The 40,933-nt window shown below is 61.8% G+C and carries 41 protein-coding genes and 4 pseudogenes; 16 read left to right on the top strand and 29 right to left on the bottom strand.

What is annotated here, in order from left to right:
- The first annotated feature begins 165 nt into the window (after positions 1-165).
- The 3 genes from msrB to M6D32_RS07320 all read left to right on the top strand — a co-directional run bounded on the left by msrB (position 166) and on the right by M6D32_RS07320 (position 1,453).
- Positions 166-576 carry a peptide-methionine (R)-S-oxide reductase MsrB gene (gene msrB / locus M6D32_RS07330; RefSeq protein WP_298254844.1) on the top strand — a complete coding sequence of 137 codons (411 nt, stop codon included), beginning with the start codon at positions 166-168 and terminating at the stop codon, positions 574-576.
- A 195-nt stretch (positions 577-771) separates the two neighbouring features.
- Complete coding sequence (locus tag M6D32_RS07325) at positions 772-936, top strand: DUF3309 family protein (RefSeq protein ID WP_298254843.1); 165 nt, start codon at positions 772-774, stop codon at positions 934-936.
- A 223-nt stretch (positions 937-1,159) separates the two neighbouring features.
- On the top strand, positions 1,160-1,453 hold the full coding sequence (locus tag M6D32_RS07320; RefSeq protein ID WP_298254842.1) for a hypothetical protein: 294 nt from the start codon (positions 1,160-1,162) through the stop codon (positions 1,451-1,453).
- 82 nt (positions 1,454-1,535) lie between these two features.
- Here the strand turns inward: M6D32_RS07320 and M6D32_RS07315 are convergent, their stop codons facing one another.
- The 4 genes from M6D32_RS07315 to M6D32_RS07300 all read right to left on the bottom strand — a co-directional run bounded on the left by M6D32_RS07315 (position 1,536) and on the right by M6D32_RS07300 (position 5,714).
- Positions 1,536-2,069 carry a DUF4112 domain-containing protein gene (locus M6D32_RS07315; protein WP_298254840.1) on the bottom strand — a complete coding sequence of 178 codons (534 nt, stop codon included), beginning with the start codon at positions 2,067-2,069 and terminating at the stop codon, positions 1,536-1,538.
- A 230-nt stretch (positions 2,070-2,299) separates the two neighbouring features.
- Complete coding sequence (locus M6D32_RS07310; protein ID WP_298254838.1) at positions 2,300-2,716, bottom strand: DUF5413 family protein; 417 nt, start codon at positions 2,714-2,716, stop codon at positions 2,300-2,302.
- A 105-nt stretch (positions 2,717-2,821) separates the two neighbouring features.
- Complete coding sequence (locus M6D32_RS07305; RefSeq protein WP_298254837.1) at positions 2,822-4,378, bottom strand: hypothetical protein; 1,557 nt, start codon at positions 4,376-4,378, stop codon at positions 2,822-2,824.
- A 46-nt stretch (positions 4,379-4,424) separates the two neighbouring features.
- Complete coding sequence (locus M6D32_RS07300; protein ID WP_298254835.1) at positions 4,425-5,714, bottom strand: adenylosuccinate synthase; 1,290 nt, start codon at positions 5,712-5,714, stop codon at positions 4,425-4,427.
- A gap of 766 nt (positions 5,715-6,480) precedes the next feature.
- Between M6D32_RS07300 and M6D32_RS07295 the strand changes: the two genes are divergently transcribed.
- Positions 6,481-7,428 (top strand): DMT family transporter, encoded by a 948-nt coding sequence (locus M6D32_RS07295; protein WP_298254833.1) that lies wholly within the window; start codon positions 6,481-6,483, stop codon positions 7,426-7,428.
- Between the two features lie 4 nt (positions 7,429-7,432).
- Positions 7,433-7,540 (top strand): annotated as a pseudogene (locus tag M6D32_RS07290) (EamA/RhaT family transporter); the annotation flags it as partial.
- Positions 7,541-7,577: 37 nt separating this feature from the next.
- On the opposite strand, the gene M6D32_RS07285 reads toward M6D32_RS07290, so the two are convergent.
- Both M6D32_RS07285 and M6D32_RS07280 read right to left on the bottom strand, forming a co-directional pair.
- Positions 7,578-8,213 carry a response regulator gene (locus tag M6D32_RS07285; RefSeq protein WP_298254831.1) on the bottom strand — a complete coding sequence of 212 codons (636 nt, stop codon included), beginning with the start codon at positions 8,211-8,213 and terminating at the stop codon, positions 7,578-7,580.
- Between the two features lie 4 nt (positions 8,214-8,217).
- Complete coding sequence (locus tag M6D32_RS07280) at positions 8,218-8,424, bottom strand: hypothetical protein (RefSeq protein WP_298254829.1); 207 nt, start codon at positions 8,422-8,424, stop codon at positions 8,218-8,220.
- A gap of 239 nt (positions 8,425-8,663) precedes the next feature.
- On the opposite strand from M6D32_RS07280, the gene M6D32_RS07275 reads away from it, so the two are divergent.
- The gene (locus tag M6D32_RS07275; protein WP_298254827.1) at positions 8,664-9,758 is read left to right on the top strand and encodes an AraC family transcriptional regulator; all 1,095 of its coding nucleotides are present in this window, start codon (positions 8,664-8,666) and stop codon (positions 9,756-9,758) included.
- A gap of 39 nt (positions 9,759-9,797) precedes the next feature.
- Here the strand turns inward: M6D32_RS07275 and serA are convergent, their stop codons facing one another.
- From serA to M6D32_RS07225, 10 genes and pseudogenes are all read right to left on the bottom strand, one after another.
- The gene (serA, locus tag M6D32_RS07270; protein ID WP_298254825.1) at positions 9,798-11,387 is read right to left on the bottom strand and encodes a phosphoglycerate dehydrogenase; all 1,590 of its coding nucleotides are present in this window, start codon (positions 11,385-11,387) and stop codon (positions 9,798-9,800) included.
- 92 nt (positions 11,388-11,479) lie between these two features.
- Positions 11,480-12,652 (bottom strand): phosphoserine transaminase, encoded by a 1,173-nt coding sequence (locus M6D32_RS07265; RefSeq protein ID WP_298254823.1) that lies wholly within the window; start codon positions 12,650-12,652, stop codon positions 11,480-11,482.
- Between the two features lie 66 nt (positions 12,653-12,718).
- Positions 12,719-12,922: a hypothetical protein gene (locus M6D32_RS07260; protein WP_298254821.1), complete on the bottom strand. Its 204-nt coding sequence runs from the start codon at positions 12,920-12,922 to the stop codon at positions 12,719-12,721.
- Between the two features lie 194 nt (positions 12,923-13,116).
- Positions 13,117-13,305: pseudogene (locus tag M6D32_RS07255) on the bottom strand (glutathione binding-like protein); the annotation flags it as partial.
- 170 nt (positions 13,306-13,475) lie between these two features.
- Positions 13,476-13,874 (bottom strand): annotated as a pseudogene (locus M6D32_RS07250) (glutathione S-transferase N-terminal domain-containing protein); the annotation flags it as partial.
- 84 nt (positions 13,875-13,958) lie between these two features.
- Positions 13,959-14,771, bottom strand: a complete 813-nt coding sequence (locus tag M6D32_RS07245) for an outer membrane beta-barrel protein (RefSeq protein ID WP_298254818.1) — start codon at positions 14,769-14,771, stop codon at positions 13,959-13,961.
- Positions 14,772-14,960: 189 nt separating this feature from the next.
- Positions 14,961-15,806, bottom strand: a complete 846-nt coding sequence (locus M6D32_RS07240) for an outer membrane beta-barrel protein (RefSeq protein ID WP_298254817.1) — start codon at positions 15,804-15,806, stop codon at positions 14,961-14,963.
- 219 nt (positions 15,807-16,025) lie between these two features.
- Positions 16,026-17,282, bottom strand: a complete 1,257-nt coding sequence (locus M6D32_RS07235; RefSeq protein WP_298254815.1) for an MFS transporter — start codon at positions 17,280-17,282, stop codon at positions 16,026-16,028.
- A gap of 269 nt (positions 17,283-17,551) precedes the next feature.
- Positions 17,552-18,895: a phosphoglucosamine mutase gene (gene glmM, locus M6D32_RS07230; protein WP_298254813.1), complete on the bottom strand. Its 1,344-nt coding sequence runs from the start codon at positions 18,893-18,895 to the stop codon at positions 17,552-17,554.
- A 213-nt stretch (positions 18,896-19,108) separates the two neighbouring features.
- Entirely contained in the window at positions 19,109-19,288 is a 180-nt protein-coding gene (locus M6D32_RS07225; protein WP_298254811.1) for a hypothetical protein, read from the bottom strand.
- Between the two features lie 257 nt (positions 19,289-19,545).
- Between M6D32_RS07225 and M6D32_RS07220 the strand changes: the two genes are divergently transcribed.
- The gene (locus M6D32_RS07220; protein ID WP_298254809.1) at positions 19,546-20,682 is read left to right on the top strand and encodes an alpha-hydroxy acid oxidase; all 1,137 of its coding nucleotides are present in this window, start codon (positions 19,546-19,548) and stop codon (positions 20,680-20,682) included.
- 265 nt (positions 20,683-20,947) lie between these two features.
- Here the strand turns inward: M6D32_RS07220 and M6D32_RS07215 are convergent, their stop codons facing one another.
- The 6 genes from M6D32_RS07215 to M6D32_RS07190 form a co-directional block, all read right to left on the bottom strand.
- Positions 20,948-21,580 (bottom strand): hypothetical protein, encoded by a 633-nt coding sequence (locus tag M6D32_RS07215; RefSeq protein WP_298254807.1) that lies wholly within the window; start codon positions 21,578-21,580, stop codon positions 20,948-20,950.
- Between the two features lie 181 nt (positions 21,581-21,761).
- Positions 21,762-22,604 carry a shikimate dehydrogenase gene (locus tag M6D32_RS07210; RefSeq protein ID WP_298254805.1) on the bottom strand — a complete coding sequence of 281 codons (843 nt, stop codon included), beginning with the start codon at positions 22,602-22,604 and terminating at the stop codon, positions 21,762-21,764.
- Positions 22,605-22,678: 74 nt separating this feature from the next.
- Positions 22,679-23,317: a YoaK family protein gene (locus tag M6D32_RS07205; RefSeq protein WP_298254803.1), complete on the bottom strand. Its 639-nt coding sequence runs from the start codon at positions 23,315-23,317 to the stop codon at positions 22,679-22,681.
- A 93-nt stretch (positions 23,318-23,410) separates the two neighbouring features.
- On the bottom strand, positions 23,411-25,459 hold the full coding sequence (locus M6D32_RS07200; RefSeq protein ID WP_298254801.1) for an elongation factor G: 2,049 nt from the start codon (positions 25,457-25,459) through the stop codon (positions 23,411-23,413).
- Between the two features lie 163 nt (positions 25,460-25,622).
- Positions 25,623-26,105, bottom strand: coding sequence for a DUF992 domain-containing protein (locus tag M6D32_RS07195; RefSeq protein WP_298254799.1), 483 nt, complete (start codon positions 26,103-26,105; stop codon positions 25,623-25,625).
- Between the two features lie 238 nt (positions 26,106-26,343).
- On the bottom strand, positions 26,344-27,546 hold the full coding sequence (locus M6D32_RS07190) for a pyridoxal phosphate-dependent aminotransferase (RefSeq protein ID WP_298254797.1): 1,203 nt from the start codon (positions 27,544-27,546) through the stop codon (positions 26,344-26,346).
- Between the two features lie 237 nt (positions 27,547-27,783).
- On the opposite strand from M6D32_RS07190, the gene M6D32_RS07185 reads away from it, so the two are divergent.
- Both M6D32_RS07185 and M6D32_RS07180 read left to right on the top strand, forming a co-directional pair.
- Positions 27,784-28,980, top strand: coding sequence for a glycosyltransferase family 87 protein (locus M6D32_RS07185; protein ID WP_298254795.1), 1,197 nt, complete (start codon positions 27,784-27,786; stop codon positions 28,978-28,980).
- A 189-nt stretch (positions 28,981-29,169) separates the two neighbouring features.
- Positions 29,170-29,730, top strand: a complete 561-nt coding sequence (locus tag M6D32_RS07180; protein WP_298254793.1) for a sugar O-acetyltransferase — start codon at positions 29,170-29,172, stop codon at positions 29,728-29,730.
- 32 nt (positions 29,731-29,762) lie between these two features.
- On the opposite strand, the gene M6D32_RS07175 is transcribed toward M6D32_RS07180, so the two are convergent.
- A complete protein-coding gene (locus M6D32_RS07175) occupies positions 29,763-29,981 on the bottom strand; it encodes a hypothetical protein (protein WP_298254791.1) in 219 nt (72 codons plus the stop codon).
- On the opposite strand from M6D32_RS07175, the gene M6D32_RS07170 reads away from it, so the two are divergent.
- Positions 29,974-30,630, top strand: coding sequence for a glutathione S-transferase family protein (locus tag M6D32_RS07170; protein WP_298254789.1), 657 nt, complete (start codon positions 29,974-29,976; stop codon positions 30,628-30,630). The genes M6D32_RS07175 and M6D32_RS07170 overlap by 8 nt on opposite strands.
- Positions 30,631-30,787: 157 nt before the next feature.
- On the opposite strand, the gene M6D32_RS07165 is transcribed toward M6D32_RS07170, so the two are convergent.
- On the bottom strand, positions 30,788-30,964 hold the full coding sequence (locus M6D32_RS07165; protein ID WP_298254787.1) for a hypothetical protein: 177 nt from the start codon (positions 30,962-30,964) through the stop codon (positions 30,788-30,790).
- A 783-nt stretch (positions 30,965-31,747) separates the two neighbouring features.
- On the opposite strand from M6D32_RS07165, the gene M6D32_RS07160 reads away from it, so the two are divergent.
- The 3 genes and pseudogenes from M6D32_RS07160 to M6D32_RS07150 form a co-directional block, all read left to right on the top strand.
- Entirely contained in the window at positions 31,748-32,575 is an 828-nt protein-coding gene (locus tag M6D32_RS07160) for a PAS-domain containing protein (RefSeq protein ID WP_298254785.1), read from the top strand.
- Positions 32,576-32,659: 84 nt separating this feature from the next.
- Positions 32,660-33,121, top strand: a complete 462-nt coding sequence (locus M6D32_RS07155) for a GNAT family N-acetyltransferase (RefSeq protein WP_298254783.1) — start codon at positions 32,660-32,662, stop codon at positions 33,119-33,121.
- A 145-nt stretch (positions 33,122-33,266) separates the two neighbouring features.
- Positions 33,267-33,647: pseudogene (locus M6D32_RS07150) on the top strand (aldo/keto reductase); the annotation flags it as partial.
- 75 nt (positions 33,648-33,722) lie between these two features.
- Here M6D32_RS07150 and M6D32_RS07145 read toward each other — a convergent pair.
- Together M6D32_RS07145 and M6D32_RS07140 are read right to left on the bottom strand one after the other, a co-directional pair.
- Positions 33,723-34,955: a DUF1501 domain-containing protein gene (locus tag M6D32_RS07145; RefSeq protein ID WP_298254781.1), complete on the bottom strand. Its 1,233-nt coding sequence runs from the start codon at positions 34,953-34,955 to the stop codon at positions 33,723-33,725.
- A 5-nt stretch (positions 34,956-34,960) separates the two neighbouring features.
- A complete protein-coding gene (locus M6D32_RS07140; protein ID WP_298254779.1) occupies positions 34,961-36,502 on the bottom strand; it encodes a DUF1800 family protein in 1,542 nt (513 codons plus the stop codon).
- Positions 36,503-36,608: 106 nt separating this feature from the next.
- On the opposite strand from M6D32_RS07140, the gene M6D32_RS07135 reads away from it, so the two are divergent.
- From M6D32_RS07135 to M6D32_RS07125, 3 genes are all read left to right on the top strand, one after another.
- Positions 36,609-36,812 carry a hypothetical protein gene (locus tag M6D32_RS07135; RefSeq protein ID WP_298254777.1) on the top strand — a complete coding sequence of 68 codons (204 nt, stop codon included), beginning with the start codon at positions 36,609-36,611 and terminating at the stop codon, positions 36,810-36,812.
- A 147-nt stretch (positions 36,813-36,959) separates the two neighbouring features.
- The gene (locus tag M6D32_RS07130; RefSeq protein ID WP_298254775.1) at positions 36,960-37,484 is read left to right on the top strand and encodes a hypothetical protein; all 525 of its coding nucleotides are present in this window, start codon (positions 36,960-36,962) and stop codon (positions 37,482-37,484) included.
- Positions 37,485-37,607: 123 nt separating this feature from the next.
- Entirely contained in the window at positions 37,608-38,018 is a 411-nt protein-coding gene (locus M6D32_RS07125) for a PAS domain S-box protein (RefSeq protein ID WP_298254773.1), read from the top strand.
- A gap of 46 nt (positions 38,019-38,064) precedes the next feature.
- Here M6D32_RS07125 and M6D32_RS07120 read toward each other — a convergent pair whose 3' ends face one another.
- The 3 genes from M6D32_RS07120 to M6D32_RS07110 all read right to left on the bottom strand — a co-directional run bounded on the left by M6D32_RS07120 (position 38,065) and on the right by M6D32_RS07110 (position 40,648).
- A complete protein-coding gene (locus M6D32_RS07120; protein WP_298254771.1) occupies positions 38,065-38,535 on the bottom strand; it encodes a hypothetical protein in 471 nt (156 codons plus the stop codon).
- A gap of 149 nt (positions 38,536-38,684) precedes the next feature.
- Positions 38,685-39,392: a glutathione binding-like protein gene (locus M6D32_RS07115; RefSeq protein WP_298254768.1), complete on the bottom strand. Its 708-nt coding sequence runs from the start codon at positions 39,390-39,392 to the stop codon at positions 38,685-38,687.
- A gap of 257 nt (positions 39,393-39,649) precedes the next feature.
- A complete protein-coding gene (locus M6D32_RS07110; RefSeq protein WP_298254766.1) occupies positions 39,650-40,648 on the bottom strand; it encodes a hypothetical protein in 999 nt (332 codons plus the stop codon).
- Positions 40,649-40,933: the final 285 nt, after the last annotated feature.

Raw genomic sequence — 40,933 nt, 5'->3', positions numbered from 1 at the left:
ATATTGCGGCTCCACGTTTACGAACTTCGGAATCAAAGGAGCACTAGCCAATTATATGATTCTAGTGCGGTTTAGAATTTGAAGTTCCTATGACGAGGTTGCCGCGAAACTGATAGGAACTTCAAATTCACCGCACTAGTCGGGTGATATTGCACGGGAGGTTTCATGTCTGACGCCAAGACGACGCCGAAGGTCGAAAAGAGCGAAGCCGAATGGCGCAAGGACCTGACGCCGATGCAGTATGCGGTGCTGCGCGAGAAGGCGACCGAACGGCCTTTCTCAGGCGAATACGAACATGAGAAGCGGCAGGGCACTTATATCTGCGCCGGATGCGGTCAGACGCTGTTTGAGTCCGACGCCAAGTTCGACTCCGGCTGTGGCTGGCCGAGCTTCACCCAGCCATCGGCCGAAAGCCATGTCGACGAGGAACGCGACGTCAGCCACGGCATGATCCGCACGGAGGTGCTTTGCTCGCGCTGCAACGGCCATCTCGGCCATGTCTTCGAGGATGGCCCCGCGCCAAACGGACTGCGCTATTGCATCAATTCGGCGGCGTTGAAACTCCAGCCGAAATAATTCCTCACCTTGCTTCGAGCGCTTTTCGTGCCCCGCGCCCACGACCCGGTCGCGCGGGTTTTTCGTCGCCGTGAGGAGCGCTGCCCATGCAATTTCGGGTTCCGCTGCCGGAACCAGCGAGGCCAATATGCTGTTTTCTACTGGCAGCCTGGCGGAATTCATCGGGCCGGGCGCGTAGCCAGTGGGAGGAGCGCCATGACGCTTGGAACGATCCTCATCATTCTCGTGATCATTTATCTCCTGGGCGGCTGGAGCGGCCGGATCGGCGGCTATGGTTACGGCTACGGCCACTCCGGAATGGGGCTCGGCGGGGTGGTTTTGGTTGTATTGCTCGTCCTGCTACTACTCGGCAAGCTGTAAGTCATATAAGCAACTGAAATTAAACGGCTTTTTTATGAACTACTCCTGCGGGTGACGGATTCATCATTCAGCCCGACGGGAGTCGCAATTCCTGTGGAGAGGCTTATATTAAGGTCTGTCCACAAGGAAATGACGTGCACCGGCGCCGCCTGATTTTTGCGCCCGTGCGATCTGTTCGCGATTTCGATCGCGTTCTCACTAAAAAGAACAGAGGTCCCCGATCATGGCTTTCAGCTTCAACACTGCTGCCGAACTATTTCCAGCCGCCATCCGCAAGAAAAAGCGGGCGGGCTTCGCCTATCGGCGATTTGGCACGGCGGCTGAAGCGGTTCGTTTTGCGATCGAGGAATTGCCGGCGGACTCGCTGAACGGCGCTTATCTTCAGGTCGACGAGGCTCGCTTCGACCAGATGGGCATTCGCTCGCTCTATGAAAGCAAGGACTTCCCCCTGCCGCGCCGCCCGCGCGCGCCCCAGCCGGCCGCTCCCGCCGCCAAGGCGGATGACAAGGCTGCCTGATCCCATCTCGCACTGGATTGTCGCTGCAAGGTTCTGCAGCGTGATTGACGATCAGCAGCCGTGATTAACGCGGCTGTTTTGATTAGCGCGGCTGTTTTTCGAGCCAGCGCCTGAGCAGGCGCACGTTGCGCATATTGGCGCGAAACAGCACATCAAATGCATCGCCCGCAAAGGGCACTATTCCGACCACGCCATCGACCGCGACGTTGCCGAGCATTCGCGCGGTGACGTACCACGGCGCGCCCAGGGCGCGCGCCTCGCGCACCAGCCAGAGCGAGAATGCGGTCGCCAGGAGATCGCCGACCACCGGGATCAATCTGACGATGCCGTCGACGCCATAGCGAATATTGGTGCCCGGGAGAATGAAGGCGACATCGAGCAGCTTCGCCAGCATCTCGAAGCGCGCCAGTCGCTGCTCGCGGGTGAGATCACCGAAGGGATTGGCGCCCGAATGACCGAAATCGAACTGAAATAACCGAACACCGCGCAGCCGGCCGTCCGGAATTTCGCGGCCTTCCTGATCGATCACGGGGCCCTGCAGCCGCGTGCGGAACGGCCCTCGCGAGGAGGTGCTGAAACGGGCATCGCCCGGAGAAATGATCTCTTCGTTTGCCATGGCTAGTGCCCGCTTTCCGGAGTTCGTCCTACGCCTCAGCACCCACTTTCGCGAACTTCGGAAAGTCGGGGGCACTAGCCATCTTTTTGATTCCAGTGCCGTTCCCCCTTTTGAAGTTCCTGGACGGAATTTGCCGCTTGTGGTGCAGGAACTTCAAATGACCGGTACTGGTCAGATGGTTATGCCGGCTATCGGCGCAAGTGACATTTTGGCAATGCGCCTCGCCACGTTCACGCCGTGACCTGCCGATTGGCCACGGTATTGGCAACGCCGGACGATACCGCGCCGGGAACGAAGCCGACCAGACCGTAAAGCACGAATTGCAACGTTCCGCTGTCCTGTCCGCGCGATCCGTAGAGCAACTCGGCCGCGGCAAAAGCAATCAAGCCGACGATCACGAGGCGCGAGAGCGGGCCAATTCGTTTGACGTGAAACACGATATCGTCCACGGCCCCGAGCATCAGCGCTGGCAGAAGGCCGAAAAGATAGGAATACTGCAACGTCTTCAGAAACACCGTGAACAGCTTGCCGGCTTCCGACAGGCTCGGGGGATGGCTCCAGTAACCCGACATCACGGTGGTTGCCAGAAGAAGCAGAAACCCGCCGAGCAACGGCACCAACACCGCAAAAATCACATATCGCTTCATCGCCCGTGATCCGATCCCAACATCCGCTTCCATTCGCGAGCCGGCATTTTTGCGAATGTTAGAATCAAGCGGCTGGCGAATGTCAAATCGGCCGCACGAGCTCCGCTATTCGCCCCAGGCAGCGAAGGCATCGTTGAAGGCGCGCTCGCCGGGAGCGCCCTTCTCGATCGCGATGATGGCGCGGCGCTGGTTGGTGTAAACCAGCGGCACGTCGAACCAGGAGCGTTCCTTCAAGAGTTGCAGGTTACGCGAGCGATCCGCATCGACGTTCGACAGGCCGACCAGGAAGAAGCCGTCGGTGACCTTGACGGCGAGGCCGGCAAGCGGCGTTCCGCGCGCCTGCTCGTTGGATTTCATCAGGATGCCCGGCACATTGCTGACGCCGCCGCCCGAGAAATCCGGCGGCAGCACGAAGGTCAGTTCGGCGGTATGGCTCGCCGGCAACGACGGATCGGTGTTGCGGCGGAACGACATCGTCATCTTGAACTTGCGATCGGGGATCTCGATGTCGGCACGCACCGCGAGGTCGGCCTTCTGGCTACCCGAGGCCTTGATTGGCTCGGTCCGCCAGATCACGGAGCCGACATACTGCTTGCCTTTGGGATCGGAAGGATCCTCGTCGTAAAGAACAACCCGCTGGGCCACGGGGGCCACTTGATCGCTCGACGACGGCTGTCCGACACGATCCGGAATCTTCGGCTTCGTCGTGGGTGCAGCGCCCGGATCCTTGGGAGCTTCGACCACGGTCTGCGATGACTTGAACAATCCGCTGACGGTCGAGAGGAGCGACTTGCCCGACAGGATTGCCCCAACAAGGACCAGGAAGATGCCGGCCGCAAACGCGATCTTGAGCGGAAATACGGTGCTCCGCTTCGGCTCGCGGCCGCGGTCCGGCGGCAAGCGCGGGCGCGGCGACGCAGGCTGCGGCGCGCCGTAGCGTTCCGCTTCCGCGATCGACTCATCGTAGGAATAAGGTGCCTCGCCATCGAAGCCGCGATCCTCCATGCTCGGCTCGAGCCGGTCGAATTCAGGCGATGGCGAAGGCACGTTGGCGTAGGTCTTGCGCGCCGCGCGGCTCGCCTGGGCCGCGGCGCGGCCGAGATCGTCGGCATCGGCCGTGATGTCGCGAAATCCGCGCATACCGGACGGCTCGGCGCCATTGTTGCCCTCTGGACCGCGGCGCGGCGTGGCCGGCCGCTCGCGCCCCGGCGGCAACGGCGAATCCTGCATGGACACCTGCGGCTGACGGTCCTGACCAGGCGGCGGCCGATCGTTGCGCGGCAGGGGCGGCGGCGCCGGCTGCCGTGACCGCGGCGCCTGCTGCGGCTGTGCGGCAGCGGCCGCGTTCTCCGACGGCCGCGCGGCAGGGCGGGCATTGGCGCGCAAGGCGCCGGAAGCCCGCGGACCGTTGCGCGTCGGATCGGCCGGGCGTGCGGCATCGCGTGCCCGCTGGGCGGCTTCCGATTCCACCTTCCGCACCGCTTCTTCCAGCGACAACCGCTCGCGCGTGATTTCGGACTCACTGAGTGGCGGCTCGACGCTGCGAAGCTGCGCGATCAACGCTGCGCGCGCACGCTCATAGAGCGCACGACGGCTTTCGCCGGGAGCGCTGGGGTCCAGTCCGGCGATGGCGCGGGCGATCAGCGGGTAGTAATCAGCCATTTCGACTCAACAGTGCACGCTCTGCGGTGATATCTCATTAAGGTCGTTAAGCCTCGAACGGATTCTGTACCAGGATAGTATCTTCGCGTTCCGGACTTGTGGAAAGCAGGGCGATCGGACAACCCACCAATTCTTCCACACGACGAACGTATTTGATCGCCTGCGCCGGCAAATCGGCCCAGGAGCGCGCGCCGGCGGTGGGTTCCTTCCAGCCCTCGATGGTCTCATACACCGGCTTAACCCGGGCCTGGGCGCCCTCACCAGCCGGTAAATGGTCGATCTCCTTGCCGTCCAGCAGATACCCCGTGCAAACCTGGATGGTTTCAAAACCGTCGAGAATATCGAGCTTGGTCAACGCCAGACCATGGATGCCGCAGGTACGCACGGTCTGACGCACCAATGCGGCATCGAACCAGCCGCAGCGGCGCTTGCGCCCCGTGTTGACGCCGAACTCCCGGCCGCGGCGGCCGATCTCATCACCGATCTCGTTATTCAGTTCGGTCGGGAAAGGACCCTGGCCGACCCGGGTCGTGTAGGCCTTGCAGATTCCAAGCACGTAGCCGACCGCGCCGGGACCGAGACCGGTGCCGGTAGCGGCCTGGGCCGCGACCGTGTTGGAGGAGGTGACGTAAGGATAGGTGCCGTGATCGACGTCGAGCAGCGCGCCCTGCGCGCCCTCGAACAGCATGCGCTTGCCTTCCCGCCGCTTGATATCGAGCAGCCGCCACACGGTTTCGGCATAAGGCAGGAGTTGCGGCGCGAACGCCGCCAGCTCACGCAGGATATCCTTGCCATCGATCTCCTTGAGATTGAGCCCGCGGCGCAGCGCGTTGTGATGCGCCAGCAGGCGGTCGATCTTGTGCGGCAGGGTACCGAGATCGGCGAGGTCCATCAGGCGAATCGCGCGCCGGCCGACCTTGTCCTCGTAGGCCGGCCCGATGCCACGCCGCGTGGTGCCGATGCTCGCCGAATTCGAAGATTCCCTGAACGCATCGAGCTCACGGTGCAGCGGCAGGATCAGCGTGACGTTTTCAGCGATGCGCAGGTTTTCCGGGCCGACGGCAACGCCCTGCCCCTTCAGCTTGGTCACTTCGTCGAGAAACGCCTGCGGATCGAACACCACGCCGTTACCCACCACCGAAAGCTTCGAGGGCCTCAGCACACCGGAGGGCAAGAGCGCGAGCTTGTAGGTCTCGCCATTGATGACCAGCGTGTGGCCGGCATTATGGCCGCCCTGAAAACGCACGACGATATCGGCCTGCTCCGACAACCAGTCGACGATCTTGCCTTTCCCTTCGTCGCCCCATTGGGCGCCGACGACGACAACATTCCCCATCCGCAGCTATTCCCTCTGCAACTCTCTAAAGTTCAAGCGTGATCTGTTCGAAAAAGCCGGTTTCAGCCCTGTGGATCGCTATCATCGCCATTCAGGGCATGCCGGGGCCGGTCCCATGCGAGGCATACCACCCGATAAAGGATGAGGGCTACCGACGCAAGCAAGAAGGCGGCCCAGACCCGCTTGGAGAGCCCATCAACCCCTTGATATCCCCCAAAAATCCGACCCCGCCCGCCGGTGGCCACCATTCCGCCAGACGAGCGCCCCGAATGCGTCCGCCAGGGCGGCCCTTTCGCTGGCACGCGCGCATGGTCGCGATGCACTAGCCGCCATTGAAGCGCGCCCAAAATCCGTGTCTGTGACATTGCCGGGCACGAATTCTCCGGCCGGGCATATCGGCCGGGCCGCGGCACCGTGACCCTGCTTGCTAGTGGAATGGATTTGGCATTCGCCACTCTGTCGCCCGGAATGCCTAATGCGAATGTCAAATCCAAAACTCCACTAGAAACCCATATTTGCTAGTGGTCCTTTGATTCTAACATTTGCAAAAGTGCCAGCCAGACCCGGATGCAAATGTTAGAATCGGACCACTAGCTAGGCCCAAAGCCGCATGACCGCCTCCGACCCGATTTCCGACGTCATGCATAGTGTGGTGGATTTGACATTCGCTTCAGCATTTGCCGCGAGTCCGCCAAGCGAATGTCGCATCCAAAACCACACCAGAATACGATATTTGCCAGTGTCCCTTCGGTTCTGACATTCGTAAATGCACTCTCCTTCACACCATACGAATGTCAGGACCGGGACACTGCGCGCGAGTTGGCTCGTCAACCAGCCTTACGTTCTGCTCTCGATCACCGCCTTGTGCTGGGCCGGCAATGCCATTGTCGGCCGGCTCGCCGCAGGCCACATCCCGCCGGTGACGCTGGCGTTCCTGCGCTGGTCGCTCGCCTTTCTGATCATCCTGCCCATGGCGTGGAAGCATCTGAAGCGCGACTGGAACGCGATCCGCGCCAGCCTCGGCACCATGGTTTTCATCTCGTTCACCGGAATTTCCGTCTTCACCAGCCTGCAATACTGGTCGCTGGAACACACCACCGCGCTCAACACCCTGCTTCTGCAATCGGCGGGACCCCTCTTCGTGGCGGCCTGGTCGCTGGTCCTGCTCGGGGTTCGGCTGACGCTCGCGCAGGCGATCGGCGTACTGGTATCGCTGACCGGCGTGCTGGTGATCCTGCTGCACGGCGACCTGACGGCGATCGCCGCGATCGACTTCAACAAGGGCGACCTCATCTTCACGGTCGCACTTGTGATCTTCGGACTTTACACGGTGATGTCGTCGCGGCGGCCGCCGATCCACGATCTGTCGTTCGTCGCCTTTACGTTCGGATGCGGTTCGGCCGTTCTCGTCCCGGCGCTGATCGCGGAGTTGCTATGGCGTCCGGTCATGGAACTGAACGCAAGCAATCTTTTGTCCGTCGCCTATGTCGCGCTCTTTCCTTCGACCGTCGCCTATCTCTGCTACAACAGAGGCGTGCACCTGATCGGCGCCAATCGCGCCGCGCCGTTCTTTCACGTCGTGCCGGCATTCGGATCGGTGATGGCGATCGTCTTTCTCGGCGAAACGCCGCGGCTCTTCCATTTCATCGGCTTTGCGCTGGTGCTGACGGGCGTGTTCGTGGCGTCGAGAAACGCATCGGCAAGACCGGGCTAGTGCGGCGATCCCGCTGCTGGGAGAAAAGCCGCGGCCGTTCCACCTCGCCGGATACGTCATGGTATTTGCCGGCGTCGTCATCGCCTCACGCAAGACGTCGGCGGCCAGATGAACCCGCAGGGTACGGCAATTTCGGTCGCGCTACCGACTCAGAGATTATGCCGCTCGCGAAGGACGAGGCGAACCAGTTCGGCCGCTCTCCTCACGCCGGCTTTTCGCAGGATGCTGGCGCGATGGCTTTCGACCGTGCGCGAGCCGATATTGAGCCGTCGTGCGATTTCCTTGTTGGAAGCCCCGTCAACAAGATGCATCAACACATCCCGCTCACGGCGGGTCAGCGGATCACGACCGGGAAGGCGAAGTGAAGATTTCTTGAAGAAATCGCTGCCGTTGCCCGCGCCTGGGGAGGGCTCGACAACGGCCCTGACGCGGCCGACAATCTCGTCGCCGGTAACGGGCTTTTCGATGAAATCCGATGCGCCGTTCCTGATGGCGTCGACGGCCATCGGAATATCGCCCTGACCGGAAGTGACGAAGATCGGCGCCGGATAATCTTCCGCGCGAAGCTGTTTGAGAACATCGATTCCGGACTTCTCGGGCAGTCGCACCTCAATGAAGATACAGGCGGGGATACACTCTCTCGCCGACGACAGCAGAGCGGCGCCGTCTGCGAAGCAGATCACCTCATAGCCTTCCGGCTCCAGAGCCGAGGAGAGCGACTGGCGCGTGGACGCATCGTCGTCCACGACGAAAATCTGGCCTCTTGAGTTCGAACGGTCCTGCACGGACTTAATCCTCGTCAACAAAGCCGAAGTGCAGGTCCGGCGGCGGCGTGGCGTGAGCCTCCTCTACGATCAGCTCGGCGTCGCGGGCGGCGGCGGCGAGCAAACGCGTCGACATCTGGAACAACGTCAGAGCTATCTTCTCGTCGTGGCAGTCGCGCGAAAGGCGCGCACACTCCCTCGAGCATTCCAACAAAATATCTGAAACGGACATGACAATTTCCAAAACGAGTTCAAGCCGCAGGCCGGCTAAGGCATGCGGACGGGTTGAATTGAAATGATGGCGTCGGCAGTGACGGAAAAATGAACAACAACGCATAACTTCGGCCCAGCGCTATGCGCGGGACAACGTCTGCTGTTCAGGCGCCGATATACGTCGAAACGCCTCGGTACGTTTGACCGATCGGGACATTTATTTTACACTTCGGGACATCCGCCCCCGGATAGCCGGAAATGACCGACCTGATCCGCAGCGCCACGCTGATGCATTACGCCGAGACGGCGCGCTCGGTCGGGCTTGAGCCGACGAAGATGTTGCGGAAGGTCAGGCTTCCGCTTGCGTGCCTGGACGACCAGAACATGCGCGTTGCGGTCAGCAGCGTCCGGCGTCTGCTCGAGGTTTCCGCCGCCGAATCCGGCGTCGAGGATTTTGCGCTACGATTGGCGGGACGGGGCAGCTTCGCGACGCTTGGCCCGGTCGGGCTCGTCGTTCGCGAGCAGGCTACCGTTCGGGCGGCGCTCGAAGCGCTGGCGCGCTTTATTCATATCCAAGACGAGGCGATGCGTCTGGAATTCGACCATGGGGATGAGATCGTCACGATCGGCTTCCTGCTGCGTGGCGCCACCCGACAATCAACGGAATTGGCGCTCGGGAGAGTGCACACCATCATCCGCTTGCTCTTCAGCGGCGACTGGCGGCCCGTCGAGGTCTGCTTCATGCATTCGCCGCCGCGCCATCGCCGACACCACCAGCAGTTCTTCGGCTGCCACGTTGCGTTCAATGCAGAGATCGACGCGATCCGGTTGGCCGCGAGCGACCTGGACTACCCTATCAAATCGGCAAATCCGACGATGGCGCGCTATTTGCTGAGCAGGGTCGAAGCAATCACGGTGCGGCCCGAAAGCTGGGACGGCAAGGTCGGCGAATTGGTCCGCTCACTGCTGCCCGGCGGCCGATGCACGATCGAACGCGTTGCCGAACATCTTGCGTGCGATCGGCGCACCGTCCATCGGCGTCTTCTCGACTGTGGCATCAGCTTTTCCGCCATTCTGAACGAGCAGCGCGCAAAGCTCGTGATGCGGTTGATCGAAGACGGCAACCGGCCGCTGGCCGAGATCGCCGAATTACTCGGCTTCTCGGCGCAAAGCGCGATGGCGCGCTGGTTTCGAGGGCATTTCGGATGCAGCATCACACAATGGCGCAAGGGCGTCCGGCCCACGGCATTGAGCGTCGAGGCGTCCCGTGCCGCGATCGGCAGGAGCCGACCGGCCAGGAAGCCTGGACAAGTTTCGCAGGCTTACCGGCGATCGAAAAAGCTGGAGCGTTGATATCCTTCACGGGGCACGCTCCTGGGGGATGTCGGCGCTCTAAAACGCCAGCGCCTTGGCCTGCTTCACCTGTGGCAAGGCTTGCACCTTCGCCAGCACGTCGTCCGGCACGATGCCGTCGACCTCGACCAGCGCAATCGCATCCCCACCCGCCCTGGTACGGCCGAGATGGAAGGTTGCGATGTTGATCTTGGCGTCGCCGAGCAGGCCGGCAAAATGACCGATGAAGCCCGGCTTGTCCTCGTTAGTGATGTAAATCATCGACTTGCCGAATTCGGCGTCGACGCGAATGCCCTTGATGCCGACCAGACGCGGCTTGCCGTCGGCATAGACCGTGCCCGACACCGAGCGCTCCTGCCGCTCGGTTATCACCGTGACCGTGATCAGGCTTTCGTAGTCGCTCTGCGCGGTACGGACGACTTCATCGACCGCGATACCGCGCTCCTTGGCGATGACCGGCGCCGAGACGACATTGACCGTGCCGAGCATCGGGCGCAGCAGGCCGGCGAGCACGGCCGATGTCAGCGCCTTGATCTTCATCTCGCCGACGTGTCCCTCATAGGTGATCTGCACCTTGGCGATGCCGGTCTCGGTGAGCTGGCCGGCGAACGAGCCGAGCTTTTCGGCCAATTCGATGAAAGGCCTGAGCCTGGGGGCTTCTTCCGCCGTGATCGAGGGGAAGTTGATCGCGTTCGAGATCGCGCCGTGCAACAGATAGTCGGACATCTGCTCGGCGACCTGGAGCGCGACATTCTCCTGCGCCTCAGTGGTGGCGGCGCCGAGATGCGGCGTGCAGATCACGTTGGGATGGCCGAACAGGACATTGGACGTCGCCGGCTCCTCGACAAAGACGTCGAAGGCCGCGCCCGCGACCTGCCTCGAGTCAAGCGCATCCACCAGCGCTTGCTCGTCGACAAGACCACCACGCGCGCAATTGATGATGCGCACGCCCTTTTTCGTCTTCGCCAGCGCCGCCGCATCTATGATGTTGCGCGTTTTGTCGGTCAGCGGCGTATGCAGCGTGATGAAATCGGCGCGCTTGAGCAATTCCTCGAGTTCGATCTTCTCGACGCCGATGTCCCTGGCGCGCTCGGGCGACAGGAAGGGATCGAACGCAATCACCTTCATGCGCAGGCCGATGGCGCGATCGGCGACGATCGAGCCGATGTTGCCGCAGCCGACCACGCCCAGCGTCTTGCCGGTGATCTCCACGCCCATGAAGCGATTCTTTTCCCACTTGCCGGCTTGCGTCGAAGCATCGGCCTGGGGAATTTCGCGCGCGAGCGCCAGCATCAGCGTGATGGCATGTTCGGCAGTCGTGATCGAATTGCCGAACGGCGTATTCATCACGATGATGCCCTTGGCGGTCGCCGCAGGTATCTCGACATTGTCGACGCCGATGCCGGCACGCCCGATCACCTTCAGCTTTGAAGCCTTCTCGATGATCTTTGCGGTCGCCTTGGTAGCCGAGCGAATGGCAAGGCCGTCAAAGTCGCCGATGATCGCTGCGAGCTTTTCCTTGTCCTTGCCGAGGTTGGGCTGGAAATCGACGTCGATGCCGCGATCCCTGAAGATCTGCACCGCGGCCGGCGACAGCGCGTCGGAAATGAGCACTTTGGGTTTTGTCATGGTGGTGATTCCTGAAAGCAGAATTCGATGGTCTGCTGCTGAAACCCTCTCCCCTTGCGGGTTCCACAAGGGGAGAGGGTTAAACGAAGAGGCTACGCCGCCTTCGGCAGTTGCGCCTTGGTCTCGGCAAAAGCCCAATCGATCCACTGGGTTAGCAACGCCACGTCGCTCGCCTCGATTGTCGCGCCGCACCAGATGCGCAAGCCTGCCGGTGCATCGCGGTGACCGGCAAAGTCGAAACCGGCGCCTTCCTTCTCGACGAGACCGACCATCTTCTTGATGAAGTCGATCTGCGTATCGGAAGTAAGCGATGCGACCGCGGAATCGGTGATCTTCATGCACACCGACGTGTTGGACCGGATCGAAGGCGTACTGGCGAGAAAATCGATCCAGGACGTCTTGGCCTGCCAGTCCGCCAGCACCTTGAGGTTCTTGTCGGCGCGCTCCATCAGCGCCTTCAGACCGCCGACCGACTTGGCCCAGTTCAAGGCATCGAGATAATCCTCGACGCACAGCATCGACGGCGTGTTGATAGTCTCGCCGACGAAGATGCCTTCGTTGAGCTTGCCGCCCTTGGTCATGCGGAAGATCTTTGGCAGCGGCCAGGCCGGCTTGTAGGTCTCGAGCCGCTCGACCGCGCGTGGGCTAAGCACGAGCATGCCGTGGCCTGCCTCGCCTCCGAGCGCCTTCTGCCAGGAGAAGGTCACGACGTCGAGCTTGGACCAATCGAGCGGTTGCGCGTAGGCCGCCGAGGTGGCGTCGCAGATCGCAAGGCCCTCGCGTTTGGCGCTGATCCAGTCGGCATTGGGAACGCGCACGCCCGAGGTCGTTCCATTCCAGGTGAAGACGACATCGGATGCCGGGTTGACCTTGGAGAGATCGGGAATGTCGCCGTAGGGTGCGGCGAGCTTGGTCACGTCCTTGAGCTTCAATTGATTGACGATGTCGCTGGTCCAGCCTTCGCCGAACGATTCCCACGACAAGGTCGTGACAGGGCGCGCGCCGAGCAGCGACCACAGCGCCATTTCGACCGCACCGGTATCGGACGCCGGAACGATGCCGATCCGGTAATCGGCGGGGACTTCAAGCACTTCGCGCGTCAGATCGATCGCACGTTTCAGCTTTTCCTTGCCGATCTTCGCACGATGCGAGCGACCGAGAGCTGCGTCCTTGAGATTTTGCGGGGTCCAGCCGGGGCGCTTGGCGCAGGGGCCGGAAGAAAAATGCGGCACGAGAGGCCGCGAAGCGGGCTTCGCTACAGTCATGATCTACCCTTCCAGATAGCAAGCCTCCCGTTGGGGGGAGGTGTCCCGCTATCGTGAATAGGGGAATCATGCTGAACCGTCAAGAACCTCGTCCGGCGCGATCGCCGGAGACTCTACGTCACCCCCAGGCTCTGGCTGAGCATTAAGGAGTTCGGCCGCATCGCTCACAAGCTGCGCCGCGCGACGCCGGCTCGCGACCTTCAGAACGCTTTTTTCCTCCGCCTGCACAACATAGTCGTCGCCGATCCGGACAATCGAATAGCTCTTCATTTGACGTCCCCAAGTTTACGTGCGCCGGACAGACGCCCATTGCCACGGATCGTTCCCAAGCAAAAATCCCGATGGCCGGATTAGTTTATCGAGCGTTAAGAAGATCGAACGACGAAACGCGTTCTGCAACATTCGCAACGGCAGCTTCATGCTGCGGGCAAAACTGGGGCAAGAGCGGCGCGATTGAGGCACGCTCAGCAGCGTGCCGGAGATAGTCCAAGGAATTTTTCAGAGTCACCAATCCAACGGCGCAACGACGCATAGTCATCGAGGCGAAAACCGCCTTCATGCGCTAGACGCGTATAGGCGAGCAGTGCAACATCGGCGAGCGAAAGCGCCTCGCCGACCAGAAATCGCGTTTCCGTGAGCTGTTGCTCCATCCTCGGCTAGTGGTCCGATTCCAACATTCGCATCCCTTCTGAGCGGGCACTTTTGCGAATGTTAGGATCAAAGGACCACTAGCAAACAAAAGCTTTTAGTGGAGTTTTGGATTTGACATTCGCTTGACGAATTCGCGGCCAGATGAGCAGCGAATGTCAAATCCACTCCACTATGCCGCATAGCCACGCCTGACCTTGTCAGGATCCAGATCGGAAGCCGGCCGGCCCAGATAGATCATCTGAAAACGACAAACGGCAATCGCGGGCTCATGGCTATATTGTTCCCAGAACAGCCATTCGTCCATTTTGGCTGCGGCAAACGGGTCCGCTGGAATAAGACCGCTGCCGCGGGCCAGGTAGCGAATGATGGCGTTGGATTGCGCCAGCGTACGGCCGTCGTCGAATTCGACCACCGGCACCTGCCCTGCCCTGTTCAGTTCAAGAAACCTTGCCGAGCGCGTTTCTTGCCTGAGAATGTCGATCGCAATCCAGGTGTAGGGCAGCGCGAGATGGTCGCACACCCACTTCACCTTCAGACAGTTGCCCGATTTGGTGTCGCCGTAGACTTTCATCGGCTGCCGCCCCTGACGAGGAAATGACAGAGCAACAGGCGCGGTCGATGATGTCAATAACGACCGGTGCGTCAGGCACGCCGGTCAGAACTTGTAGCCGAGGCCGAGACGCACGGTGTTGACGCTGGTGTCGACCTGATCGACGAAGCGCGCGTATTCCCATTCGGCGCGCATGAACAAGCCGCCGACCAGCTTGATATCCATGCCAAGACCCGCCGTGTAACCGTAGATCAGATGGTCGGCGGTGCCCTTGGTGGACGTCAGCGGCTGGAACGGAGTGAACGGTCCAAGAATGCTCGTGCTGGCGGCGTCCTTGACGGTTACCGATTGGGTGATGCTGGCGTTGCCGAGCGCTAACCCTCCGAACATGTAAGGGAGGAAGCAACCGAAGGCGTAGCCGGCGCGCCCGCGGAATGTAGCCATATCGCTGACGGCGATTTGCGAAGCAGAGGTGGCAGAAACGGAGTGAAAGAGACCGTCCGAAAGCGTGGTCGAGGTGGTGAAGGCTTCCGACGCTGTAGCCCTCCCACCCAGATTTCCGTGCAGATAAGACATTTCAAGGCCGACAACGACATCGTCCCATTGCCAGTTATATCCGGCAAATGCGCCGTATCCCGACGTGTGCGACGATACTTTGCCGAGTTGGAGATTGGACTGCCCTATCCCCGTCTCCGACACAACCAGGTTCGAAATCAAGGCTTCCAGCATACTGTTGGTCGAACCGTTGAAGTTCTCGGTAGAGGTTCCGTAAGCGCCCTGGCCGCCGAAGTAGAAGCCCTGCCAATTGGTGACCGGATTGTAGTCACCGACAGAGCCGCGAAGGAAATCGGGCATATCGGCGGCTTGCGCGCTCACCGACATCGCGACCATCGCCGCCGCCAACAGGACCCTACGCATCGATCACTCCCATCCACGCTTCAGAACATGGCCTGATCATCGCCCGTTAACCCTAATCAATCGTTATCGCGCGCCGTTCCAGTGCACGATCTTGTCCGAAAAGCGGGACCTGCTTTTCATTTGCGCAAAACAAAACGGCGCGGGAAACGTCACGCGCCGTTAAGAGAAGTTAAGATCGGGCTCGCTCGATCAGCCCTTGGTGATCAGGGGCGGCGCATAGGCAGGCGGGCTCCAGAGATCCCAGCGCACGCCGAGCTTCACGTCCTGCGAGGTGATGTCGTGGAACTGGAACACATGGCCGCCTGCCGAACCGTCGAACGCGCGGTCGACGCCGGTGGTGCCGTTGCCGAGATTGACGTAGCTGTAGCCCAGTTCGATCGCCATATCCGGAGTGACCTGGTAGGCGAGACCGGCGTGCAACGCCCACGCAAAATTCCACTGCGACCCGGTCTGAGCCGAAACCAGGCTCGGGCCGACACCGCCACCGGCGAGCGAACCCACACCTTGATCGAGGAAGTTCGAGATCTGCACCCGCGCAGTGCCGATGCCGGCGCCAACGTAAGGTGTGATGCACCACCACGTGCCGAGGTCAGCATAGGCGTTGGCCAGGAATAGCCATTCGGACTTTCTGGCGGTGTAAACGTCAGAACCGAAACCGGTGGTGCCGCCGTTCGGGAAGCTGATCAGATCGAGCCCATGGAAATTGGCGCTGCCGCGATATTCGCCGGTGATGTCGGCGCGGAACCAGTGATTGAACTGATAGCCCGCACCGATCTGATAGATCCCGCCGGTGTCGAAGCCGGTCGTTTCCTGGAACGAGTTCAATCCGGAATAGAGCGCGGCATTGGTGTTGCGGATGCTGCTGACGCTCTGGTTGCTGAATCCAATATCGCCGCGCAGATACCAACCGCCGAAATCGGCGATCGGGGGCGCATAAGGCATCGGCGGAGGCGCGATCGCCATGTCGGCGGCGGATGCCATCGACGACAACAAGGATGCCGCTCCGGCGATAACGAAAAATTTTACACCACGCATAACCTTCGTCCTTTTGGCCCGTGAGGCAGACAGCCCCACATCAAAACTCACGCCGGGACGATGGCACCAAATGCTTAAACGCCGCTTAACCCTAATTTTTAAGGTTGATATTTCTCCAACAGAATAGCTGAAGATTTTCCCTCGCCCAAAATTGGCGAGGGCCGTCACAATCGCTAATGATGTATGAATGTGCGCGCGGCGAACCGCGTGTAGTAAATGCTACCGCGGCCCTTGTTGCATCTTCGGCAGAAACACTGCGAGCAATCCGATCGCCGGCAGGAACGCGCAGACCTGATAGACGAAGGCGATGCTGGTGTGGTCGGCCAGCCTGCCGAGCAGCGCCGCGCCCAGGCCGCCGATGCCGAACGCCACACCGAAGAACACGCCTGAGATCATGCCGAACCGGTGCGGCACCAACTCCTGCGCAAACACGATGATCGACGACGTGGTCGAGGAAATGATGAGACCGATGAAGACCGTCAGCACCGCACTCCCCGCCAATCCAGCGTAAGGCAGCGCCAGCGTGAACGGCAGCGCGCCGACGATCGAGAACCAGATCACGATCTTGCGGCCGAAGCGATCGCCGAGCGGACCGCCGAAGAAAGCGCCGACCGCATTCGCAGCCAGGAAGATGAAAAGATAAAGCTGCGCGGCCTGTGTCGAAACGCCGAAACGCTCCATCAGATAGAAAATGTAGTAGCTCGACAGGCTCGAGACGTAGAGCTGCTTCGATATCAGGAGAACCACCAGCACCGCGAGCGCGATCAACACGCGTCGTTGTGACGGCGTATCGGGATGCGAAGCGAACGCGGCGGTCTTCCTGGCTTTGATGATCTGCGGCTGGTACCACTGACCGATCTTCCACAGCACGACGATGGCAAGAAACGCGATCGAAGAGAACCAGGCGATCGAGGGCTGGCCGAACGGAACGACAATCAACGCCGCCAGCACCGGCCCCATCGAGGTGCCGAAACTGCCGCCGAGCTGAAACACCGATTGTGCAAAGCCATAGCGGCCACCCGAGGCCAGCCGCGCAATCCGCGCCGACTCGGGATGAAACACCGCAGAGCCGAGACCGATCAGCGCCGCCGCGGCCAGGATCACGACATACTGATGGGCGACGCTGAGCAGCAAGAGACCGAAGAAGGTCGAGGACATGCCGATCGACAGCGAAAACGGCTGCGCCTTCTTGTCGGTGAAATGCCCGACCAGCGGCTGCAGCAGCGAGGCCGTGAACTGGAACGCCAGCGTGATCATTCCGATCTGCGCGAAGTCGAGCGCATAGCTGTCCTTCAGGATCGGATACACCGATGCGATCAGCGACTGCATGGTGTCGTTGAGGAAGTGCGAGAAGCTGATGCCGGCAAGGACAGTGTAAGCGGGGCCGGCGGCGCTCGCCGTCAGTGCAGGCGAAGCGCCGTCGACGATGACCGGCTCGGTCTGGGTTTTCTCGGAAACGACAACAGGCTTGTTCAACGGATCATTCCGGGCAAATGCAATGCGCCCTACCTATGCCGATGGCGGTCTTGCGACCACCGCCAATAGAAAATGGCAGCGATGCGCGAGGTGAATTTAGAGTGTTGCAGAAGGATCGACTCCCTCGTGTCCCGGACGCGGCGCAGCGTGCAGCGCGGCTCCGCTGAGCCGAGACCTAAGCGGCACAATGGACCCCGGATCAGCAGCGCACCACGTCGAAACAACGACGTGGCTCGCGCAGCAGCCGGGGAACGCCTCAACTGCGAGCGTCAGGCGGCTGCCTGACCGAGTGCGGAAACGATGTGGTCGACCACTTCCTCGACCAGCAGGCGATCGTCGCCCTCACCCATCACGCGGATCACAGGCTCCGTTCCGGAGGAGCGCACCAGAAGCCGGCCATGGCCGTTGAGCCGTTTCTCGCCGTCATCGATCGCCGACTTCACGTCGGCATTGTCGAGCGGCTTGCCCGAACGATAGCGCACGTTCTTCAGGATCTGCGGCAGCGGATCGAAACGGTGGCAGACCTCGGACACCGGGCGGCGCAGCCTTTGCACGACCGCCAGCACCTGGAGCGCCGCGACAAAACCGTCGCCGGTGGTCGCGTAGTCAGACAGGATGATGTGGCCGGATGGTTCGCCGCCGAGATTGTAGCCGCCGGCGAGCATGCGCTCTAGCACGTAGCGGTCGCCGACCGGCGTGCGAATGAGTTCGATGCCGTGCCCTTCGAGAAAGCGCTCGAGACCGAGATTGGACATCACGGTTGCGACGATGCCCGGCTTCGCCAGACGGCCGTCTTCCTTCCAGCTCTGCGCAATCACGGCGAGCAACTGATCGCCGTCGACCAGATGTCCGCGCTCGTCGACCAGGATCACTCGATCGGCGTCGCCATCGAGCGCGATGCCGATGTCGGCGCGCAGTTCACGCACCTTGCGGCTCAACGCCTCCGGCGCGGTCGAGCCGCATTCCTTGTTGATGTTGAAGCCGTCGGGCTCGACGCCGATCGAGATGACATCGGCGCCCAATTCCCACAAGGCTTCCGGCACGACCCTGTAGGCGGCGCCGTTGGCGCAGTCGACCACGACGCGCAAGCCATCGAGGCTGAGGTCACGCGGCAGCGTACGCTTGGCGAATTCGATGTAGCGGTCGTGAACGCCGTCGATACGGCGGGCGCGCCCGAGGCTTGCGCTCTGCGCCAGACGGCGGTCGAGCGATTCATCGAGCAACTGCTCGATCTGCTTTTCGACGTCGTCGGACAGTTTGAAGCCTTGCGGCCCGAACAGCTTGATGCCGTTGTCCTCGAACAGGTTGTGAGAGGCCGATATCATCACGCCGAGGTCGGCGCGCATCGACTTGGTCAGCATCGCGACCGCCGGCGTCGGCATCGGGCCGACCAGCAGCACGTCCATGCCGACGGAGGTGAATCCCGCCACCATGGCGTATTCGATCATGTAGCCGGAAAGGCGGGTATCCTTGCCGATGACCACGCGATGGCGGTGCTCGCCGCGCAGAAACACGAGTCCCGCGGCCTGCCCCACTTTGAGCGCGAGTTCCGGTGTGATCAGGCCATTGGCGAGGCCCCGAATCCCGTCCGTTCCGAAATATTTGCGGCTCATACAACCCCCAGCACCACCCGCACTTCCTCGCGGCCATGGCCGGGAAGCCGGGTTGTCAGCCCCAATGCTAACGTCGAACCGGGTTATAATGCCTCTGCGGCTAAAATGACTTCAAAAAATATGATGAATCATTTCCTGTGAGGTGCCCGCAATAGGTATAACATATTGACAATAAACATGCTTTTCTTCACCGTCAGAAACGACTCGGGAACTTCAGCCCTTGCGCTTCAGCCGGCCGTCTTCCCGGGATGGGGCTGGCTGGATGACATTGACCGGGTCGGAACCCGGAAAAGTCTCCTCCAGACCTTCCTCCAACGCGTCTTCGAGCGCCTCGTCACGGAATTTCTTGGCGGGTTTGTCGGCGTGGGAGGACTTCGTGTGCGGTCCGGTCATGGGAATGTCCTCTGCTTGATGTTGCGCGGGCACCAGTGTGGTCGATTTGACATTCGCTTCAATATCGCCGCGAGTCCTCAAAGCGAATGTCAAATCCAAGACCACACTGAAGATTATAGTAGTTAGTGGTCCCTTAGTTCTAACATTCGCAAAAGTGGCTGCCGAGCAGAGATGCGAATGTTAGAACTGGACCACTAGCCATGGTAGATGACAACCAAAGTGCCAAATACAATACAAGCCCGGGCCGGAATACGTCCATGAAACACATCACCTGCATCGAGGATCTCCGCGAGCGCCACCGCCGCAATGTTCCCAAGGCATTTTTCGATTATTGCGATCGCGGTTCCTATGCCGAAGAGACGCTGCGGGCGAACCGCGAGGATCTGCAAGCGATCAAGTTGCGCCAGCGCATCCTGGTCGACGTCTCCAAGCGCGATCCTTCGACAACCATTTTGGGCGAGCCGGCGTCGCTGCCGCTGATCCTCGCGCCGGTCGGCCTCACCGGCATGCAGTACAGCGACGGCGAAATTCATGCCTGCCGCGCCGCGCAGGCTGCGGGCATTCCCTACACGCTGAGCACGATGTCGATCTGTTCGATCGAGGATGTCGCCGCCAGTGTCGACAAGCCATTCTGGTTTCAGCTCTACGTCATGAAGGACCGCGGTTTCATCAAGGCGCTGATCGAACGCGCGATGGTTGCCAAGTGCAGCGCGCTGGTGCTCACCGTCGATCTCCAGGTGATCGGGCAGCGCCATGCCGATATCAAGAACGGCATGACCGTGCCGCCGGAATGGTCGCTGTCGAAACTGGTCGATTTCGCCACCAAGCCGGCCTGGGTCGCCGGCGTGCTGCGCGGCAAGCGCCGCACCTTCGGCAATCTCGTCGGTCATTTGAAAGGCACGGACGACATCACCGCGCTCGGCACCTGGATCGGAACGCAATTCGACACCACGTTGAACTGGAAGGATGTCGAATGGGTCCGCAGCATCTGGCCGGGCAAGCTGGTTCTCAAGGGCATTCTCGACGCGGAGGATGCCAACGAGGCCGCCAAGACCGGCGCCCAGGCGCTTGTCGTTTCCAACCACGGCGGCCGCCAGCTCGATGGCGCGCCGTCCTCGATCGCCGCGTTGCCGGAAATCGTCGATGCGGTCAGCGACAAGATGGAGGTGATGTTCGACGGCGGCATTCGCTCTGGCCAGGACGTGGTGCGGGCGCTTGCGCATGGCGCCAAATCCTGCATGATCGGCCGCGCCTATGTGCACGGCCTCGGCGCCTATGGCGGCCCCGGCGTCACCAAGGCGATCGACATCATCCGCAACGAGCTTTTGACCACGATGGGGCTGTGCGGCGTCAACACCATCGCCGAAATCGACGACCACGTGATAGCGGTGTAGGCTACTCGCTGTCATGCGCGGGCCATAGCCGTTCGAAGAACGGCGTCGCTTTCGCTCGCCTATGCCCGCGCATCCATCATTTTTGCAAAATTCACTGAAGTCGGATGGATTGCTGGAACATCAAGCCCGGCAATGACCGAAGGCAATTCCACCGAGTCATTCCGGGACGCGCAAAGCGCGAGCCCGGAATCTCGAGATTCCGGATTCGTCGCCATCGCGACGCTCCGGAATGACGTCTTTGTCTACGCACGCGTAGACAAAGACGTCACATCGGCGGGGTGATGCCGTTGAGGCCGACGCCGATGCGGTTGGTCTCGAGCGAGCCGTCGTCCTTTTTCTTGGCGCCGAAGATGATGATCTTGGCGCCCGGCTTGATCTCGGATTTTTCACCGCCGACGAATGCGACGATCGGCGTACCCGGCGGCACCACGACCTTCTTCTCGCCGTCCTTGTACTTGACCTGGATATCATGGCCATCGACGCTGGCAACAGTCTGCGCGACGGTGGCATTGGTCATCGTCGAATTCGGACGCAGATCCCAGGGCTTGAAGCCTTCGGACGCGCCGCGCATGGCTTCCGGGAAGATGTGAACGGCGAGCGCCTTCTGGCTGCCGTCGGGCTGCGGCATCGCCGACACGCCGATGTAGCTGCCCGGCTTGATCTCCGATAGCGACGTCTTGGCGATGCCGATGACGCCGATATCGTCGGTCATGTTCACTTTCACATCGGTGCCCTCGCGGGTCTTGATGTTCAGCGTCTTGCCATCGATGCTTTCGATGGTGCCGCGGATGCGCGTGGGTGTCGGCGACTGCTGGGCCCAGGCGCTCGATATGAGCACGGAGACGGCGGCGAGCGAGGCCACAAGCGAACGCGGCAGCCAGGAAGAAGATTTCGGCATGGTCTGTCCCTCAAAGGTTTAGGCCGGAACTGCGAATAAAGGGGAATACCCCGCCAAAGCGGGGTTATTCCGGACCGGCGGGGAGCCTGGTCCTGCTATACTTACGCAGGACGCGGCGGGGTCGTTACATCGGCGGCATCAGGCCGTCGTGTCCTACGCTGACGCGGTTGGTTGCGCGCGATCAAACGCCCCTGAGATCGGCCTCGACCAAAGCCCGCAATTCGGCCGTCACTTGTGGCCGTTGCCCGAACCACAATTCAAAGCCGCGCATCGCCTGATGCAGGAGCATCCCGAGGCCGTCGGCCACTCTCAGCCCGCGCGCGCGTGCCGCCTGCAACAAGGCTGTATCGAGCGGGACATAGACAAGATCGGCAACGATCGCCTCGCGCGGAAGCAGGCCGACATCAACATCAAGCGTGGGCTGGCCGTGCATGCCGAGCGAGGTGGTGTTGACCAGCAGGCCTGCTTGCGGCAGCACCCGATTGATTTCATCCCACGGAATTGGTCTCACGGACGCTCCGAACTGATCCGCCAGCGCCTGCGATCGCTCGGCAGTCCGGTTGGCCAGATGAATGCGCTTGATGCCGCGCTCAAGCAGTCCAAACACCACCGCGCGCGAGGAACCGCCGGCGCCTAACACCAGTGCATCACCAGCGGCATCCCAGCCCTTCGCAGATGCATCGAGGTTGCCGACAAAGCCTTCGATATCGGTATTGGTCGAGCGCAATTCGTTGCCGTCGTACCACAGCGTGTTGGCCGCACCGACCGCGCGCGCCCGCGCATCGGGCGTCGTCAGCGCCAGCGCGCGTTCCTTGTGCGGGATGGTGACATTGGCGCCGACAAAGCCGTGCACCGTCAGATGCTGGACGAACTCCGCAAAACCTTCCGGCGGAATCGCTTCGATGCTGTAGCCGCCCTCGATGCCAAGTTGACGCAACCAGTAATGATGGATCAGCGGCGAGCGCGAATGCGCCGCCGGCCAGCCGATCAGACATGCTGCGCGAGACTTGGTAATAGAGGCCATCAATCGATCCTGTTGCGGCGTCGCCGCGGTTCATTCCCCACATCGGCCAACACGGTTTCCGAGTCAATGGCGAGTCAATGCCGCGGGCGGACGCCGGCGACAACCGCGCCGAGCGCCAGCGCGAAACCGGCGGCAAACCAGACCGCCGATAGCTTGATCCAGAAATAGGCCAGCGCGCCGCAAGCCGATCCCAGCACCAGTGCCGCCCATAGCAAGAGATTAGGCATCCAGGCCCAGCGCTGTCCGCCACTCAACGCTGCGCCAATGAGTTGTCCGACCTTGACCAGAGCACCGGTCACGTAAGTGAGCCCGAGTCCGCCGCCGCCGTCGATCTGAAACACGGCGTTTTCCAGCCCCATCGCCAGCACGATCGCCGCGATGGCGAGCGGGGAATGGCCGTGTTCATAAGAGAGCCCGGCCGCCGCCAGCAACAGAGCTTCGGTGACGAGCACCCAGGCCTGCCGATAAGCACTGCGTCCGAGCACGATGACGCTGCCCGCCGCCGCACCTGCCACGAACAGCACGATCAGGCCCAGCGCAATGCCCGCGTTCGACCAATTCGCCTTCGCAATGCTGACACCCAGCCGCGTCGAGTTGCCGCTCATGAACGAGACGAACAGACCGCCGAGGTGAATGTAACCGATGCCGTCGACATAGCCGGCGAGCGCGCTCAACGTACAGGCCAGTGCAATATCACGGCGTGATTCAAGCATCGGGAAACACGATCAAAGGAATGGACAACGACAAATAAATGCGCGCCGCCCTCGCCGAGACAAGAGCGGCGCGTCAGTGAAATCAACCGGCAATCAGGCCGCGACGCGATGGGCGGCGATGATCTGGTCGGCGGCGCGCCCCGTCACCTCGGCCATGCGGTCGAACTGCCGCGTGAAGCTGCCGGCACCTGCCGTGGCCGATCGCAGTTCAACGATCAGTTCGCCGATCTCGGCCTCCGGCATCATCGCGCGCACGCGATCCCATCCCGGCCAGCCCTCGCGGGTGTCGAAGCCGAGAATTTGTCCGCGCCGTCCCGACAGGATGGCGTTGATCTTCGCGGTCGCATCCGTCGGGCAGACAATCTCGACGATATGGATCGGCTCCAGCAGCACCGGCTGGCACTGCGGCAGCGCTTCGCCAAGGCCGATCCGCGCCGCGGTCCGGAATGCAAGGTCAGACGAATCCACGCTGTGGTAGGAGCCGTCGGTCAGCGTCACCGCAACGTCGATAACCGGGAAGCCGAGCGGTCCGCGCAGCAAGCCGTCGACGACGCCTTCCTCGACGGCCGGAATGTAATTCCGCGGCACCGCGCCTCCGACGACCTTCTCGTGGAACTCGAAGCCGGTACCGCGCGGCAGCGGCCTGATATCGAGCACGACGTCGCCGAACTGACCGTGACCGCCGGATTGCTTCTTGTGCCGGCCGCGCTGGGTGATCGGCTTGCGGATGGTTTCCTGATAGCCGATCGCAGGCGGATGCGATTTGACATTGATGCCGAACCGATCGCGCAAACGCTCCAGTGCAACGCGCAGATGCATTTCGCCCTGCCCCCACAGCACGCTGTCGTGAGTATGCGGATTCTGAACCATGGTCAAAGACGGATCTTCCTCGTTCAGCCGCAGCAAGGCCTGGCCGAGCTTGACGTCGTCCTTTCGGTCGGCGGCCGCGACCGCCATCGCGAGCACCGCCGCCAATGGTTCAACCTGGACCAGCGCCTGTGGCGCGGTCTTGCCGCTCGACAGAGTGTCACCGGTCTTCGCCGTATCGAGCTTGCCGAGCGCGACGGTCTCGCCGGCTTCGGCGGACGAGCGCTTGTTGTCCTGGCCGACGTGAAGCACCGAGACGCCCGACACACGCCCGGCTTCGCCCGAAGAAGCATGCAGCGTGGCGCCATCGTCGAGCCGCCCCGTGAGCACGCGCGCATAGGACAGCTTGCCGCCGTGCTGCAAATGCACGGTCTTGAAGACATAGGCGAGCATATCCTTCGACGAAGCAGCGCCGAGCCGCTTGGCGGTTTCAGCGACGCCCGGCGCCTCATGCCGCAGGGCCTTCATCAGGCGCAGCACGCCGTTCTCGCGCGCGGCGGAGCCGAGCAGCACCGGACAGATCTGCCCTTCGCGCAGTTCGCGGGCGAGGTCGTCGAACACGGCATCGCGCGGCGGCGCGATGTCCTCGAGCAGCTGCTCCATCAGCGCATCATCGTGATCGGCGAGCTTTTCCAGCATCGAGAAGCGCGCTGCCTTCTCGCGGTCGAGGTTGCCGCCGTCGAGCGTGATGACTTCGGACGCCTTGTGCTCGCGATAGACGAAAGCGCGTTCGAGCGCGAGATCGACAAAACCTTCGATGAGGTCGCCGTTCCAGATCGGGATCTGGCGCAGCACCAGCGGAATGCGTGACGCCGGCTGCAGGGTCGCGAGCGTTTCGCGGATGCGCTTGTTGGCGCGGTCGATCTTGTTGAGAAACAGGAAACGCGGAATGTCGAAGTCTTCCAGCTCGCGCAGGATGATCTGAAGCTGCGGCAGCTTCTTCTCGTCGGCCTCGCAGACCACGACCGCGGCGTCGACGGCGGGAAGGACCGAGCGCATGTCGTGTGCGAATTCAACCGAACCGGGACAATCGATAAAAGTGTAACTATCGCCCATGAAGCTGGTGGTGACAGCCGTTAACGCAGTGCCCATCTTGTGATGGCGGGCCTCCGGGCTGGAGTCGCCTACGGACGTTCCGGAATCGACGCTACCGGCGCGCGAGGTGGCGCCCGTTCGCGCCAGTATTGCTTCAAGAAGTGTAGTTTTACCGCTTTGGAAAGGGCCCACCAGCGCGATGCACCGTGGACCTCGGGGACTTCTGACGTCTTGTCCCATTGCCGCCTCCTCATGTGGAGCTCGGCCCGTGATTGGGTCGGCAACAGCGTATGCTCTTCCTCCGTCATCGATTTGGCAAGGAGGAAAATCGCTGCGGTGCATCGACCAACGCATCGTTCCGCACCGCCCCGTGGCGAGGCGGCGGATCGAGAAATCGTCAGCCTTATCTGCCGGGACGGAGTTCCAGACTTTCCAAACCGGCAGCGACACTCAGACCAACCTGACCTTGCAGGCTGAGCGGCTGAAGCGCGATCGAATTGTTGGAGCCGCCGACCAGTACGTTGCCGCCAGCGCCCACACCGATAGCCGCGCTGCCGTGCGCGCCGGCATAGTTGCCGGAAAGATCGCCCGAACCGAGCCACTTCGTCGGCGCGAATACGCCCCACGCAAGCGCGGTCTCCTGCGTGATGCCGAGATCGACGCCGACCTTTCGAATGGTGGCGACGTAGAAGTCGTCAGGCCTGCCGTTGACGCGGAGCACACAGCCGAGATTGGTGACGGACCCCACGATGAAGCCGATGCTCGCCCCGCCCCGGCATTCCAGCACGCCGACCTGGATGCGATCCGGTTGCTGGGCAGATGCGCCGGTCACGGACGCAGCAAGCGTAGCGGCGGCAATGCCGGCAAGAATGATGAAACGACGCATGAAGAAATCTCCGACCAAAGATGTGATGCGAGTCGAAAAGACGAACGCGGACCCAGGCAATCGAGAGGGCGCGCATCTTCTCTATGGCATAAGTTTGGCGTTAGCTCCAGACAGCGCGGCGCAGGACGAAGTCGTGCACCGCAGATCCGGGGTCCATGTTGGCGGATCCCGGCTCTGCGGTGCAGCGCCAAGAGGCGCTGCTGCCCGCGCGTCCGAGACACGGAGAGATTTTCTTGCCCTAGCGCAGATTGCCGCAGAAACGCTGGATGCGTTTGCAGGCGTCCTCGAGGTCCGAGGTCTTGGTGGCGTAGGAGATGCGGAACGCCGGCCCCAATCCGAATGCCGAGCCCTGCACCACCGCGACGCCCTCGCTTTCCAGAAGCTCGGTGACGAAGTCCTGGTCGTTGCCGAGCACGTTGCCGGACGGCGCGGTCTTGCCGATCGTGCCGGCGCAGGACGGATAGACGTAGAAGGCGCCTTCCGGCCGCGGACAATCGATGCCCTTGGCCTGGTTGAGCATCGACACCACGAGGTCGCGCCGCTCCTTGAACACCTTGTTGTTCGCCGGAATGAAATCCTGCGGACCGTTGAGCGCCTCGACCGCGGCCCATTGCGCGATCGATGACGGGTTCGACGTCGACTGCGACTGGATCGTCGACATCGCCTTGATCAGCGGCACGGGACCGCCGGCATAGCCGATGCGCCAGCCGGTCATGCAATAGGCTTTGGAAACGCCGTTCACGGTCAGCGTGCGATCGTACAGCTTCGGCTCGATCTGCGCCGGCGTCGTGAACACGAAGTCGTCGTAGACCAGATGCTCGTACATATCGTCGGTCATCACCCACACCTGCGGATGCTTCACCAACACATCGGTGATCGCCTTCATTTCGGCGCGCGTATAGGCCGCGCCGGTCGGGTTCGACGGCGAGTTGAGTATGATCCACTTGGTCTTCGGCGTTATCGCCTTCTCGAGGTCAGCGGGTTGCAGCTTGAATCCGTGCTCCGCCGTGCAAACGATGGAAACGGGTTCGCCGCCGGCGAGCGCCACCATCTCCGGATAGCTCACCCAATACGGTGCGGGGATGATCACCTCGTCGCCGGGATTGATGGTCGCCATCAGCGCATTGTAGAGCACCTGCTTGCCGCCGGTACCGACGATGATCTGGTTCGCCTTGTAGGACAGTCCGTTCTCGCGTTCGAACTTGGCGGCGATCGCCTGCTTCAGCTCGGGGATGCCGTCGACCGCAGTGTACTTGGTCTTGCCGGCCTCGATCGCGTGGATCGCCGCGAGCTTGATATTGGCGGGCGTGTCGAAGTCGGGCTCGCCGGCGCCAAGGCCGATCACGTTGCGCCCCGCCGCTTTCAGCTCGCGTGCTTTATCCGTGACCGCGATGGTCGCGGACGGCTTCACACGGTCAAGCGCAGCGGACAGGAAGGGCATCATGATCTCCTGGCAAACGTCGTGTGCTCAAAAGCAGCACGACTCGAGTTGAGTGGAATGCACGCCACAGTAAGACCAGGCCCGTAGCATCGCAAGAAGCTTGCGCCAAAAGGCCAAACTTTAGGGATCGTTAAACGACCCCCGTTAACTTCTCGCGCAACATTCATAAAATTCTGCGGCGAAATGGCTCATTTCTGGCAAGGCCTGCGATCTGGCGATTGGCTGACGCGCCCGCGCATGCGCAATTACAGCCTGATCCTGCTCGCCCTCTACGCCGTTGCGACGATGGTCTGGATCGGCCTGTCGGACGGCCTGATCGACCGCAACGGCAAGCCGATCGGAACCGACTTCTCGAGCTTCTATGCCGCCGGCTCGCTCACGCTCGAGGGACACGCGGCCGATGCCTACGCGCCGTCCGCCCATCACGCCCGCGAGCAGAGACAGTTCGGCGAAAAGACGCCCTACTACAGCTGGAATTATCCACCCGTCTTCCTCCTCATCGCAGCAGCACTTGCGCTGTTACCCTATCCGCTCGCGCTGGCGCTGTTTCAGGCGGCCGGCCTTGCGCTCTACCTCATGGTCATCGCGGCGATCCTTGCGCCGGCGCGTCGGCGAGATCCCGTGTTCGCGCGGAACTGGCTGCCGGCGGCAGCGGCCTTTCCCGCCGTCTTCATCAATCTCGGTCATGGTCAGAACGGCTTTATGACCGCAGCCCTTCTGGGAGCCGCACTGGTGACGCTGGAGCGACCGGTTGTCTCGGGCCTGTGCATCGGTCTACTTTGTTACAAGCCGCAATTTGCGCTCGTTATCCCCATCGCGCTACTCGCCGCCGGCCGATGGCGGGTGATTGCTTCCGCCGCGGCAACAACGATGGCGCTTGTGGCGTTTTCCTGGCTCTTCTTCGGCACCGATGCGTGGACGGCATTCCTGGCTTCGACCGAAATGTCTCGCAAGGTCCTGCTGGAGCACGGCAGCGTCGGCTTCGAGAAATTGCCGAGCGCGTTTGCAGCGGTGCGGATGTGGGGCGGTAGCGTCCTGCTGGCCTACTCGGTGCAAGCCACGCTCAGCATAGCGCTTGCTGCCACGCTCGCCTGGCTGTGGCGCAGCGATGCCGCTTTCGAACTCAAGGCCGCGGCGCTGGCCGCGGCAAGCCTGCTCGCAACGCCTTATATGCTCGACTATGACCTTGTGGTTGCCGGTCTTGCGATTGCCTATCTCGCGCGACTTGGGCGCGCACGCGGATTCCGCAGCTTCGACATCAGCCTGTTGGCCGCGGCCTGGATCGTACCGTTGCTTTCGCGCGGCATCGCCAAGATCACAGGCATTCCGCTCGGCCTGTCGGTCCTCCTGCTGCTTTACGCCGCGATCCTCCATCACGCCCTGGACGATCGAAAGCCGAGCCCACTTGGCGCGCCATCGGCCGCGGCCGCGTAGGCTAGTACCGCCAATCTGAGTCCCTGCACCACAAGCGTCGAATTCGATCGGGGACTTCAGCGTCCTGGTTTGAATTCCGGTATTGCGTGGATTCCGGCCCTTCCGCCTTGTGGCTACTGTTAGCGAATCGCGGTACCGCCCTCGTGCGCTGAACCGCAATGCCCGGCGGCGGCCTCAAGGAAAATTGCGATGTCGAATGCGAACGGCACCAGGATCATTCACCGGCGGACGCCGGAATCGGCGGCCATGCTGGCAAACGTCAAGCGAGCGATGGCGATCACCGCTGCGCTCAACCGTCTGACCTTCAACGATGCGGACGAAATTCGGGCACTGTTCAGCCAGCTGATAGGCAAGAAGGTGGACGAAAGCTTTTTGCTGATCCCGCCGTTCTACACGGCCGGTGGCGACGAAATCCGCGTCGGGCATAATGTCTTCGTCAATCAGAACTGCACCTTTTATGACCTTGGCGGCCTCGACATCGCCAACGATGTGTTGATCGGGCCAAACGTCAACATCATCACGGCGGGCCATCCCCTCGAACCATCGCAGCGCCGCTCGATCACGATCGGAAAGCCGATCGTGATCGAACGAAACGTCTGGATCGCAGCCGGTGCGACCGTCATCGGCGGGGTGACGGTGGGTGAGAACTCGGTTGTGGCTGCGGGTTCGGTCGTTACCAGGAACGTTGCTCCGAACAGTCTTGTCGGCGGAAATCCGGCGCGGGTTATTCGTTCGATCGGCGAGAGCTAAGGAACATCTGCCAACGGCCATGGCATGGCGACTCAAATTGAGACAGCATCAGCGCGCCATGTTGTTAGCATGAACTTCTTCATCGTTGCAGTGCAGTAGAGGTTTTTGACCTTTTCCAGGTTCAACCCTTGCGGTGCACGCGCATCGGCATCATTGTTTGGCCAAGTTGCGGGTACTGATAGGAACTTCAAATTCACCGCACTAGCTGCCCGCCCGCTCTCACACAGGTCGAACTGTTTCGCAATGTACAATCTCTATTCCATGCAGCGCTCGGGCAACAGCTACAAGGTTCGCCTTGCGCTTGCTCTGCTCAACGCCCCCTATCGCGCAATCGAGATCGACATTCTGCGCGGCGAGAGCCGCACGCCGGACTTTCTCGCGAAGAATCCGAGCGGACAGGTTCCTTTACTGGAGGTTGCTGACGGCCGTTATCTCGCCGAGTCCAATGCGATCCTCTGGTATGTCGCCCGCGGCACATCGCTTGCACCGGAGTCGCCGGTCGAGCGCGCAGAGGCGCTGCAATGGATGTTCTTCGAACAGCATGCGCTGGAGCCGAACATCGGCGCGGCGTATTTCTGGCTTGCGCTGGTCAGAGGCGGTCGCGACCTGCAAACGCATGCGCTGGAAGACTGGATGGAGCGCGGCTATGCCGCACTTCAGGTCATGGAAAATCACCTCAAGACCCACGACTATTTCGCCGCAGGCCAGTTCACGATCGCCGACATCGCACTCTACGGATACACCCATGTCGCCGAGAAGTGCGACTACGACCTCTCGACCTTTCCGGCGATCCGCGACTGGCTGAAGCGGGTCGAGCAAGTCCACGGATTCGTGACGATGGACTGGCTGCCTGTCGGTAGAATGCTGGAGCCGGACCACCAGGCGGCCGCCGAGGCGTAAGGTCCACAAAAGCTGGGACGAATTGCGGGGATCATGGGCATAACGGCCCGTTTCGCCGCATTTCTGCCGCTTTGACGACCGCCCCGCCGCAATCTTGCCGGTGAAAATTGTCACAAAATCCCACCGCGCGGAGTGATTCGCCCGTTCGTACAGGGATTTATTCGTCCATGATCCGGTTTTTGAGCCCGGCCGGCTTTAGTGGCTCGGCAATGGCCATCGCATCGACGCGGCCGAGGGACGCGGTGGCGACTTCGCTGGCCATCGCTTCGCGGTCGCTTTGCCTGATGGTCACCCTCGCAGTGCTTTCGAGCAAGCTCGACGCGGCAATACCCATTTCGGTTTAGCCCCATTTTTCGAGCCATTTGCTTCGGCGGCCTACGCGACGATTGGAATCGCGATCGGACAAGGATGTGATGAAGTCTCCGACGGCATTGGTCACGGCAGCGCTGGTGGCGGCTACCCTGGTGGCGGCATCGTTGCTGATTGCCGAAGGTACGCGCGGCGACGATGCGCTCGCGTCCCGATTCCGGAATTCGTACAATTCTGCCGAGCCTGGCTTACAAGATCTGGCTTGCGGACAGGCGGGATCAGGCAAGTCCTGCCCCCGGACGGGAGAGCCGGCTTCCGGCCGATCGATACCATTCGAGGCAAAATAGCCGAATGGTTGTTCTGATAGTTGTCCTGGGCGCGTCAACGCCTCCTTAAGGTTAGGACGCGAAACGTCGCTGACAACGCACAGCTTTCCATCAAACTGCCCGTCTCATTCTCGTGAGCAAACGAGACTAGTACCGCCGATCTGAAGTCCCTGCACCACAAGCGGCGAAATTCGATCAGGGACTTCAGATCGATAAAGCGGTACTAGAATCAATAAGTTTGCTAGGGCCCATGACTTTCCGAAGTTCGTGAAGGTGGGCGCTGCGATGGAGCACGAACTTCGGAAAGTGGGCACTAGTGCGGCGAATTTGAAGTTCCTATCAGTTTCGAGGTGAGTTCGTTATAGGAACTTCAAATTCAAAGCCGCTACTCAAAACAGTAAGTTGCTAGAGCTCCTTTGATTCCGAAGTTCGCATCGGCGGGGCCGCAATAGCTTGCGAACTTCGGAGTCGGAGTTCTAGTCATGCAGTTCGACTGGCGTGCTGTTTCCGGACCGGCCCTCACCGCAGCAACGGCATTGATCGCACTTGCTCTCGACCGGCTGCTGTTCGCCGTCCCCAATCCCGCGCCGCTGTTCGTCTGCATCGTGGCGCTTGCCGGCTCGCTCTCCGGCCTTCGCTCGAGCCTGGTCAGCGCTATACTCGCCCTCGTTTCCGGCGCGCTGATCCTGCTGGTCCGCGGCGCGCGTCTGGGCCATTCCTTCGGCTATTCGACCGCGGACATTACCCGCTTGACGATGCTCGCGGTCGCCGTGGTCGGTACGGCGGTCCTGACCGGGCTGTTGCGGAAAAAACTGATCGACACGCTTTCCTGGGAGCGCCGTCACCACGCGACCGCCGAGCGGCTTTCAGCGGCGCTCGACCAGGTCGACATCGGCATCGTGCTGCTCGATTCCGACACCCGCGCCGAATTCATCAACCGCGCCTTTCGCGACTATTTCGCGCTGTCGGACGAGAAGGCCGACAGCAAGCCGCCCTTCATCGCGCTGATGTATCACGGCCGCGACACCGGCGCCTACGAAATGCCCGAAGAGGAATTGACTGCCTTCATCGCGGAGCGCACCGAAAAGATGCGAACCGGCGATTCAACGCCGATCAACATCAATCTCCGGGACGGACAGGTGCTTCGCTTCAGCTGCACGGCCTTGCCCGATGGCGGACGGATGCTGAGCTATACTCCCGTGACCGAACTCGTCCGTCGTACCGACGATCCCGCCTACGCGGAATATTACCGCTTGATGCGCAAGAACCGGTTGCGCAATCCCGCCGGGGATCTGCACGCGGCCGAATAGCGGTGACGAAATAAAATCGGATTGATCGATCCCGCCGCGCCGCTTAAACCGGCTGATCCAATCCCTTTCGCCGGTCACGCACCTATGCCCGATGAACTCCTCGTCCGCTCCGCCGCACGTTCCGATTACGAACAATGGCTGCCGCTGTGGGATGGCTATAACGCCTTCTACGGCCGCTCTGGTTCGACTGCGCTTTCGCTTGATATCACCAGAATGACGTGGGCGCGTTTCTTCGACGCCTATGAGCCGGTGCATGCGCTCATCGCCGAGAGCGGCGGCCGGCTTGTGGGGCTTGCGCATTATCTGTTTCACCGCTCGACCACCGCGATCGAACCTGTCTGTTACTTGCAGGATCTCTTCACCGATGCATCCGCGCGCGGACGAGGGGTCGGCGGCGCGCTCATCAGCGAAGTCTACGAGCGGGCGCGGCTGGCCGGGACACCCCGCGTATACTGGCAAACGCACCAGACCAATCACACCGCGCAAGCGCTTTACGACAAGCTCGCCGAGCGCTCCGGCTTCATCGTCTATCGCAAGGTATTTTGACGGGCAGGCTCCTGCTTGCGGGCAATTCATCGCCGGCCGGGCAACCGCCGGCTTGAAGATCGGCTGTGGATAAATCTCCGTGTCACGACCGCGCTACAATGCGGGGCTAGTACCGCCGATCTGAAGCCCCTGCACCACAAGCGGCGAGAGGGACCTGCTCCCTTCCGCTCAGGAATACAAACTTGGCTTGCTGCCCTTCTTCCCGCTCGCCAGCGGTCTTCTGACCGGCAAATACAAACGCGGCCAGGCTGCGCCCGACGATACACGCCTCGGCAAGGTGCAGCGGCTGCGGGATATTTATGTCACGCCGCGCAACGAGGAGATCGTCGAGGAGCTGCGCGCTTTTGCCGATGGGCGCGGCCACACCATGCTCGAACTTGCCTTCTCCTGGCTCGCGGCGCGGCCGCAGGTGGCCAGCGTGATCGCCGGCGCCACCCGCGTCGAACAGGTCGAGCAGAACGCCAAAGCGACCACCTGGCGCCTCAGCGCGGAAGACATGGCGGAGAACGACCGGATTACGAAGTAACCGCAGTCATTTCCGGGATGGTGCGAAGCACCAGAATCCCGGGATCGATGCTACGCGCGCCCCGGAATGACTTCGTCAACCCACCAGCCCCTGCATCGGTTTCACGGCCGCGCTGTCGGGGAAGACGTTCGTCGCCAGCAGGGCTTCGCCGATGCCGAGATGATCGCGCAGGACGCCCTTGAGCGCCGCGCGCAGGTCGGTCGTCGGCGCGAGGTCGCGGCCCTCATAGAGATTGGCGACTTTCAATCCCGGCCAGTCCGCTATCACGCGACCGCCCTTCACCGCGCCGCCTGCAAGCAGCGCGACGGTGCCGGTGCCATGGTCGGTGCCCTCGGTGCCGTTGATGCGCGCGGTGCGGCCGAATTCCGTGGCGACCACCACCACGGTGTCGCGCCAACGCTCGCCAAGTCCGCTCTGGAAGTCGCCGAGCGCGCCGTCGAGGCCCGACAGCAGTTGCGCCAGGCGCCCGACCGGCCCGCCTTCATTGGCGTGAGTATCCCAGCCGTCGAAGGCGAGCGCGGCAATGCGCGGGCCGTCGTCGGCCGCCATCACCTTGGCGGCGCCGCGCGCCACCAGCCGCATCGCGGCGACGTTGTTGCCGCCGGGCTTGGCCTTCATGTCCTCGCCAAGCGCGGCCTTCTCCAGTTGCAGACCCTGGCTCAGCGCAGACGCCAGCGCCGGATCGCGGTGCTGATAGAGATCGAGCAGGCGCACGGCGGTATCATCGGCGGCCGGCGGCAAGGTCGCCGGCGCCCAGCCGACGGTCGGCGCCGCACCGCGCAGCACTAGCGGCGTGGTCGCCCCGATCGCAAGGCCGTTCGCGACATGCTCGCCCTTGGGCAACCCCTCGAGCGCACGATTGAGCCAGCCGGACTGCACGCGGCCGGGGCCGGCAAAGCCGCTCTCGAGCACATCCTGGCCGTCGAAATGCGAGCGGTCGCGATAGGGCGTCGACACCGCATGGATCACCGCGGCCTGTTTGTCACGGTACATCCGCGCGAATTCCGGCATCGACGGATGCAGCACGAAGAACGAGTCCAGCATGGTTGCCGCATGCGGGCCATCGGATGTGAGCGCGATCGAGCCGTGCAGCGCGGCGTAATCGGGATCGCCGACCGGCGCCACCGTGGCAAGACCATCGAGCGCGCCGCGCAAAATGACGACGATCAGGCGCGGGTCGCGCCCGTCGGCGGCGCGGGCGAATTTCGGCAAGTAAGCCCAGGCGGCAAACGAGGCGCCGCCGAGAAGAAAGGCGCGGCGTGAGGTGACCAGCCGCCGGTTTTCGCAGCAATCCACATTTGTTTCCATTGCTGTCATCTCCTCTGGAATTCCGGCGACATCAACAAAAGCGCTAGCGCCTGCTGCCGCGATTCCGCGCGCTCGATGGTGTGACGCGTGTCCTGCGACGATGCACCGGCGGCCACGAGTTGGAGCAGATCGCGCGGATCGACATTGTCGCCGACACGCGAGGCGACTTCCGCCGCGATGTCGAGCCGCAGCTTCATGCCTTCCGGCGCGGCCCAGGCTGCATTGGTGTCGGGGAATCCATTCGGCCCTGACGGCGCCCATAACGGCTGGCCGAGCATGTTGAGACCGCCGAGATAGCGGCCGGGCTCGTCCGGAATGTGATCCAGCAGGCGCCCTGTCGCGATCAGATATTCATAAGGGCTGCGCATCTTGGTCAACGGCACCTGCCAGGCGTCGTCGGAATCGACCAGCGTGGTGGCGAGCGCCAGCAGATCGCCGTCGGTCTTGCGAAACACGTCATGCAGCCGCGCCGTCAACGCCGGCGGCGGATCGTCGGCGACGAAGTGGCGGGCGAATTTGGCGGCGATGAATTTCGCGGTCGCCGGGTGGTGCGCGATGTCGGCGAGCGCCGCCTCGCCTTGCGCGAGGCCGCTGTCTGGATAGGTCTTGCCGAGCAGGGTTTGAGGCCCCGGCTCATGCGCGTGGGCGTTGAACAGGAAGGTGCCGGGCGGACCGAGCTTTCCTTGCCGGCCGACAAAGGTCCAGCCCGTGATGATGCGCGCCAAAGACGTCACGTCGGCCTGGGTGTAGCCGCTGCCGACGCCGAGCGTGTGCAATTCCATGATTTCGCGCGCGAGATTTTCGTTCAGGCCGCGCTTGCGGTTTTGCCCGGCGCGCGAGTCCGGCCCGAGCGATTGCTGGTTGTCGAGGAAGAACAGCATCGCCGGGTGCTGCTCCACCGCCATCAACATCTCATGGAAACGCCCGAACACGTGCGGGCGGATCGCTTCGCGCTCGAACGATCCTGCCCACATCCGTCCCAGCTGGCCCTTCGCCGCAGAGACACAGAAGTGATTGGACCAGAACGTCACGAGACGCTCGCCGAACCCGCAATCGGCCTGTAGCGCCCGCTGCACCCTCGCCAGCGCCTCGGCGCGAAAAGTCCTCTGGATGACATTGAGCGGCTTCGGCGCCTTGGGTTTGGCGCCTTCGTTCTCTCGCATCAACGCGTCGGCATTGCCTTTCGGCTGCATGTCCATCGACGCCATCTTGCTCGACATATCGGCGGAGGCCATCTTCGCGGCGGCCGGCTTCGCGTCAGCAGATGGCGCCGCCTCGGCAATCGCTGTCGCAGTCGTCGCATTGGCCTTCGCGGCATGGGGGGCCTGCTTCACCTCGGCCTGATAGGCAAACACCATCTCGGCCAGCGCGGGGGTCGGCTGCAATCCCGGCATTTCCAACCGCGGGGCGGCGGGACGCTGAAGGTCGGCCTTGACGAAGCCACGCGGATCGGAGGCCGCGTTGACGAAGTCGCCCGCGGCGCCGCCGCGCGCACCAAAACCAAAACGGTTCAGCGCCGTCAAGGCGGCTTGCGGATCGCGGGTCATCTTGCGTTTTCCCTGAGTGACTTTCCTTCAGTCGGGCAGCGCGTATATTACGCGCCGCAAGCGATGAACCGGACATGAAAAACGCGGCGAAGTTTCGTTCTCATTCATGACAAATCGTTTAGAAATGGATTCTTCCCGCTGCGTCGCTTGTTCCCGGTGCGGCGCGGAATTTTCCTGCTCGCAATCGAAGACGTGCTGGTGCGCGGAAGAAACCGCACGGCTGCCGATGCCGCGCGAAGGTGAAGATTGCCTGTGCCGGGAATGCCTGCGGAAGGCAGCATCGGAGACCGCGGGCAGGGCGCAGACCTGATTACGGATAAATCCCATCAAATGCGCAGAGCCGAGTTCCGCTGCCGCGGTTCGGCGGCTAAACTTTCGTACCTAGGCCCGCCTTGCGTGTTGACGAACCCGCTGAACGCCATTAGCAGCGCGCTAAACTAGATTGGGGGAACCAGTAATGTCCGACCGTCCCAGGCTGATCTTGCTGTTGGTCTTTGGCGTGTTATCCGCCCTTTTGATCTCGTCGCAGTTGGCGAGCGCACAAAAACCCGCTGCGGCAGATCCACAAAAACCTGCTCGGGGCGACACCACGTGGGCGGCACTCGACGTCACTGCGGCGCTCAACAACGCCATCAATGAAAGCAAGGAGAGCGACGCCCTCCGCGAAAAGGTGGTGCGCCGAATTTCCGAATGCTCGCTGATGTATGGCGGCCTTTCGACCCAAACATCCAATCCTGAATCCAAGAAAGGCTACGTTCAGGCCCAGGAAGGGACCATGGAAGTCGAAGCGACCATTGCCAAGCCGTTGCAAACGCAAAAGCGACTGGAACTCGAAGAGGCCGCGCGGCGATCGGTGGCATATATGTTGCGTGGAATGAAAGCGCAGGGCGAAAAGGAAGTCGGTCCCCTCCTGAAGAGCTGCAAGGCACTGAATGATTTGAATGAGATGAAGACTGCCTTGCAGGAACTTGCACGCCAGTAACGCCGGACGTCGGCCTGTCTCGCATCATGGGGCGTAAAGCCGGCCGGAGCATGGTGTCGGCGCTTGGGCGAGTTGACCGCAGTTCGCGAAGGGCCACTGTGATCGAAGCAAACAGGTATTCCCATGGAAGTGCGTCCCCAACTCGCGGAACTCATTCTCGATCAGACGGCGGATGCGACGATCTACGCCGACCGTTCCGGCAACATCGCGCGCTGGAATTCCGCCGCCACCGTCCTGTTCGGCTTTTCGTCGGACGAGGCGCTCGGTCAAAACCTCGACCTGATTATTCCCGAGCATCTGCGCGCCGCCCACTGGCGCGGCTTCAACGCCGCGATGGCCAGCGGCACCATGAAGCTTCAGGGCCGACCCACGCTAACCCGCGCCTTGCACAAGAGCGGTCGCAAGCTCTACGTCGAAATGACATTCGCGATCGTCAAAGGCGGCGCGGCCAGCGAAACGCTTGGCTCGGTCGCCGTGGCGCGAGACGTCACCGAGCGCGTCGAACGAGAGCGTGCCGCCACCCGCGGCGCGTAAGACGCCCCAGATAAAGTCCATCGCTGCTGTTGAGTTCAGGCGCGGCTCAGTGATACCGGTCACGCGCCTTGTCCTGCGGCGCGCCCGATTGCGGATTGGCCGCCGCTTTCAGCTCCTCCGGCGTTACGCGGCAGTCGCCGTTCCGGTCGAAGCGCAGGATGAACACGCTCGGCTTGTCGACGAACTCCTTGCGCGAGATCTTGCCATCCTGGTTTTCGTCGAAGTAGCCGAAATCGGCCTCGGCGAGAGAAGGATCGGCTTTCTTGACCGTATCGAATTCCGGCCGGGTGAGAAAACCCTTGCGCCCCTTGTCGGCCGACACGAACAGCCTGTCCATGAAACTCTTCCACTCCTCGCAGGTATAGGTGCCGTCGTGATTGGCATCCCATGACGGAGAGCTGTTCAGCATGGGATCGGTGCGGGACTGCGCGAGCGCCGGCGACGCATCGAGTAAACTGCCGGCCACAAGCGCAGCCCACATGACGCCGATGCGAAGCACAGAGATTCCGTCACGCACGTTCTTGGTCTCCTGTCGTAGTACCCCTAGACGGAGGGAATCGCGGACGACGAAGAACGCGTTCAGCCTGCCGCGGAATCCATTTTGGATCATCGCTACTCGCTTGTCAGCGGCGCAAAGTTACGTGTCCGCGTTTTGCTATAAAAAAGCTATTTCACGACGGCCGACGTCTGCCCGAACAGAAGCTTGCGCTCTTCGTCGGTGCGGATCGCGGGCTGACCGAAATTCGGATTGACCTCCTTGGCGAGCGCGTAAGCGCGCAGCGTGGCGGGGCGTTCGCGGATGGTCTCAAGCCAACGCTTGAGATGCGGGAACTGGTCAATATCCTGACCCTGATTCTTGTAGCCCGCGACCCAAGGGTAGCTGGCCATGTCGGCGATCGAATATTGGCCTGCGATAAATTCGCGGTCCTTGAGACGCTTGTTGAGCACGCCATAAAGCCGGTTGGTCTCGTTTACATAGCGCTCGATGGCGTACGGGATCTTATCCTGCGCATAGTTGCGGAAATGATGGTTCTGTCCGGCCATCGGGCCGAGACCACCCATCTGCCAGAATGTCCACTGAATGACGTCATAACGGCCATAGAGGTCCGTCGGGATGAACTGACCGGTCTTCTCGGCAAGATAGAGCAGCATCGCACCGGACTCGAAGATCGAGACCGGCTTGCCGCCGCCCTTCGGCTCGTGATCGACCATCGCGGGAATTCGGTTGTTCGGCGCGATCGCCAGAAACTCCGGCTTGAACTGATCGCCCTTGCCGATGTTGACCGGGAAGATCTTGTACTTCAGCCTGGTCTCTTCGAGAAACATCGTGATCTTGTGGCCGTTCGGCGTCGTCCAATAGTGGAGATCGATCATGGGGGCGTTCCTTGTCGCTTCCGGCGTTGCACCGGAAAATGAATGCGGATGCATGAATTTCGCCAGACCCGGGTGACGAGTCAATGCCGGCGTCGCCCGCTGCCATGAAAGTGATGGCTGCAATGTCCCTCGCGCGGAGGGAACTCCACCGCTGGATCATCCACACTGCCACGACGTCTGCCCGGCGTGGGAAGAAGGAAAATTGCTGCGCGTCGTCGAATAAGCGTTCGCGCCACGCCCAGACGCTTCGCACACGCTTACCGCGCGGGCGTGACCGCGATGGTTCGCGCCTCGGTCTGGGTCAGGTTCTGCTCCATGCCGCGAAAGACGGTGGTCGATTTCTCGGCGAGCCTGCGCGTCATGCCATTCTCGACTTCGAATTCGCCGCGCTTGTCGAACGAAAACACCATCGATTTCACCAGCAAATCGATCCGCTCCGGCGTCACGCTGTCGCCGGAAGCGGCCAGCAGGCTCTTCGCAAAGGACTTCATGAAGTCGCTCATCGCGACGGGGTCGATCGAGGTGGCATCGACGAAGGTGAGCCGGCCTGCAGGCTCGGCTTTGGAGAGTTCTAACCGCTCGTTCGACATCAGCGCATCGCCGCCAAGCGGATTTTGTGCCGGCTTCGAGGTCCACCTGTATTCACCTGGTTTCATTCCCGCATTTTGCGCGAGGGCGAGCGAGCCCAGCGCATCGACGTAAGCGGATGCCGCATGGTCGGCATTTACCTCGGTCAATCCCGACACCAACTGGTCGAACAGCGCACGCGCCGCCGGCCGCTCCGCAAACTGCGGCGCCAGATTTTCCGCCGAGCGCCGCATCGCCGCCCTCGCCTCGTCGAGATTGTCGACACGCAAGGGCTTTCCGGCCGGATCGGTGCTGAGGTGGATCACGACATCCTGCAGTACACCGGCAAAGGCGCGGCGAAGCGGCACGCTGCGCGCGGTACCCTCGACCGTGGCGCTGATTTGGACCCAGGAAAGGCGAAAGCCGTCCGGCGTTTTTGCCTCGACGGTCAGCTCAGCGCGCGTTTTGGCCAACGAAGTCGTCGAGCCCTCCGGCCTGATCTCCTCGCTGCGGGCCTCGGTATCGACGATCCAGCGGCTCCCCGGCGGCGGATTGTAAATTACGTCGCCCGGCTCGTCCGCATGGGCCCAAGTCGAACTTAACGTCGGACTTAACGCCGGACTTAACGCCACAGCCAGGATGGCAGCGAGCGCCCTTGCACGCGCAACAGCCCGTATGTCCGTGATCATGCCCCCAAAAATCATTCTCAACCCAAATCGCCCGCTGATTCCCTGGTTGTCGCGCCGCTTATATAGGGTGCTACGAAGGTTGCGTCGAACTTCTCCCGAAACTGTGAACCACCTCACATTCGCTTCCGCCGGGTCGTGGTTTTCTGATGTCAGTAGCGCGTGATCTGTCGCCTGTTTGTAGCTCGTGAAGTGTCGTGTTTTTAGTGCCCTGGAACAAAGGGGGCACGATGGGCACGGCATCCATTCACGAGGGTGTACGACGGATGCGGTTTTCAAGTTTGCTGG

The sequence above is a fragment of the Bradyrhizobium sp. genome (genome assembly GCF_027307225.1).
Taxonomy (GTDB): Bacteria; Pseudomonadota; Alphaproteobacteria; order Rhizobiales; family Xanthobacteraceae; genus Bradyrhizobium.
This window is presented reverse-complemented; position numbering and strand designations above follow the sequence as displayed.

Bases quoted from the DNA above. Each gene is read 5' to 3' on its own strand.
- M6D32_RS07130 (WP_298254775.1), top strand. From the start codon at position 36,960: ATGTCCGACCGTCCCAGGCTGATCTTGCTGTTGGTCTTTGGCGTGTTA.
- M6D32_RS07310 (WP_298254838.1), bottom strand. From the start codon at position 2,716: ATGAAGCGATATGTGATTTTTGCGGTGTTGGTGCCGTTGCTCGGCGGG.
- M6D32_RS07115 (WP_298254768.1), bottom strand. From the start codon at position 39,392: ATGATCGATCTCCACTATTGGACGACGCCGAACGGCCACAAGATCACG.
- M6D32_RS07200 (WP_298254801.1), bottom strand. From the start codon at position 25,459: ATGGGACAAGACGTCAGAAGTCCCCGAGGTCCACGGTGCATCGCGCTG.
- M6D32_RS07325 (WP_298254843.1), top strand. From the start codon at position 772: ATGACGCTTGGAACGATCCTCATCATTCTCGTGATCATTTATCTCCTG.
- M6D32_RS07215 (WP_298254807.1), bottom strand. From the start codon at position 21,580: ATGCCGAAATCTTCTTCCTGGCTGCCGCGTTCGCTTGTGGCCTCGCTC.
- M6D32_RS07205 (WP_298254803.1), bottom strand. From the start codon at position 23,317: ATGCTTGAATCACGCCGTGATATTGCACTGGCCTGTACGTTGAGCGCG.
- M6D32_RS07295 (WP_298254833.1), top strand. From the start codon at position 6,481: ATGCACTCTCCTTCACACCATACGAATGTCAGGACCGGGACACTGCGC.
- M6D32_RS07225 (WP_298254811.1), bottom strand. From the start codon at position 19,288: ATGACCGGACCGCACACGAAGTCCTCCCACGCCGACAAACCCGCCAAG.
- M6D32_RS07210 (WP_298254805.1), bottom strand. From the start codon at position 22,604: ATGGCCTCTATTACCAAGTCTCGCGCAGCATGTCTGATCGGCTGGCCG.
- M6D32_RS07160 (WP_298254785.1), top strand. From the start codon at position 31,748: ATGCAGTTCGACTGGCGTGCTGTTTCCGGACCGGCCCTCACCGCAGCA.
- M6D32_RS07170 (WP_298254789.1), top strand. From the start codon at position 29,974: ATGTACAATCTCTATTCCATGCAGCGCTCGGGCAACAGCTACAAGGTT.
- M6D32_RS07125 (WP_298254773.1), top strand. From the start codon at position 37,608: ATGGAAGTGCGTCCCCAACTCGCGGAACTCATTCTCGATCAGACGGCG.
- M6D32_RS07195 (WP_298254799.1), bottom strand. From the start codon at position 26,105: ATGCGTCGTTTCATCATTCTTGCCGGCATTGCCGCCGCTACGCTTGCT.
- M6D32_RS07165 (WP_298254787.1), bottom strand. From the start codon at position 30,964: ATGGGTATTGCCGCGTCGAGCTTGCTCGAAAGCACTGCGAGGGTGACC.
- glmM (WP_298254813.1), bottom strand. From the start codon at position 18,895: ATGAGCCGCAAATATTTCGGAACGGACGGGATTCGGGGCCTCGCCAAT.
- M6D32_RS07180 (WP_298254793.1), top strand. From the start codon at position 29,170: ATGTCGAATGCGAACGGCACCAGGATCATTCACCGGCGGACGCCGGAA.
- serA (WP_298254825.1), bottom strand. From the start codon at position 11,387: ATGACAAAACCCAAAGTGCTCATTTCCGACGCGCTGTCGCCGGCCGCG.
- M6D32_RS07145 (WP_298254781.1), bottom strand. From the start codon at position 34,955: ATGGAAACAAATGTGGATTGCTGCGAAAACCGGCGGCTGGTCACCTCA.
- M6D32_RS07315 (WP_298254840.1), bottom strand. From the start codon at position 2,069: ATGGCAAACGAAGAGATCATTTCTCCGGGCGATGCCCGTTTCAGCACC.
- M6D32_RS07110 (WP_298254766.1), bottom strand. From the start codon at position 40,648: ATGATCACGGACATACGGGCTGTTGCGCGTGCAAGGGCGCTCGCTGCC.
- M6D32_RS07185 (WP_298254795.1), top strand. From the start codon at position 27,784: ATGCGCAATTACAGCCTGATCCTGCTCGCCCTCTACGCCGTTGCGACG.
- M6D32_RS07190 (WP_298254797.1), bottom strand. From the start codon at position 27,546: ATGCCCTTCCTGTCCGCTGCGCTTGACCGTGTGAAGCCGTCCGCGACC.
- msrB (WP_298254844.1), top strand. From the start codon at position 166: ATGTCTGACGCCAAGACGACGCCGAAGGTCGAAAAGAGCGAAGCCGAA.
- M6D32_RS07275 (WP_298254827.1), top strand. From the start codon at position 8,664: ATGACCGACCTGATCCGCAGCGCCACGCTGATGCATTACGCCGAGACG.
- M6D32_RS07265 (WP_298254823.1), bottom strand. From the start codon at position 12,652: ATGACTGTAGCGAAGCCCGCTTCGCGGCCTCTCGTGCCGCATTTTTCT.
- M6D32_RS07305 (WP_298254837.1), bottom strand. From the start codon at position 4,378: ATGGCTGATTACTACCCGCTGATCGCCCGCGCCATCGCCGGACTGGAC.
- M6D32_RS07245 (WP_298254818.1), bottom strand. From the start codon at position 14,771: ATGCGTAGGGTCCTGTTGGCGGCGGCGATGGTCGCGATGTCGGTGAGC.
- M6D32_RS07140 (WP_298254779.1), bottom strand. From the start codon at position 36,502: ATGACCCGCGATCCGCAAGCCGCCTTGACGGCGCTGAACCGTTTTGGT.
- M6D32_RS07280 (WP_298254829.1), bottom strand. From the start codon at position 8,424: ATGTCCGTTTCAGATATTTTGTTGGAATGCTCGAGGGAGTGTGCGCGC.
- M6D32_RS07220 (WP_298254809.1), top strand. From the start codon at position 19,546: ATGAAACACATCACCTGCATCGAGGATCTCCGCGAGCGCCACCGCCGC.
- M6D32_RS07260 (WP_298254821.1), bottom strand. From the start codon at position 12,922: ATGAAGAGCTATTCGATTGTCCGGATCGGCGACGACTATGTTGTGCAG.
- M6D32_RS07240 (WP_298254817.1), bottom strand. From the start codon at position 15,806: ATGCGTGGTGTAAAATTTTTCGTTATCGCCGGAGCGGCATCCTTGTTG.
- M6D32_RS07300 (WP_298254835.1), bottom strand. From the start codon at position 5,714: ATGGGGAATGTTGTCGTCGTCGGCGCCCAATGGGGCGACGAAGGGAAA.
- M6D32_RS07155 (WP_298254783.1), top strand. From the start codon at position 32,660: ATGCCCGATGAACTCCTCGTCCGCTCCGCCGCACGTTCCGATTACGAA.
- M6D32_RS07320 (WP_298254842.1), top strand. From the start codon at position 1,160: ATGGCTTTCAGCTTCAACACTGCTGCCGAACTATTTCCAGCCGCCATC.
- M6D32_RS07135 (WP_298254777.1), top strand. From the start codon at position 36,609: ATGACAAATCGTTTAGAAATGGATTCTTCCCGCTGCGTCGCTTGTTCC.